General features: G+C 71.8%; 47 protein-coding genes (1 of these 47 running past the window's edge). 12 read left to right on the top strand and 35 right to left on the bottom strand.

Going from position 1 to position 57,671, the window contains the following annotated elements; genetic code table 11:
- The 4 genes from IEY73_RS23625 to IEY73_RS23610 all read left to right on the top strand — a co-directional run.
- A protein-coding gene (locus IEY73_RS23625) for an amidohydrolase family protein (RefSeq protein ID WP_189081488.1) crosses the window boundary here: on the top strand, window positions 1–168 show its final stretch. The gene continues 849 nt to the left of window position 1, outside the view; the window shows 168 of its 1,017 coding nt (coding positions 850–1,017); its start codon lies off the left edge, out of view; its stop codon occupies window positions 166–168.
- A 202-nt stretch (window positions 169–370) separates the two neighbouring features.
- Window positions 371–1,147 carry a helix-hairpin-helix domain-containing protein gene (locus tag IEY73_RS23620; protein WP_189081487.1) on the top strand — a complete coding sequence of 259 codons (777 nt, stop codon included), beginning with the start codon at window positions 371–373 and terminating at the stop codon, window positions 1,145–1,147.
- A gap of 109 nt (window positions 1,148–1,256) precedes the next feature.
- A complete protein-coding gene (locus tag IEY73_RS23615) occupies window positions 1,257–2,045 on the top strand; it encodes an alpha/beta fold hydrolase (RefSeq protein WP_189081486.1) in 789 nt (262 codons plus the stop codon).
- A gap of 55 nt (window positions 2,046–2,100) precedes the next feature.
- Window positions 2,101–2,514, top strand: coding sequence for a PPOX class F420-dependent oxidoreductase (locus tag IEY73_RS23610; RefSeq protein ID WP_189081485.1), 414 nt, complete (start codon window positions 2,101–2,103; stop codon window positions 2,512–2,514).
- A gap of 67 nt (window positions 2,515–2,581) precedes the next feature.
- On the opposite strand, the gene IEY73_RS23605 is transcribed toward IEY73_RS23610, so the two are convergent.
- The 4 genes from IEY73_RS23605 to IEY73_RS23590 all read right to left on the bottom strand — a co-directional run bounded on the left by IEY73_RS23605 (window position 2,582) and on the right by IEY73_RS23590 (window position 10,435).
- On the bottom strand, window positions 2,582–3,223 hold the full coding sequence (locus tag IEY73_RS23605) for a response regulator (RefSeq protein WP_189081484.1): 642 nt from the start codon (window positions 3,221–3,223) through the stop codon (window positions 2,582–2,584).
- A gap of 57 nt (window positions 3,224–3,280) precedes the next feature.
- Window positions 3,281–5,320, bottom strand: coding sequence for a bifunctional copper resistance protein CopD/cytochrome c oxidase assembly protein (locus tag IEY73_RS23600; RefSeq protein WP_189081483.1), 2,040 nt, complete (start codon window positions 5,318–5,320; stop codon window positions 3,281–3,283).
- Between the two features lie 192 nt (window positions 5,321–5,512).
- Complete coding sequence (locus tag IEY73_RS23595) at window positions 5,513–7,567, bottom strand: serine/threonine-protein kinase (protein WP_189081482.1); 2,055 nt, start codon at window positions 7,565–7,567, stop codon at window positions 5,513–5,515.
- A 420-nt stretch (window positions 7,568–7,987) separates the two neighbouring features.
- Entirely contained in the window at window positions 7,988–10,435 is a 2,448-nt protein-coding gene (locus IEY73_RS23590; RefSeq protein WP_444543381.1) for a phosphoketolase family protein, read from the bottom strand.
- Window positions 10,436–10,595: 160 nt separating this feature from the next.
- Here IEY73_RS23590 and IEY73_RS23585 point away from each other — a divergent pair, with 160 nt between their 5' ends.
- Both IEY73_RS23585 and IEY73_RS23580 read left to right on the top strand, forming a co-directional pair.
- Window positions 10,596–12,017 (top strand): ferredoxin reductase family protein, encoded by a 1,422-nt coding sequence (locus IEY73_RS23585; RefSeq protein WP_189081481.1) that lies wholly within the window; start codon window positions 10,596–10,598, stop codon window positions 12,015–12,017.
- Window positions 12,018–12,046: 29 nt separating this feature from the next.
- The gene (locus IEY73_RS23580; protein ID WP_189081480.1) at window positions 12,047–12,658 is read left to right on the top strand and encodes an FMN-binding protein; all 612 of its coding nucleotides are present in this window, start codon (window positions 12,047–12,049) and stop codon (window positions 12,656–12,658) included.
- A 167-nt stretch (window positions 12,659–12,825) separates the two neighbouring features.
- On the opposite strand, the gene IEY73_RS23575 is transcribed toward IEY73_RS23580, so the two are convergent.
- The 12 genes from IEY73_RS23575 to IEY73_RS23520 form a co-directional block, all read right to left on the bottom strand.
- Window positions 12,826–15,015: a chemotaxis protein CheA gene (locus IEY73_RS23575; protein ID WP_189081479.1), complete on the bottom strand. Its 2,190-nt coding sequence runs from the start codon at window positions 15,013–15,015 to the stop codon at window positions 12,826–12,828.
- The gene (locus IEY73_RS23570) at window positions 15,012–15,305 is read right to left on the bottom strand and encodes an STAS domain-containing protein (RefSeq protein ID WP_189081478.1); all 294 of its coding nucleotides are present in this window, start codon (window positions 15,303–15,305) and stop codon (window positions 15,012–15,014) included. The genes IEY73_RS23575 and IEY73_RS23570 overlap by 4 nt, the downstream gene beginning before the upstream one ends.
- 14 nt (window positions 15,306–15,319) lie before the next feature.
- Window positions 15,320–15,688 (bottom strand): response regulator, encoded by a 369-nt coding sequence (locus tag IEY73_RS23565; RefSeq protein WP_189081477.1) that lies wholly within the window; start codon window positions 15,686–15,688, stop codon window positions 15,320–15,322.
- Window positions 15,689–15,697: 9 nt separating this feature from the next.
- A complete protein-coding gene (locus tag IEY73_RS23560) occupies window positions 15,698–16,735 on the bottom strand; it encodes a methyl-accepting chemotaxis protein (protein ID WP_189081476.1) in 1,038 nt (345 codons plus the stop codon).
- Window positions 16,736–16,763: 28 nt separating this feature from the next.
- Window positions 16,764–17,846: a protein-glutamate methylesterase/protein-glutamine glutaminase gene (locus tag IEY73_RS23555; protein ID WP_229716084.1), complete on the bottom strand. Its 1,083-nt coding sequence runs from the start codon at window positions 17,844–17,846 to the stop codon at window positions 16,764–16,766.
- A complete protein-coding gene (locus tag IEY73_RS23550; protein ID WP_189081474.1) occupies window positions 17,843–18,325 on the bottom strand; it encodes a chemotaxis protein CheD in 483 nt (160 codons plus the stop codon). Before IEY73_RS23550 ends, IEY73_RS23555 begins: the two co-directional genes overlap by 4 nt.
- A 1-nt stretch (window position 18,326) precedes the next feature.
- Window positions 18,327–19,244, bottom strand: a complete 918-nt coding sequence (locus IEY73_RS23545) for a CheR family methyltransferase (protein WP_189081473.1) — start codon at window positions 19,242–19,244, stop codon at window positions 18,327–18,329.
- Window positions 19,241–19,804: a chemotaxis protein CheW gene (locus tag IEY73_RS23540; RefSeq protein WP_189081472.1), complete on the bottom strand. Its 564-nt coding sequence runs from the start codon at window positions 19,802–19,804 to the stop codon at window positions 19,241–19,243. The genes IEY73_RS23545 and IEY73_RS23540 overlap by 4 nt, the downstream gene beginning before the upstream one ends.
- 10 nt (window positions 19,805–19,814) lie before the next feature.
- A complete protein-coding gene (locus IEY73_RS23535; protein ID WP_229716083.1) occupies window positions 19,815–21,785 on the bottom strand; it encodes a methyl-accepting chemotaxis protein in 1,971 nt (656 codons plus the stop codon).
- 206 nt (window positions 21,786–21,991) lie between these two features.
- The gene (locus tag IEY73_RS23530) at window positions 21,992–24,226 is read right to left on the bottom strand and encodes a methyl-accepting chemotaxis protein (RefSeq protein WP_229716082.1); all 2,235 of its coding nucleotides are present in this window, start codon (window positions 24,224–24,226) and stop codon (window positions 21,992–21,994) included.
- Window positions 24,227–24,402: 176 nt separating this feature from the next.
- Window positions 24,403–25,743 (bottom strand): extracellular catalytic domain type 1 short-chain-length polyhydroxyalkanoate depolymerase, encoded by a 1,341-nt coding sequence (locus IEY73_RS23525; protein ID WP_189081471.1) that lies wholly within the window; start codon window positions 25,741–25,743, stop codon window positions 24,403–24,405.
- 55 nt (window positions 25,744–25,798) lie between these two features.
- Window positions 25,799–27,220, bottom strand: coding sequence for a glycoside hydrolase family 10 protein (locus tag IEY73_RS23520; RefSeq protein WP_373292859.1), 1,422 nt, complete (start codon window positions 27,218–27,220; stop codon window positions 25,799–25,801).
- Window positions 27,221–27,587: 367 nt separating this feature from the next.
- Here IEY73_RS23520 and IEY73_RS23515 point away from each other — a divergent pair, with 367 nt between their 5' ends.
- Complete coding sequence (locus IEY73_RS23515; protein ID WP_229716081.1) at window positions 27,588–28,328, top strand: VOC family protein; 741 nt, start codon at window positions 27,588–27,590, stop codon at window positions 28,326–28,328.
- Between the two features lie 71 nt (window positions 28,329–28,399).
- Here IEY73_RS23515 and IEY73_RS23510 read toward each other — a convergent pair whose 3' ends face one another.
- From IEY73_RS23510 to IEY73_RS23470, 9 genes are all read right to left on the bottom strand, one after another.
- On the bottom strand, window positions 28,400–29,392 hold the full coding sequence (locus IEY73_RS23510; RefSeq protein ID WP_229716080.1) for a S1C family serine protease: 993 nt from the start codon (window positions 29,390–29,392) through the stop codon (window positions 28,400–28,402).
- A gap of 147 nt (window positions 29,393–29,539) precedes the next feature.
- Window positions 29,540–30,937: an NADH-quinone oxidoreductase subunit N gene (locus IEY73_RS23505; RefSeq protein ID WP_189081467.1), complete on the bottom strand. Its 1,398-nt coding sequence runs from the start codon at window positions 30,935–30,937 to the stop codon at window positions 29,540–29,542.
- Entirely contained in the window at window positions 30,934–32,454 is a 1,521-nt protein-coding gene (locus tag IEY73_RS23500; RefSeq protein WP_189081508.1) for a complex I subunit 4 family protein, read from the bottom strand. The genes IEY73_RS23505 and IEY73_RS23500 overlap by 4 nt, the downstream gene beginning before the upstream one ends.
- A 2-nt stretch (window positions 32,455–32,456) precedes the next feature.
- A complete protein-coding gene (locus IEY73_RS23495; RefSeq protein WP_189081466.1) occupies window positions 32,457–34,304 on the bottom strand; it encodes a proton-conducting transporter transmembrane domain-containing protein in 1,848 nt (615 codons plus the stop codon).
- Entirely contained in the window at window positions 34,301–34,594 is a 294-nt protein-coding gene (locus IEY73_RS23490; protein WP_373292862.1) for an NADH-quinone oxidoreductase subunit NuoK, read from the bottom strand. Before IEY73_RS23490 ends, IEY73_RS23495 begins: the two co-directional genes overlap by 4 nt.
- Window positions 34,595–34,602: 8 nt before the next feature.
- Window positions 34,603–35,133: an NADH-quinone oxidoreductase subunit J gene (locus IEY73_RS23485; RefSeq protein ID WP_189081464.1), complete on the bottom strand. Its 531-nt coding sequence runs from the start codon at window positions 35,131–35,133 to the stop codon at window positions 34,603–34,605.
- 27 nt (window positions 35,134–35,160) lie between these two features.
- Complete coding sequence (locus IEY73_RS23480; protein ID WP_189081463.1) at window positions 35,161–36,090, bottom strand: NADH-quinone oxidoreductase subunit H; 930 nt, start codon at window positions 36,088–36,090, stop codon at window positions 35,161–35,163.
- Window positions 36,087–37,295 carry a hypothetical protein gene (locus IEY73_RS23475; RefSeq protein WP_189081462.1) on the bottom strand — a complete coding sequence of 403 codons (1,209 nt, stop codon included), beginning with the start codon at window positions 37,293–37,295 and terminating at the stop codon, window positions 36,087–36,089. Before IEY73_RS23475 ends, IEY73_RS23480 begins: the two co-directional genes overlap by 4 nt.
- Window positions 37,286–37,609: an NADH-quinone oxidoreductase subunit A gene (locus tag IEY73_RS23470; protein ID WP_189081507.1), complete on the bottom strand. Its 324-nt coding sequence runs from the start codon at window positions 37,607–37,609 to the stop codon at window positions 37,286–37,288. The genes IEY73_RS23475 and IEY73_RS23470 overlap by 10 nt, the downstream gene beginning before the upstream one ends.
- A gap of 460 nt (window positions 37,610–38,069) precedes the next feature.
- Here IEY73_RS23470 and IEY73_RS23465 point away from each other — a divergent pair, with 460 nt between their 5' ends.
- The 3 genes from IEY73_RS23465 to IEY73_RS23455 all read left to right on the top strand — a co-directional run bounded on the left by IEY73_RS23465 (window position 38,070) and on the right by IEY73_RS23455 (window position 41,415).
- Window positions 38,070–39,434 carry an ABC transporter substrate-binding protein gene (locus IEY73_RS23465; protein ID WP_189081461.1) on the top strand — a complete coding sequence of 455 codons (1,365 nt, stop codon included), beginning with the start codon at window positions 38,070–38,072 and terminating at the stop codon, window positions 39,432–39,434.
- A 125-nt stretch (window positions 39,435–39,559) separates the two neighbouring features.
- Window positions 39,560–40,501 (top strand): carbohydrate ABC transporter permease, encoded by a 942-nt coding sequence (locus IEY73_RS23460; protein ID WP_189081506.1) that lies wholly within the window; start codon window positions 39,560–39,562, stop codon window positions 40,499–40,501.
- Window positions 40,502–40,518: 17 nt separating this feature from the next.
- Window positions 40,519–41,415: a carbohydrate ABC transporter permease gene (locus tag IEY73_RS23455; RefSeq protein WP_373292861.1), complete on the top strand. Its 897-nt coding sequence runs from the start codon at window positions 40,519–40,521 to the stop codon at window positions 41,413–41,415.
- A gap of 67 nt (window positions 41,416–41,482) precedes the next feature.
- Here the strand turns inward: IEY73_RS23455 and IEY73_RS23450 are convergent, their stop codons facing one another.
- Both IEY73_RS23450 and IEY73_RS23445 read right to left on the bottom strand, forming a co-directional pair.
- Window positions 41,483–41,770, bottom strand: coding sequence for a hypothetical protein (locus IEY73_RS23450; RefSeq protein WP_189081459.1), 288 nt, complete (start codon window positions 41,768–41,770; stop codon window positions 41,483–41,485).
- Window positions 41,771–41,951: 181 nt separating this feature from the next.
- Complete coding sequence (locus tag IEY73_RS23445) at window positions 41,952–43,673, bottom strand: aminotransferase class V-fold PLP-dependent enzyme (protein ID WP_189081458.1); 1,722 nt, start codon at window positions 43,671–43,673, stop codon at window positions 41,952–41,954.
- Between the two features lie 128 nt (window positions 43,674–43,801).
- Here IEY73_RS23445 and IEY73_RS23440 point away from each other — a divergent pair, with 128 nt between their 5' ends.
- Entirely contained in the window at window positions 43,802–45,148 is a 1,347-nt protein-coding gene (locus IEY73_RS23440; RefSeq protein ID WP_189081457.1) for a calcium:cation antiporter family protein, read from the top strand.
- A gap of 47 nt (window positions 45,149–45,195) precedes the next feature.
- On the opposite strand, the gene araA is transcribed toward IEY73_RS23440, so the two are convergent.
- The 7 genes from araA to IEY73_RS23405 all read right to left on the bottom strand — a co-directional run bounded on the left by araA (window position 45,196) and on the right by IEY73_RS23405 (window position 53,642).
- Window positions 45,196–46,683 (bottom strand): L-arabinose isomerase, encoded by a 1,488-nt coding sequence (gene araA / locus IEY73_RS23435; RefSeq protein WP_189081456.1) that lies wholly within the window; start codon window positions 46,681–46,683, stop codon window positions 45,196–45,198.
- A 13-nt stretch (window positions 46,684–46,696) separates the two neighbouring features.
- A complete protein-coding gene (locus IEY73_RS23430; protein WP_189081455.1) occupies window positions 46,697–47,377 on the bottom strand; it encodes an L-ribulose-5-phosphate 4-epimerase in 681 nt (226 codons plus the stop codon).
- Complete coding sequence (gene araB, locus IEY73_RS23425) at window positions 47,374–49,029, bottom strand: ribulokinase (protein WP_189081505.1); 1,656 nt, start codon at window positions 49,027–49,029, stop codon at window positions 47,374–47,376. Before araB ends, IEY73_RS23430 begins: the two co-directional genes overlap by 4 nt.
- 5 nt (window positions 49,030–49,034) lie before the next feature.
- Entirely contained in the window at window positions 49,035–50,054 is a 1,020-nt protein-coding gene (yjfF, locus tag IEY73_RS23420) for a galactofuranose ABC transporter, permease protein YjfF (protein WP_189081454.1), read from the bottom strand.
- On the bottom strand, window positions 50,051–51,106 hold the full coding sequence (locus IEY73_RS23415; RefSeq protein WP_189081453.1) for an ABC transporter permease: 1,056 nt from the start codon (window positions 51,104–51,106) through the stop codon (window positions 50,051–50,053). Before IEY73_RS23415 ends, yjfF begins: the two co-directional genes overlap by 4 nt.
- The gene (locus IEY73_RS23410; RefSeq protein WP_189081452.1) at window positions 51,103–52,623 is read right to left on the bottom strand and encodes a sugar ABC transporter ATP-binding protein; all 1,521 of its coding nucleotides are present in this window, start codon (window positions 52,621–52,623) and stop codon (window positions 51,103–51,105) included. The genes IEY73_RS23415 and IEY73_RS23410 overlap by 4 nt, the downstream gene beginning before the upstream one ends.
- A gap of 62 nt (window positions 52,624–52,685) precedes the next feature.
- Entirely contained in the window at window positions 52,686–53,642 is a 957-nt protein-coding gene (locus IEY73_RS23405) for an ABC transporter substrate-binding protein (protein WP_189081504.1), read from the bottom strand.
- Window positions 53,643–54,095: 453 nt separating this feature from the next.
- Between IEY73_RS23405 and IEY73_RS23400 the strand changes: the two genes are divergently transcribed.
- Window positions 54,096–55,109, top strand: a complete 1,014-nt coding sequence (locus IEY73_RS23400) for a LacI family DNA-binding transcriptional regulator (protein WP_189081503.1) — start codon at window positions 54,096–54,098, stop codon at window positions 55,107–55,109.
- Between the two features lie 47 nt (window positions 55,110–55,156).
- Here IEY73_RS23400 and IEY73_RS23395 read toward each other — a convergent pair whose 3' ends face one another.
- Window positions 55,157–57,442 carry a HelD family protein gene (locus IEY73_RS23395; RefSeq protein ID WP_229716077.1) on the bottom strand — a complete coding sequence of 762 codons (2,286 nt, stop codon included), beginning with the start codon at window positions 57,440–57,442 and terminating at the stop codon, window positions 55,157–55,159.
- Window positions 57,443–57,671 lie beyond the last annotated feature (229 nt).

Genomic DNA, 57,671 nt, shown 5'->3' with positions numbered 1-57,671 from the left:
CGGATCGTGTACGGCACGGATTTCCCGTACGACATGGGCGGCGGCACCCTGGCGCAGCAACTGGACGGGACAGGACTGGGCGAACCGGAGATGCGCCTGATCGCGGGCGGGAACGCGTCCCGGCTGTTCGCCCCCGCCACGGAAGCGGGGCGGGCCAGGCCGTCCTGAGCCGCACCGGCCGCGCCGAGCGGGCCGGTCACGCGATTGACGCTACTCGATGGGCGCGTTCCTCGGTGCGCGCGTTCCGTGATGAGGTGGCGACGCGCGGTGCGCCATTTGTCGTCCATCGCGACACGCACGGCGAAGTATGTCGGATGTCCTGGTCCCGGTGCTGACATCGACGGGCAGGATATGGAAGGCTGCGCGGAACATGCGCATCATTTCTGCCCGGAGGCAAGTCGTGTCGTTCCTCTACCTCGTTGCCGGGATCGTGGTCGGTTTTGCGGCCGGCTGGTTGCTGCGGGGAATCCGTTCCACCACCTCTCAACCCGCACCGGCGGCCACGTCCGAGCCGGTGACCACGTCGGACACGAAAGCCGAGCCGATCGCCGCAGAGGCGGCGGGCGAGCCGGTCGGGGCAGCCGCCGACGCTGCGGCCGAGCCGGTCGCGTCGTCGCACGAGCCGGACGCCGCCACCGAGCCGGACGCCAGTCCGGACGCGGCGGAGCCCGCCGCGTCCACGAGCACGATGGACACCACGCCGCGCGGAGCCGGGTCCGGCCCGGTCACCGAACCCGCGCCGACCGCGGACACGGTGTCCGCCACGATCGTGGCCCCGGCGCAGGCCTCCGCCCCGGCGGCGGAGATGACCCCGGCCGACACCCCAATCGCCGAAGCCCCCGTCGCCGAGCCCGCGACCGTCGAGGCTCCCGTCACCGAGGCTCCCGTCACCGAGACCCCGGTTGCCGAGCCCGCGACCGGCCCGGTCGCTGCCGAGGCCGAGCCGGACGACCTGACCAGGATCACCGGCATCGGACCGAAAATGGCCATGGCACTCGCGGCCGCCGGCATCACCACGTACGACCAGTTGGCCGGTTCGGACGAAGCCACCCTGCGGGCGGCGGTCAGCGCGGCGGGCATGCGGCTGGCACCGAGCATCTCCGCGTGGCCGGAGCGTGCACGATCACTGGTCGCCGCCAAGCGCTGAACGAGCACGCGGCGCGTCGCCGGGCGACGCGCCGTGACGGACGAGCCACGGGAGTCCGGGGGGCGAAACTCGCGTGTGCGCGTGCCGGCTGCCGGCGTACGGTCACTCGATGATTGCCCACGATGTCACCGGTCACGGGCCGCCCGTGCTGTTGCTCCACGCCGCCGTCGCCGATCGGCGGATGTGGGATCCGCAGGTGCCCGCTCTGGCCGCGGCCGGTTACCGGGTCGTCCGCTGCGACCTGCACGGCTTCGGCGAGAGCCCGATGCCCGTCGGGCGCGACGATGACGCGCGGGACGTCGCCGACCTGATGGACTTCCTGGGCTGCGAGCGGTTCGCGCTGGTCGGCGCCTCCGGGGGTGGTCGGGTGGCGTTGGACGTGGCCGCCCGCTGGCCGGGACGGGTGACCGCGCTGGCGTTGTTGTGCACCGCCGTGGCGGGGCACAAGCGGAGCGTGACGTTGCGGGAGTTCGGGGACCGGGAGGACGCCCTCCTTGACGCGGGCGATCTGGATGCCGCGACGGACCTCAACGTGGCCACCTGGCTCGGTCCCGAGGCGGGCCCCGAGGCGCGGGCCAGCCTGCGCATCATGCAGCGGCACGCTTTCGCGGTGCAGACCGCCGGAACCCCACAGACCGCCGGAGCCGCCCCGGCCGCGCCGCACGGCCAGACCACCGCGAACACCGCCCCGGACAAGCCCGTGTCCGTGCCGTGTCTGCTGGTCAGCGGCGCCCACGACGTGCCGGACTTCCGGCAGATCGCCGCCCGGCTGGCCGACGAGATGCCCGGCGCACGCCACGTCGAGCTGGACTGGGCCGGTCACCTGCCCAGCATGGAACGTCCGGACGAGATCACCCGGATGCTCATCGACTTCCTGCGCGACCCGGCGGCCGGCTAGGCACGAGGGAGCCCCTCATCCTGCGCCTCGGCCGTGCCCGTGCCAGGCTGGGGCGGTGAAGCCACCATCAAGCCACGCAGACCTGCTCGACCGTCCGACGTACGCGCATCTGGCCACCGTCCGGCCGGACGGATCGCCACAATCCAGCGTGATGTGGTTCGCCTGGGACGGCGAGCTGATCCGGATGACGCACACCAAGGCGCGGCAGAAGTTCCGCAATCTCGCCGCGGAGCCGCGGGTCGCGCTGTCCATCGCGGACCCCGACGACCCGTACCGCTTCCTGGAAGTGCGCGGCCGTCTGGACGGCGTCGTCGACGACGACGCCGACGCCTCGTTCTACCGGTCGCTGCAGGAACGGTACGGCAACGTCTATCCGATCACCGACGCGGACGTACGGGTGATCATCGCGTTCCGCCCGGAGAAGTACGTGGCGGTCACCGCGGGCAAAGTGCAGCGCACCGCCGGCTGAGGGTGCGGCGCATCGCCGACTGAGAGTGCAGCGCACCGCCGACTGAGAGTGCGAGCGGATCGGCTTCTCAGTGCGGGTGGTCGCCGAGCAGCCGGGTGGCCAGCACGGCCGCCTGGGTGCGCCGTTCCAGGCCGAGTTTCGCCAGCAGGCTGGACACGTAGTTCTTCACCGTCTTCTCGGCCAGGAACATCCGGCCGGCGATCTCCCGGTTGGTCAACCCCTCTGCCACGAACTCCAGGATGCGCCGCTCCTGATCGGTCAGCCCGGCCAGTTCCCGCGGCTGCTCGACGCCGTTGCGGATGCGTTCCATCACCCGCTGCGTCACCGCCGGGTCGAGCAGCGACTGCCCGGTGGCCACCCGCCGCACCGCGTCGACCAGGTCGGTGCCGCGGATCTGCTTCAGCACGTACCCCGACGCCCCGGCCATGATCGCGGCGAACAGCGCCTCGTCATCCTCGTACGAGGTGAGGATCAGCCCCTTGATCGACGAGTCGACGGCACGCACGTCGCGGCACACGTCGATGCCGTTGCCGTCGGGCAGCCGGGCGTCGAGCACGGCGACGTCGGGGCGCAGCGCCGGAATGCGGCGCCGGGCCTCCTCGGCCAGGCCGGACTCGCCGACCACCTCGATGTCGCCGTCGGCCTGCAGGAGATCGACCAGGCCGCGACGGACGACTTCATGGTCGTCGAGCAGGAAGACACGGATCACACCTTCTTCCTACCCGCCGGCCCGCGCCGGGCCAAGGGCCGAAGGTCCCACGCCCACTCAGCCCGTACGGTCGGACGCGGCTCGCCGCTCCGGCACCGCCACGCCGGTGGCCCCCGGCCCGGCGGCCGCGGCGCGCCGGTCCTGCTCCGCCGCGGCGGCCAGGAAGGCGTTGTAGCGGGCCAGGTCGTCCTCCTCGCCGCGGGCCACCGCCCGGTCCGCCGCCCGGTCCAGCCGGGCCTGCTCCCGTTCGTCGGCGCGGATCCACTGGCGTACCAGAAGCAGCATGATCGCGGCCGCGGGCAACTCGCCGAACCCCCAGGCCAGGCCGGCGCCCAGCCGCTGGTCGGCGAGCAGGGACGAGGCCCAGGACGGGTGCACGGCGGTGTACCAGTCGGCCGCGATCACGGTGGTGGACTGCAGCAGCACGAACCCGAAGAACGCGTGCGCCACCATCGCCAGGAAGTGCACCAGGGTGAGCATCGCGGGCTGGATGCGCCGCCGCCCCGGGTCGACGCCGATCAGCACCCAGAACAGCAGATATCCGGCGAGCACGAAGTGCGTCAGCATGGCCAGGTGCCCGAGGTGGTAACGCATCAGCGTGCCCAGCAGACCGCCCATGTAGAGACCGAACAGGCTTGCCACATAGATGCCCAGCGCCACCGCGGGATGGCTGAGGAACCGCATGACCCGGCTGTGCAACGCGATCAGCAGCCATTCCCGTACGCCACGGGTCTGCCGGTCGGCCGGACGCCGCAGGGTCCGCAACGCCAGCGTCACCGGCGCGCCGCCGACCAGCAGGATGGGCACCGCCATGGACAGCACCATGTGCTGCACCATGTGGACGCTGAACAGCACGTACGCATACTTGGCCACGCCGAGATCGGTGATCGCGGCCAGCAACAGCATGCCGGCGAGCCAGGACACCGTGCGGCTCACCGGCCAGGGGTGGCCGGCCAGGCGCATCCGGCGCACGCCGGCCAGGTACGCGAGGACGCCGACGGCCACCACGGCCAGGAAGAACAAGTCCGGCAGCGGGTCGCCGATCATCCGCAACGCGGTGGGCGGGCCGGGCATGTCGAATCCGAGCAGCTCCACCAGCGGGTCCGGGGCCACCGGGTTCTGCGGCACCGGCGTGGGGCTGCGGGACAGGGCGGCGGCCAGCCCCACGGCCGACCCGAGCAGGACCAGTTCCCCGGCGGCCAGGCGCAGGAAGGCGCGCGGTGCGCCGGAGCGCAGCGCGGGCAGGGTGCGCCGCCGGTGCAGCGCGCCGATCACCCCGGCGGCCAGCAGCGCCAGCACCTTGCCCAGCACCAGCAGCCCGTACCGGGACGTCAGCAACGGCGCCCAGGCACCCAGCCGGACCGCGGCGTTGGCCGCGCCGCTGGCCGCGGTCGCGACGAAGCAGGCGAGGGCGAGGCGGCTGTACCGTGCGGCGGCGTCGGCGAGGCGCTGATGCCGGCGCACCGCGACCAGTCCGGCCAGGCCGCCCACCCACAGCGACGCGGAGAGCACATGAATGGCCAGGCTGGTGACCGCGATCTGGTGGTTGCCGGCGCCCGCCGAGTGCCCGGTGAAGGCGGGTGGAAGGAGCGCCACCACGGACAGCCCGGCGACGGTCGCGGCCAGGCCCCGGCCGGTGCCGGCCCGGCTCAGCACGGCGATCAGCACGGCCAGCCCGGCCTGCAGGAGAAGGGCCTGACCCTGCGCGATGGAGAACGCGAACCCGGCCAGCGCGGTCGTGCTCAGCCCCGACGGCGGCACGGCCAGCACGTCGGACACGGTGACAACGATCAGCGCGAGCGCCACGACGGCCCAGCTCAGCGCGAGCCAGGTGGTACGGCGCAGCAGCAGCCAGCCGTACGCGGATACGCTGCGCCCGTCGCCGGGCAGCAGAAACGCGGCGGTGATCGCAGCGCCGACGGTGAGCACTCCGAGCAGGGTGGCGACGAGGGTGAGCACGGGCAGCGTCCACTCGGTGACGGCGCCCGGGCTGGGGATGCCGGGCAGCTCGGCGTCGTCGACGGCGCCGCCGAACACCAGGGCGGCGAGCATCACCGCGAACGCGGCCCCCGCGACGGCCACCGGCAGGGCACGCATCCGGACACGCAAAGCCCAGCCTCCTCGATCAGAACGCCAGGCAGTCGCTGCGCGGCTACGAAAAGTTCCCGACGCCGCCATTTTCGCAGCCGAGTCACCATCCCCGGTACGCCGGGGGCCTACCCGGTTCAGCCGGAACCGCGCTACCGTGCGCCGGGCCGAACCGGACCGCGCTGCCGCGCGCCCGGGATGTCAGACCGAGCTGCTGGAGGAGGTCGTGGGCTGCGGCGCCGCGGTGGTCGTCGCGGGCTCGGAAGCGTCCGCTGAGGGCGCGTCCGGCTGCGGCTGGGTCGGCCCGGACGCCTCGGTGTCGGTGCCCGTGTCGCCGGAGTCGCCGGTGCCCGAACCGCCAGAACCGGAACCGCCAGAACCGGAACCGCCGGCGTCCGTGCCGCCGGAACCGGAACCGCCACCTGAGCCTTCCGTACCGGTGTCACCGGAACCGGCGTCACCCGTACCGGTGTCACCGGAGCCGGCGTCACCCGTACCGGAATCGCCCGAGCCGGAGCCGCCGCCCGAACCCGCGCCACCGGAACCGGAGTCACCCGAGCCCGAGCCTCCCGAGCCGGAATCCCCGGAACCCGCGTCACCCGGCGGTGTGGTGGACTCACTCGGCGAGGGGGTGCCGGAGCCGCCGCTCGGCGTCGCGGACGGGGAGGAGTCCTCCGACGGGGTGGCGCTGGGCTTCGGATCGGCCGGCTTCGTCGTCTTCGCCGGGGACCCGCGGCGGGTGGTCTCGGTCTTGCGGGCCGGGCGGTCCGCCTGGTTCGCGGTGCCGGAGGAATCGTCTGACGCGCCGCCACCGTTCCCACCCACCGGCAGCGGCGAGCCGGACACCTGCACCCGCGTGACGGCGCGGGCACAGGCGGTGCCGTCCACCGTGAAGTCGTCGGGCACGCCGTCGCCGTCCTTGTCGAAGGTGCCCTGCAGGGAGAGGGTGCGGGTGGCACCGGGGGCGAGCTCGTCGCGCGCGTTGAGCGTCACGCCGCGCTCGTGCTGCGACCACCCGGCGTCGGAGACCTCGGTGATGGTGTGCCCCTGCGGCACCTCGAAGTCGACGGACCAGTTGTCGAGCGGGTCCGCGCCGGTGTTGGTCACGGCCAGTTCGGCGGCGAAGGAGCCGTCCGGGTCGCGGTCACTGGTGTAGAGGGCCGCGCATCCGGCCTGGTCGGCCGGGTCCTGCTGGCCGGCCTCGGCGGCCTGCTCCGGCGAGCCGAGACCGATGGCCTGCGCCGCGAGCATGCCGAGCACCACCACGGCGGGTACCGAGGCGACCACCGCGACCCGGCGTGACCGGGCCCGCCAGCGGTGCCGGCGGTCCGGCGCGACGGCCGCGACCGGCGCACCAGCGGGCGAGGTGGGCGCGCCCACCGCGGCCGGGGGCGACACCGGAGCAGCCGCCGCGCGCAGCGCCGGCGCATCCGCGGCCGTGTGGACGGCCAGCGTCTCGCGCAGGATGCCGGCCACCTCCCCGGCGGACGGCCGCTCGCCGGGCGACTCGGCGAGGCACCGGCGGTGCAGCTCGACGAGCTCGGCGGGCAGGCCGGGCAGGTCCGGGAGCTGCGGCATCGGCTGCCGACGGCGCTGCGCCAGCATCTCGACGGCGTCCCCGGCAGGCCACGGCGGGCGGCCGGTGAGGCATTCGTGCAGGAGCAGGGCGAGCGCGTACACGTCGCCTTCGGGCAGCGCCGGGCCGTGCCCGATCTGCTCGGGTGGAAGGTACGCCGGGGTGCCCCAGACTCGGCCGGCGGCGTCGGCGGCGTCCTGGCCGGTGCTGGCGGCCACACCGAAGTCGACGACCTTGACGCCGGACTGCGGGAGCATCACGTTGCTCGGCTTGACGTCGCGGTGCACCAGTCCGTGCTCGTGCGCCGCGGCCAGCGCGTCCGCCACCTCGGCGCAGACCGTCGCGGCTTCCCGCCAGCCCAGGGCTCCGTCGCGGGCGATGCGAGTGGCCAGGGTGGGGCCGTCCACGAACTCCATCACCAGGAAGGGGACCTGGCGGCCGTCCTGCTCCGCCTCGCCGTAGTCGTGCACGCCGGCGATGTGCGGATGGCACAACTGGGCGGCGGAGAGCGCCTCGCGGTGCACCACTTCGCTGGAAGCGCCGTCGGAGGCGAGCTCCGGGGACAGGACCTTGACCGCCACCGTGCGGCGCAGCACCCGGTCGTGCGCACGCCACACGACCGCCATGCCGCCCTTGCCCACCGGCTTGTCCAGTTCGTAACGGCCGCCGAGTCGCCGCATCGTGTCGTCCCCTCGGTTGGTTCGAATGGCCCACCCTCTGCGTCTGGCGGCCGGTCGAGACGGACCGGCCGGGCCCTCCTGGTTCAGCTTCGGTACCCGAACACCCCGGGGGGAAACGACTTCTTCCGTGGACCGGCCCAGTTGTCAAGGAACTGTTATCCGCGCTGGTCGCCGGTCCGGGGACAAGCGCGGATCAGGCGCGGGACCGCATCGGTCCCGCGCCTGCCACGAGCCGACGTCGCGACCGAGGTGGCGCCTGCTCACGGGGAGGGAGAAAGCACCGCCATCGACGGCCGCGACATCTGAAAGAAAAGGATCTATGCCCGAGGTGGCGGACGTCACACGTTCCTGTGACAGCCATGTGACGGTTCGTGCCCGTCCCTCGCCCCGCCCCGGGAACGTCCCGGAGACGAGAACGATTCAGCCGCGTCCGGCCCAGTCGCCCAGCGACCAGTCCCGCACCTCCGGCATGTCCTCCAGGTGCTCCACCACATAGGTCTCGTGCCGGGCGAGCTGCGCCTCACACCACGCGTACAGGTCGGTGGCGCCGCGCGGCAGCCGCCGGGCGTTGTTGATCGTGTCCATCACCAGGTGGTAGCGGGAGGCCCGGTTGCGCACCGTCATGTCAAACGGGGTCGTGGTGGTGCCCTGCTCGATGAAGCCGCGCACCCGGAACCGGTCCGCGTCCGGGCGGCCGTGCACCAGTTGATGGATCGCCCCGGGGTAGCCGTGGAAGGCGAACACCACGTCCACCGTGTCGGTGAACAGCTCGGTGAACAGGGTCCCGCTCATGCCGTGCGGGTGGTCCTTCGGCCGGATCAGCGTCATCAGGTCGACCACGTTGACCACGCGCACGCGCAGGCCGGACAGCCGCTCCCGGAGGATCTGGGCTGCCGCCACGGTCTCCATCGTCACCACGTCGCCGGCGCAGGCCAGCACGATGTCCGGGTCGCTGCTGCCGTCGTCGGTGCCCGCCCACTCCCAGATGCCGGCCCCGCGGGCGCAGTGCTCGACCGCCTCGTCCATGGTCAGCCACTGGAGCTGCGGCTGCTTGTCGATGACGATCAGATTGACGTACGACCGGGAGCGCAGGCAGTGGTCGGCCACCGACAGCAGGGTGTTGGCGTCCGGGGGAAGGTAGACCCGGGCCACGTCGCCCCGCTGGGTCAGCACCACCTGGATGAGTCCCGGGCCCTGGTGCGAGAATCCGTTGTGGTCGTTGCGCCACGCGGTCGAGGTCAGCAGGATGTTCAAGCTCGGCACCTTGGCCCGCCAGTCCAGGTTCTTGGCCTCCTGCAGCCACTTGCCGTGCTGCACCGTCTGCGACGCGCTGACCATGGCGAACGCCTCGTACGTGGCGAACATGCCGTGCCGCCCGGTGAGCGTGTACCCCTCCAGCCAGCCGTGGCAGTTGTGTTCGGACAGCACCTCCATGACCCGTCCGTCCGGTCCGATCGCCACGTCGCCGTCCGTGACGCGTTCCATGAACGCGCGGTCCGAGGTCTCGAACACCGCGCCGAGCCGGTTGCTGTTGGTCTCGTCCGGGCAGAACAGCCGGAACGTGTCGGGGTTACGGGCGTAGACGTCGCGCAGGAGCTCGCCGAGCCGGCGGGTGGACTCGGCGCGTGACCGGGCCGGGGCGGCCACCTCCACCGCGTAGTCGCGGTAGTCCGGCAGGTCCAGGTCACGGGTCAGCACCCCACCGTTGGCCGACGGCGCGGCGCTCATCCGCAACTCGCCGGCCGGAGCCTGGTCGCGGATCAGCGGAACCGGCGCGCCGGAGGAGTCGAACAGCTCCTCCGGACGGTACGAACGCAGCCACTCTTCCAGCAGCGCCAAGTGGTCCGGATTGTCCCGCACCCCGGACAGCGGCACCTGGTGCGCGCGCCACGTGCCGGTCACCTGCACGCCGTCCACCCGCTCCGGACCGGTCCAGCCCTTCGGCGAACGCAGCACGATCAACGGCCAGCGTGGCCGGCCGCCGCCGACCGAACCGTCCTCGCCCGCGCTGCCGCCGCGGGCCGCCGCCTGGATCGCGCGGATCCGTCCCCACGCCTGGGCCAGCGCCGCCGCGAACCGCTGGTGCATCCCCGGCAGGTCGCCGCCCTCGACCTCGATGACCTGGTAGCCGTGCCCGTGCAGCAGCGCGCGAACCTCCTCCGGGTCCTTGCGCGCCAGCACCGTCGGGCCGGCGATCTTCGCGCCGTTGAGGTGCAGGACGGGCAGCACCGCCCCGTCACGGGCGGGGTTGAGGAAGGAGATGCCCTTCCACGAGCCCTCCAGCGGGCCGGTCTCCGCCTCGCCGTCGCCGACCACCGTGACGGCGAGCAGGTCGGGGTTGTCCATCACCGCGCCGAAGGCGTGCACCAGCACGTACCCGAGTTCGCCGCCCTCGTGGATCGAGCCGGGCGTGGTGACCGAGACGTGGCTGGGAATGCCGCCGGGCGCGGAGAACTGGCGGAACAGCCGCAGCATGCCCGGCTCGTCCTGGCTCACCGGTGGATAGATCTCGCTGTACGTGCCCTCCAGGTATCCGGCGGCGACCAGCGCCGGGCCGCCGTGCCCCGGGCCGGCGAGATAGACCGCCCGCTGCCCGGTGCGCCGGATGAGCCGCGAGACGTGCGCGTAGATGAAGGACAGGCCCGGGCTGGTGCCCCAGTGGCCGAGCAGCCGCGGCTTGATGTGCTCGGGCGCGAGCGGTTCCCGCAGCAAGGGGTTGGCCTGCAGGTAGATCTGGCCGATGGTGAGGTAGTTGTTCGCCCGCCACCAGGCGTGCAGCCCGGCGATCTCGGCGTCGTCCGGGGCGGCGAGCGCGCGCACCAGATCGTCGTCCTCCGCGATGGTCCGGTCATCCGAGACTGCGGTCACCGTGGCCCCTCTCCCCTGCTGCCTCAACGGTCGGGAGAATGGTAGGAGGCCGGGGCGCCCCCGCGCAGGGCCGAAGGGCCCGGATCACCCGGCCGGCGCGTACAGCAAACACACAGCTTGCGCGTATGCAGGACAAATGTCGGTGGCCGACAGTGATGACATGACGACGACAGTCGCCGGACCGGCCGCCGCGCCTCCGGTCACCGCCCGGCCGGCCCGCACGCCGGCGCCCACGCCCCGCTGGTGGGCCGACGCCGCGGGCTTTCTGGCCGGCCTCAGCCTGATCGTGGTGACCGCGCTGTGGGTGCGGGGCGGCGGCATTGCGCACCTCGGCGGGGGCGGCTGGAGCGCGGTCGAGGCGCTGGGCCGGCTCGCCGGGCTGTGGGCGTCGGACCTGATGCTTCTGCAGGTGTTCATGCTGGCCCGGATTCCGCTGGTGGAACGCGCGTACGGCCAGGACCGGCTGGCCCGCTGGCATCGCTGGACCGGGTTCACCTCGTTCCACCTGATGCTCGCCCACGTCGTGCTGATCACCCTCGGGTACGCCGCAGTGGTGCACGCCACCGTGCTGGCCCAGTTGTGGGACCTGATCGTGTCGTACCCGGGCATGCTGCTGGCCACGCTCGGCTTCGCCGCGCTGGTGATGGTCGTGGTCACGTCGGTGCGTGCGGCCCGGCGGCGGTTGCGGTACGAGTCGTGGCACCTGCTGCACCTGTACGCGTACCTGGGCGCCGGCCTGGCCCTGCCGCACCAGTTGTGGACCGGAGCGGATTTCGTCTCCTCCCCCGCGGCCCGGTTCTACTGGTGGGGTCTGTGGGCGCTGGCCGCCGCCGCGGTGCTCGGCTTCCGCGTGGTGCTGCCGTTGTGGCGCAGCGGACGACACCGCCTGACCGTCAGCCACGTGGTGCCCGAGGGTCCCGGCCTGACCTCGCTCTACCTGCGCGGGCGAGGGCTGGACCGGTTGCCGGTGCGGGCCGGGCAGTTCTTCCTGTGGCGCTTCCTGGACGGTCCCGGCTGGTCGCGGGCTCACCCGTACTCGCTGTCCGGGCCGCCGCGCGGCGACCTGCTGCGGATCACGGTCAAGGATCTCGGCGACGACAGCTCCCGGGTGGCCGCGTTGCGCCCCGGCGCCCGGGTGCTCGTGGAGGGCCCGTACGGCCGGCTCACCGGTGAGACGTACCGCGGCGGCCGGGTCACCATGCTCGCCTGCGGCATCGGGATCACGCCGCTGCTGGCCCTGCTCTGGGACCTGCGGTATCCGCCCGGCGCGGCCACCCTGGTCTACCGCGCCCGCACCGAGGCGGACCTGGCCTTCCGCACCGAGCTGGACTGGCTGGCGGCGCATCGCGGGGTGCGGCTGGTTTACCTGCTCGGCCCGCGCGCCGGTGACCGGCCGTCCTGGCTGCCCGCGCAGTACGCGGACAACACCGACGACGGCGCGCTGCGCCAGGTGGCGCCGGACATCGCCGCGCACGACCTGTACATCTGTGGCCCCACGGAGTGGACCGAGGCGGCACGGGCCGCCGCCCGCACCGCCGGGGTGCCGGCCGCGCACGTGCACACCGAACGATTCGCCTGGTAAACCGATCACTGGTAGCGGAGAACAACACAATGCGACGAATCACTCTGTGGCTGCTGTCCACCATCGCCGTGGTGGTGCTGGCCTTCAGCTATCGCACCAGCACCATGGGTGCGGGCGGATCGGGCACCGTGGCGGTGGCGGCCGGACCGTCGGACGCCGGTTCCGGCTCCACCGGTTCCAGCTCCACCGGTTCCGGCTCCACCTCGTCCAACGGCGACGGCGGCACGACCGGCGGCGGCGATTCCGGCAGCGCTGGGTCGTCCGGCACCTCCGGGTCGTCCGGCAGTTCCGGGACGGACGGCAGTTCCGGGACGGACGGGAACTCCGGGTCGTCCGGCTCGGGGACGGCCGGCTCGTCCGACGGCAGCGGCACCTATCAGGGCGACTCGGTGCAGACCCGGTGGGGCCCCGTGCAGGTGACGATCACCGTGTCCGGCGGCCGGATCACCGACGTCGCGGTGCCGGTCTATCCCAACGGCAACCACCGCGACCAGGAGATCAACGCGTACGCGCTACCGATGCTGCGGCAGGCGGCTCTCGACGCGCAGAGCGCCGACATCGACACGGTCTCGGGCGCCACCGTGACGTCCGACGGATACCGGGAGTCGCTGCAGTCCGCCATCGACGCGGCCAACCTGTAAGCCACCCACACCGCACCCGGACACGGCGCAACCGACCTGTCCGACCGCGATCCGCCCGGTCGGCCGATCTTGGAGAAAGTGGGACCGATAGGCGGCTTTAGAGGGCTTTTGTCCGCACGCAAAGTTCAAGATCGACGCGCGGCCGGCCCCGCGTGCCGCGCCGTTGGTCAGGCGTGTGCCGCCACCGCCTCGAACTGCCGTGCGCGCTCCCGGTCGCCGAAGCGGTGTACCAGGCCCGGCACGTCGATGATCAGCGCCACGTCGCCGGTGCCCAGGATCGTCGATCCGCCCACCCCGCGTACGTGTTCGAAGAGCGGACCCAGCGGCTTGATCACCGTCTGGAACTCGCCCATCAGGCTGTCCACCACCAGTCCGATCTTGGTGCCGGCGCTCTCCACCACCACGACGTTCTCCCGCTTGGGCTTGTCGCCGCCGAGCGCGAACGCCGACCCCAGCCGGACGAACGGCAGCACCTCGCCGCGCAGATCCATGCAGTTGCGGTCGGGTACGCCGGAGGGCAGCTCCACGCATTCCACCACCTGCTCCAGCGGGATCACGAACGAGGAACCGTGGACGCCGACCAGGAAACCGTCGATGATCGCCAGGGTCAGCGGCAGCCGGATCCGCAGGGTCGAGCCCTCGCCGCGGCGGCTGTCCACCTCGATCGTCCCGCGCAGCGCCTTCACGTTGCGCTTGACCACGTCCATGCCGACGCCACGCCCGGACAGGTCGGTGACCTGCGGCGCGGTGGAAAACCCCGGCTCGAAGATGAGGTCGTAGACCTCCGAGTCGGTGAGCGACGCCGATTCGTCCACCAGGCCGCGTTCCACCGCCTTGGCGAAGACCCTGTCCCGGTCGATGCCGCCGCCGTCGTCGGAGACCTCGATCACGATGCTGCCGGACTCGTGGTACGCGTTCAGGCGCAGCGTGCCGCGAGCCGGCTTACCGGCAGCCAGCCGCTGCTCCTGCGACTCGATGCCGTGGTCGACCGCGTTGCGCACCAGGTGCGTCAGCGGGTCGCCGATGCGCTCCACGAGCGCCTTGTCCACCTCGGTCTCACCGCCCGTGATGACCAGGGAGATGTCCTTGCCGAGGCTGGTGCTGACGTCACGCACCACCCGCTGGAACCGGGCGAAGGTGGTCCCGATGGGCACCATGCGCAACTGCATGGCGCTGTCGCGAACCTCCTCGACCAGGCGCATCATGTCGTCGACGGCTTCCAGCAGGCTGCCGTCGCGGGTCCGCTCGGCGCGTACGCTGGCCGCCGCACCCGCCACCACCAGCTCGCCGACCAGGTCGATGAGCCGATCCAGCCGGCTCGCGTCGACCCGGATGTTGCGGCCGTCGCGGGCGGCCTTGTCACCCTGGCCGCTCGCGGCCTTGTCACCCTGGCCGCTCGGGGCCGGGCGAGCGGCATCCGCCGTGGTGCTCGCCGCCTTCGACGCCGGCGCCGCGGGCGTGGCCGGCTCCGGCACCCCGCTCACCGCGTCCGCGATGGCGGTGGCCGCGTCGAGCACGGCCGCGTCGTCGAACGCGCCGAACTCGCGCAGGATCTCGGCGACGGCCGGGCCGGCGTCGCCGAACGAGTCGATGAGGTCCTGCCAGGCACCCGCCGGGGTGCCCGGGTTCAGCACCCGGATGTCGCCGTCGTCGGCGACGAACTCGAAGACCTCCTCGACGCGTTCGATCGGCTCCGCGGTGCGCACCTGCACCTGGAAGGCGAGATAGCACCGTTCCGGATCGACCGCGTCCGCCTCCGGCAGCAGGTCGTCGATCACCCGTACGCGTTGCACGGTGCCGAGGGTGGCCAGATAGTTGACGAACGACAGCGGGTCCATGCCGTCGCGCAGGGTGTCCGCGCCGAAGCGCAGGCTCAGGTGCACGTCCCGCTCGCCGGACGCGGCCCCGTCGGCCGCCGCCTCGGCGGCGTTCGCGCCGGATCCCGCTCCCCCGTTCTCGTCCACGAACGGCGCGAGGCGGGCCAGCAGCGCGTCCGTGGTGGCTTCCTGCTCGTCGGTGGCGTGTTCGGTGACTTCCGCGCCGTAGACCAGGTCGGCCAGGTGGTCCCGGCACGGCAGCAGCACCCCGATCAGCTCGGTGCTGACCTCGATCTCCCCGGAGCGCAGGCGCTCCAGCACCGCCTCCACGACGTGCGCGAACCGCACGATGTGGTCGAGACCGAACAGTCCCGCCGATCCCTTCACCGTGTGCGCCGCCCGGAACAGGGCGTTCACGTTCTCCTGCGGGTCGTCGGTGTCCTCGATGCCCAGCAGCAGGTGCTCCATCTCGTCCAGCAGGTCGCGGCATTCCACCACGAAGGTCTGCCGGGCGGCGAGCATTTCGGATTCGAAGGTCATGCGGTCTCCCCTTCCGCGGTGTCCCGGGCGGGATCCAGCCGCATGTCCAGCCGGGTCAGCGCGAGCAGCCGCGCCAGCGAGTCGCCGACGGCGGTCAACCGCAGCGGGCAGCCCCGGGCGGTGGCCTCCCGCTTGATCACCAGCAGCAGTTGCAGCCCCGCGGTGTCCACCTCGTCGATGGCGGAGAGGTCGAGTTCCAGTTCGCCGTCCTCGGGCAGTTCCGCCAGCAGCTCCGGCAGGCGTTCCGCCACGGTCTGCACGGTCAGGTCCCCGGCGTATGACAGTCCCATCTCAGGCCCCCCGGTCACGGCATGATGAGTTTGGACACCGCCGCGAGCATCTGCGGAGGCTGGAACGGTTTGACCACCCACGCCTTGGCCCCGGCCGCCTGCCCCTCGGCCTTCTTGGACTCCTGCGACTCGGTGGTGAGCATGATGATGGGGGTGAACTTGTAGGCCGGGAGCTTCTTCGCCTCCTTGACGAAGGTGATCCCGTCCATGTTCGGCATGTTCACGTCCGAGATGATCAGGTGCAGTTTGCGGCCGTCGAGCTTGCGCAGCGCGTCCGCGCCGTCCACCGCCTCGGCCACCTCATAGCCGGCCCCGCGCAGGGCGATGCCGACCACCTGACGCACCGACGCCGAGTCGTCCACCACGAGAATTGTCTTGGCCATCTGTCCCGCCTAGAAGAAGGTGATGTCTGACGATGCGACGCTGACCGGCGCGCCGGAACGATGGGTCGCCTGCTCCTCGACCATCGTGTAGCTGGAGGTGAGCTCGTGGAGGATGCGTGTGGTGTCCACCGGACGGGGGACGCCGCCGGGCGTCTGCGACAGTTCCTGGGACGTACGGTCGATGGAGTCCCGCAGGTGTTCCAGCGTCTGGGAAAGCCGGTCCTGGAACTGAAACTGGACCAGCGACTCCTCGATCTGCGACTTGATGCCTTCGGCGGCGCCGCCGAGCTCGGCCGACGAGCCGGTGATCCGGTCCACCAGCGCCCGCAGTTCGTCCAGCACCTGCGACACCTTGCCGTTGGCGTCGGCCACCGCGGCGATCTCCGCCTCGGCGTCCTGCTCGGCCGCGGTGCAGACGGCGCTGATCGCGTCGCCCACCTCGGACGCCTTCTGCCCGATGCGCTCGCTGGTGCTGCCGGACGACTCGGCAAGCTGGCGGATCTCCGAGGCCACCACGTTGAAGGCCCGTCCCGCCTCGCCGACCCGGGCCGCCTCGATGCCCGCGTTGAGCGCCAGCAGGTGCGTCTGCGCGGCGATGCGGCTGACCTCTTCGGTCATCGCGTGCAGTTCCTCGTTGCGCCCCAGCAGGTCACGCATCTCCTGGACGGCCTGCCGGCGCTTGGCCAGCGACTGTTCCAGCGACTCCACCACTTCGCCCAGCCGGTTGCGGCTGGTCAGGAACACGTCCATCTCGCCCTTGCCGCCGCCCGCGCGGGACGACGTGAGCGCCTGGTCGAGCAGTTGCACGATGCCGGCGAACCGGGCGATCAGCGACCCGATCGCCTCCTCCATCTGGGAGCGGGACGACTCGACGTGCGCTGACCACACCGGGCCCACCTCACTGCCGAGTTTGCCGACGCTGACCACGAACGGGTCCGCGCCGGACGCGTCGGCCGTCTCGGGGTGCGTCGCCGGCCGACGGCGGCCCAGCAGGAAGCCGACGGCCGCGCCGAGCAGCAGCGCGCTCACCACCCATACCGCGCTCATCGTGCTCCTCTCGATTCGGTGCTGCGGGTCACCGGGTCGCGCCGTAGTCGTGGATGAGTCCGGCGATCGAGGCCAGCGGGACCTCACGCTCGACCGCGCCCATGTCGGCGGCCACCTTCGGCATGCCGTAGACGACGCAGGTGCGCTCGTCCTGACCGATGGTGCGGGCGCCCGCCTGGCGCATCTCGTGCAGGCCGCGGGCGCCGTCGTCGCCCATGCCCGTCATGATCACGCCGAGCGCGTTGGCGCCCGCCGACTTGGCCACCGAGCGGAACAGCACGTCCACCGAGGGACAGTGGCGGTTCACCGGCGGACCGGGCTTGACCTGCACCCGGTACTGCGCGCCGTGCCGGACCAGGGAGGTGTGTTTGCCCCCGGGTGCGATCAGCACCAGGCCGGGCATCACGCGGTCGCCGTCGGCCGCCTCGCGCACCTCGATCTGACTCAGCCCGTTCAGCCGCTGCGCGAACGCGGCGGTGAACTTCTCCGGCATGTGCTGCACCACCACGATGCCGGGGCTGACCCGGGGCAGCGCGGTGAGCACCACCTCCAGCGCCTGGGTGCCGCCGGTCGACGTGCCGATCGCCACGAGATGTTCGGTGGTGACCGCCATCGCCTCGGCGACGCCGGTTCCGGTGTCCCGCGGCGGTGCCAGGCGCGCGCTCTCATGCAGGGAACTGGTGACCGCACCGTGCCGGCGCATGTTGGCGCTTGCCGCTTCCCGCACCGCCGCGGCGATCGAGGACGCCTCGCCCTCCAGGAAGTTCTTCAACCCGTTCTTCGGCTTGGTCACGAAGGAGACCGCGCCGGCGTTCATGCCGCGTACGGCCATCTCCGCGCCCGCCTCGGTCAGCGAGGAGCAGAGCACCACGGGCGTGGGCCGCACCGCCATGATCTTCTTCAGGAAGGTGATGCCGTCCATCCGGGGCATCTCCACGTCCAGCACGACGACGTCCGGCCACTGCTGGTTCATCCGCTCCATCGCGAAGATGGGGTCCGCGGCGGCGCCGATGACGTTGATCCGGGCGTCGCGTTGCAGCATCGCGGTCAGCACCTGGCGCACCACCGCCGAGTCGTCCACGATCAGCGTGTTGATCTGTCCCGCGGTCACCGGTCCGCCTCTCCCACGTTCTCGTGCCGGACCCATACGTCCCCGGCGCCCACGTCGAAGATCACCTCACGCGGACCCCGGCCGCCGACCTGCCGGGCGCTCACCGGGATGCCGCTGCGCTCCAGCAGCCGCAGCCCGGCCTCGACGTTGAGCGCCGCCACGTTGATCGCCAGCGGGACGCCCTCGAACTGCACCCCACCGCCGAAGACCTTCGCCCGGTACTCGGTCGGTGCGGTGCCGGCCTCGCGCATGCGGGCGAGGAACAGCGCCATCGCGCCGTGCGCGTACCGCGGGTCGTGGTCGTCACGGCCCGGCTCCCCCGGGACGATGTAGTGGCACATGCCTCCGATGCGCCGGCCGGGATGCCAGACGGTCACCGCCACACACGATCCGAGCAGCGTGCGGATGCGCTCGCCGGCGCCGCCGAAGTGAAATCCCCCGGGGGCGAGAACCGTTTCCGGCACGGTCGGCGTCGTCATCTCAACCCGCCTCCCGCCGGTAGACCGCCGGCTGCACCATGCGCAGATCGGTGCCGATGCCGTGCAACGTCTCGGAGTGCCCGATCAGGAGATGTCCGCCCGGGCGAAGAACCTGCTCGATCCGCGCGATCAGGTCCTGCTTGGTCTGATTATCATAATAAATCATGACATTGCGGAGGAAGACGATGTCCTGTGGTTCCCGGTCCGCGAAGCTCTCCAGCAGGTTCCCCGGCCGGAACGACACCTTCGAGCGCAACTTGCCGTCGATCAGCAGTTGCCCCTCGAACTCTCCGGTGCCGCGCAGGCAGTGCCGGCTCAGCATCGGCTGCGGGATCTTCTCCGCCGCGGCCAGCGAATAGAGCCCCCGCCGTGCCACGTTCAGCACCCGCGTCGACACGTCGGTGCCGACGATCTCCCACTGACCGGACGGCATCGCCTCCGCCAGCACCATCGCCGCGGTGTAAGCCTCCTCGCCGGTGGAACTGGCCGCGCTCCACAACCGGAACACCCGTCCCCGGTTCGCCGGGTCGGCGCGGAACGCGTCGACCGCCTCGCGCAGGAACGCGAAATGCTTCGGCTCCCGGAAGAAGTACGTCTCGTTGGTGGTCAGCAGGTTGATCGCGGTCTGCACCTCGACCTCGTGCCCCGGGTCCCCCAGCAACTCGATGTAGGAGCCGAAGTCGCGTAGCCCGTAATGCCGCAGCCGCTGGGTCAGCCGGCCCATGACGAGGAACTCCTTGCCCGCCTTGAGCTGCACGCCGGTGTGCCGGTGCATGAACGTCCCGATCCAGGCGAACTCCTTCGCGGTGAGCGGCAGGATCTCCTGCCCGGCCACGATGTCGGCGACGCTGATCGGCGCCGGAACCCCGCGGGGCGCCGGGACCCCGCCCGGCGGCGCCACGCCGGTGGCGTGCGTCATTCCGCACCGCCGTCAGCGGCGCCCGCGGCCGCCTGCCCGAGCGCCATCAGCTCGTCCAGCGACAGCACCCGGTCGATGTCCAGGATGATGGTGAAGTCGCCGCGGTACTTCGCCATCCCGCTGATGAAGTCGGCGCGGATGCCCGCGCCGAAGTGCGGCGGCGGTTCGATGTCGGCGTCGTCGAGGTGGATCACCTCGTTGACCGCGTCCACCATGATGCCGATGTCCTGGTGCAGGGCGGTCTCCGAGCCGTCGTCGAGGCGGCCGGCCGCCTCGACGATGATGATGCTGGTCCGCCGGGAGATCTCGGTGGTGTTCATGCCGAAGCGGGTGGCCATGTCGACGACCGGGACGACCCGGCCGCGCAGGTTGATCACGCCGCGCAAGAACGCGGGCATCATCGGCACCGCGGTCAACGTGCGGAACGCCAGGATCTCGGTGATGTCGAGGATGCCGAGCGCGAACACCTGGCCGCCGATGACGAAGGTGAGGTAGCGCCCGCCGCGCCCGGTGGCCCGGCCGGCCGCCGTGCCGGGGGCGAGGTCGGTGGAGTTGGTCATCGTGATCCCCTCAGAACCGCTCGAACTTGCCCTCGTCGACCTCGCTGAGGTCGGCCGGACCCGACAGGACCTGGGACGTGGCACGCTGCCCGATGCCGGCGTTGAGGTCGGAGAGGTCGAACATGTCCCCGCCGGTACGCCGCGCCTGGCCCGCCACCGTGAAGAACCGCATCATCTGCTGCAACTGCGCCGTCTGGCCGGTCATCTCCTCGGCCGTAGCGGCGAGCTCCTCGCTGGAGGACGCGTTCTGCTGGGTGGTCTTGTTCATCTGCCCCATCGCCACGTTGACCTGGTTCACGCCCTGCGACTGCTCGCTGGACGCCGCCGCGATCTCCTGCACCAGGTCCGAGGTCTTCTCGATGCCCGGCACGATCTCGCCCAGCAACGCACCGGCCCGCTCGGCGGTCTGCACGCTGCCCGAGGCCAGCTCGCCGATCTCCTGCGCCGCCACCTGACTACGCTCGGCCAGCTTGCCCACCTCGGCCGCCACCACCGCGAAGCCCTTGCCGTGCTCCCCGGCCCGCGCCGCCTCGATCGTCGCGTTCAACGCCAGCATGTTGGTCTGGAACGCGATCTCATCCACGATCGCGATCTTCTCCGCGATCTCCTTCATCGCCTTGACCGTCTGCTCCACCGCGGACCCGCCCTCGGACGCGGCGCCCGCGGCCTTCGACGCGATGCCGTCGGTGATCTTCGCGCTCTCGGTGTTCTGGTTGATGCTGGCCGCCATCTGCTCCACGCTGGAGCTGGTCGTCTCCACGCTCGACGCCTGCTCCGTCGCCGCCTGCGAGAGAGCCTGTGAGGCGCCGCTGATCTGGTTCGCCGCGTTCGAGAGCTGGTCGGCCGAGCTGGTCACCTCGCTCACCGTGCGGGCCAGCGTGGCCACGGTGTTGTTCACCGCCTTGCGCAGCCGCTCGACCTGACCGTGGTACGCGGTGTCGATGGTCTGGGTCAGGTCGCCGTTCTCCATCGCCGACAGGATCCGGCTGATCTCGTTGAACGGTCCGATCACCGAGTCGAGCGTGGCGTTGATGCCGGTCACGATGCTCTGGAAGCCACCGCTGTGCTGGCTGGCGTCGGCGCGCACGTCCAGGCGGCCCTGCACCGCGGCCTCGCTCAGCAGCGTGGTGTCCGCGATGAGCCGCTTGAGGTTGCCCCGCACCTGCTCGATGGTGTCGTTGATGAACGCCTTCTTGCCCGGCAACTGCTCCAACGGCGTGTCGAAGTCGCCCTCACCGAACGCCTTCACCACCGCCATCGCCTTCTTCTTCACCGCGATGTGCCCGGCCACCATGTCGTTGATGCCGGCCGCCATGGTCACGTACTGCCCGGAGAACCGCTGGGTGTCGATCACCACGTCGATGTCGCCGCGCTCGTGCTCGACCGACATGTGGTTCATCTCCGCGATCAGGCCCTTCAGGTTGCCCCGCACCTGCTCGATGGTGTCGTTGATGAACGCCTTCTTACCCGGCAACTGCTCCAACGGCGCGTCGAAGTTCCCCTCACCGAACGCCTTCACCACCGCCATCGCCTTCTTCTTCACCGCGATGTGCGCGCCCACCAGATCGTTGATCTGCGTGGCCATGGTGGCGAACTGACCGTCGAACCGCCGCACGTCGATCACCACGTCGATGTCGCCGCGCTCGTGCTCAGCCGACATCCGGTGCGTCTCGGCCAGCAGGTCGGTCAGCGTTCCCCGCACGCGTGCGATCTCCTGCAGCGCCGGGCTCGCGTCGGCGGGCACCGCGGTCGGCGTGAGGTCGCCCCCGGCGCAGCGCGCGGCCAGCGCGGCCACCTCGTTCAGTTCCCGGGCCGGCGGCGCCACCAGCAGGGACCAGGTCAGCCCTGCCACCGCGGCGGCGCCCAGGGCCACCACCAGCCACCCGAGTGCCCCGCCCAGGGCGACGGCGATCGCGGGGACGGCCACGAGACCCCCGACGACCACCGCGAAGCGGGGCATGACCGAAGAATTTCGCGCCACGTGGTCACCTTCCTCGACACAGGGCAGGGCGCTGCGGACGGCGCCCGACATGAGACCCATCGGCATTCCGGTCAAATCGCTAAACGTTCTCGGCCAACTACTCTCGGCTATCGAATCTCGGGGGTGCCGGACAGCAGCAGGCCGGCATCACCGGGGCCCGTGGCGGCGCCCGGCGATGCCGGCCTGGTGCAATGTCGCCGAGCGCCTCAGAACCGCTCGAACTTTCCCTCGTCGATGGCGTCCAGTTCGGGTTCCGGCCGGTGCGCCCGCCGCGGTGGCGACGCGATGCCGGCGTTGAGGTCGTTCAGCGCCAGCAGTTCCCGCCGGTGACCGGATCCGTTCACCGTGAAGAACCGCATCATCTGCTGCAACTGCGCCGTCTGGCCGGTCATCTCCTCGGCCGTGGCGGCGAGCTCCTCGCTCGCCGAGGCGTTCTGCTGGGTGGTCTTGTTCATCTGCCCCATCGCCACGTTGACCTGGTTGACACCTTCGGACTGCTCGCTGGAGGCGGCGGCGATCTCCTGCACCAGGTCCGAGGTCTTCTCGATGCCCGGCACGATCTCGTCCAGCAGCGTGCCGGCCCGCTCGGCGGTCTGCACGCTGCCCGAGGCCAGCTCGCCGATCTCCTGCGCCGCCACCTGACTACGCTCGGCCAGCTTGCCCACCTCGGCCGCCACCACCGCGAAGCCCTTGCCGTGCTCCCCGGCCCGCGCCGCCTCGATCGTCGCGTTCAACGCCAGCATGTTGGTCTGGAACGCGATCTCATCCACGATCGCGATCTTCTCCGCGATCTCCTTCATCGCGCCCACCGTCCGCTTGACCGCGGATCCGCCCTCCGCGGCCGCCGTGGCGGCCTTCGCGGCGATGCCGTCGGTGATCTTCGCGCTCTCGGTGTTCTGGTTGATGCTGGCCGCCATCTCATTGACGCTGGAGCTGGTCGTCTCCACGCTCGACGCCTGCTCCGTCGCCGCCTGCGACAGCGACTGTGAGGCGCCGCTGATCTGGCCCGCCGCGTTCGAGAGCTGATCGGCCGAGCTGGTCACCTCGCTCACCGTGCGGGCCAGCGTCGCAATGGTGTTGTTCACCGCCACCCGCAACCGTTCCAACTGTCCCTGGTAGGTCTCGTCGATGCTCTGCGTGAGGTCGCCGTTCTCCAGGGCCGACAGGATCCGCCCGATCTCGTTGAACGGTCCGACGACCGCGTCCAGCATGTCGTTGACCCCGGTGACGATCCGCCGGAACCCGCCGCTGTGCCGGGACGCCTCGGCGCGGACGTTCAGGCTTCCGCGCACCGCCGAGTCGGCCAGCATGGTGGTGTCCTCGATCAGCCGTTTCAGGTTGGCCCGCACCTGCTCGACCGTGTCGTTGATGAAGCGCAGCTTGTCCGGGAAGCGCTCCAGCGTGGCCTCGAAGTCGCCGTCGCCGAAGGCGCGGACCACCACCATGGCTTTGCGGGCGGCGATGTGCGCCGCGATCATCTCGTTGATGCCCTCGGCCATGGTGCGGTAGGAGCCAGCGAACTGCTTCGCGTCGATGACCGTGTCGCTGTCGCCGCGGTCGTGCTCCGAGGACACCCGGTTCAGCTCGGTGATCAGGCCCTTCAGATTGCTCCGCACCTGCTCGATGGTGTCGTTGATGAACGCCTTCTTACCCGGCAACTGCTCCAACGGCGCGTCGAAATCACCCTCACCGAACGCCTTCACCACCGCCATCGCCTTCTTCTTCACCGCGATGTGCGCGCCCACCAGATCGTTGATCTGCGTGGCCATGGTGGCAAACTGACCGTCGAACCGCCGCACGTCGATCACCACGTCGATGTCGCCGCGCTCGTGCTCGGCCGACATCCGGTCCATCTCCGCGATCAGGCCCTTCAGGTTGCCCCGCACCTGCTCGATGGTGTCGTTGATGAACGCCTTCTTACCCGGCAACTGCTCCAACGGCGCGTCGAAGTTCCCCTCACCGAACGCCTTCACCACCGCCATCGCCTTCTTCTTCACCGCGATGTGCGCGCCCACCATCTCATTGATGCCCTCGGCCATGATGCGGAACTGGCCCGGGAAGCGCTTGGCGTCGATCACCACGTCGATGTCGCCCTGCTCGTGCTCGGCCGACATGCGTTCCATCTCGGCCAGCATCTCCGCCAGTGTGGACCGCAGCCGTAGCACCTCCCGCACGGCCCGGCCGTCGCCGGCCCGGCCGCGGGAGACGCCGAGGTCGCCGTCGGCGGAGCGGGTGACGAGCGCGGTCACCTCGGTCAGTTCCCGCGACGGCGGGATCACCAGCAGGGCCCATGCCGCGGCGGCCACCACGACGGCACCGATGACGGCCACCAGCCAGGCGACGGCGCCGCCGCCGCTGACGACGGCGACCACGGCGGGGACCACGACGGCGGCCGTCGCGACGATGGCGAAGCGGGGCAGGGTCGACGGACTCGCTGACACGGGCACGGCCTCCTGGAGATGCACGGGATGCCGACACCCCGGACAGGCGCCGGCAATTCCTCCCATCGGCACGTGTGCGGGATTTCCTTAACGCTCCGGCCGAGGTGACCACGAGCGTCCGGCCGGGCTCGTGCGAACCCGGCCGGAGAGCAATGGCGCGGTCTTCCCCGCGGCGATCACGCCGCCGTGCACGAGCTGGAGTTGAGCGCGTACCCGCTCGGCGCCGCGGCGTTGCCGGTGTGGCCGGCCTGGAAGCCGATGGTGACCGAGCCGCCGGTCGGCACGGATCCGTTGTAACTCATGTTGCGCGCGCGGACCGCACCGCTGCTCGGGGTGTAGGTGGCGTTCCAGCCCGAGACGATGGTCTGTCCCACCGGCAGCGTGAAGTCCAGGGTCCAGGAGGTGACCGGGGCACCCAGGTTGGTGATCGTGATGGAGTCCGTCAGCCCGGTGTTCCAGGCGTTGACCGCGGTGCTGACCCGGCATGTTCCGCTCGAGGTCGGCGGACTGGTCGGTGGCGTCGTCGGCGGCGTGGTGGGCGTGGTCGTCGGCGGCGTGGTGGGCGTGGACTGGTCCAGCCCGAAGAAGGCGATCACCAGGCGCTCCATCCCGGACTGCGGCAGCGAGTGCCCGGCGCCCGCGACGCTGATCCCCTCAACCGGCGCCTGCACGCCGGCCGAACCGTACCGGGTGCGGGTCCAGCCGGACTGCGGCGTGTCGGTGAGCACCGGCGTCTGGCTCACGCCGAGCACGTTCGTCCACTGCTTGATCTCTTCACCGAAGTTCGGGTATTGCAGGGTGGTGTCGGCGGTCCCGTGGAACAACTGCATCCGCGGACGCCTGCCGGAGTATCCCGGGTACGCGGCGCGGACCAGGTCGCCCCACTGCTGCGGGGACTGGATGAGCTGGCCGCTGGAGCACTGGCTGTTCCAGCCCGCCTGGTTGGCGGGGTTCGTCGGATCCCCGGCGCTGGCCGCGAAGCAGCCGAACGGCACGCCCATGAACGCGGCGCCGGCGGCGAACACGTCCGGGTAGTCGCCCAGCATGACGTTGGTCATCATGCCGCCGGACGACGCCCCGGTGACGAAGGTCCGTGCGGCGTCGGTGTGGTACTGCTGCTGCACGTACCGGACCATGGACACGATCCCGGCCGGGTCGCTGCCGCCGTCGTGCCGCAGCGCGCCGGGCGAGGAGACGTCGAAGCAGTTGCCGGTGCGCGTCGCCGACGGATAGACGACAATGAAGCCGTACTGGTCGGCCAGCGAGGCGAACTGGGTGCCGGAGTAGAACGCCGGCCCGGAGCCGGTGCAGTAGTGCACCGCCACCAGCAGCGCCGGGTTGGCCGGCAGCCGGTCCGGCACGTACAGGTGCATGCGCAGATGGGTGGGGTTGGCGCCGAACGAGGTCACCTCCTGGAGGGCGGCGGCCTGCGCGGGTGAGGCGTTCAGCAGCGCGGCGGCACCGGCCAGCACCGCGGCTCCGGCGCTGATCAGCAGGGATTTGACGGTACGTCGCATGGTGTCTCCCGGCTCGGGCCCCGGCGCGGATGCGGTCCGCACCGGGGCTGGGTGATCAACTGGCGGAGCAGGTCGCGGATCCGCTCGGGCCGGTGCCGGTGCCCTGGAACCCGAACTCGGTGGAGCCGCCCGCGCCGACGCTGCCGTTGTAGCTGACGTTGCTGAAGCGCACCGTGCCGCTGGACCCGCTGGCCTGGGCGTTCCACGTGTTGACGACGGACGCCCCGGAGGGCAGCGCGAGTGACACCGCCCAGCCGCTGAGCGCGGACGAGCCGGCGGTCACCCGCACGGTGGCGACGAAGCCGCCGTTCCACTGGTTGAGCGACACCGACGCGGAACAGCCGGCACCGCCCGGCGGGGTGGTGGGCGGGGTCGTCGGAGGAGTGGTGGGCGGGGTCGTGGTAGGCGGTGTCGTGGTGGGCGGCGTGGTCGGCCCGGCCGCGTTCAGGGCGTCCAGCACCGCGGTGTAGGCCGCCTTCTTGTTGCCGTTGCCGTCGAACAGCAGCGGGGTGCTGCTGGCCCGCCACGAGTCGGTGTCTCGGATGCCCCAGACGGTGATGCCCGCGCACCGCGCGACGGCCAGGCAGGCGCGCGTCACCGCGGCGAAGTCGTTGGCCTGCGCGGTGCCCGATCCCGCGATGTCCAGCTCGGTGATCTGCACCTCGACCCCGAGGTTCGCGAAGCGCTGCAGGTTGGCCTGGTAGTCCCCGGGCAGCGGGGAGGCCGAGTTGAGGTGTGACTGGAAGCCCACGCAGTCGATGGGCACGCCGCGGGCCTTGAAGTCGACGACCATGTTGTAGACCGCGGTGCTCTTCGCGTTGACGCCGTCGGTGTTGTAGTCGTTGTAGCAGAGCTTGGCGTTCGGATCCGCCGCCCGGGCGGTGCGGAACGCCACTTCGATCCAGTCGTTGCCGGTGCGCTGCAGGTTGGAGTCGCGCCGCGCGCCGCTGCTGCCGTCGGCGAACGCCTCGTTGACCACGTCCCAGGCGTAGATCTTGCCCCGGTAGTGGCCGGCCACGTTGGTGATGTGGTTGACCATGGCCTGACGCAGCGCGCTGCCGGACAGGTTCTGCGCCCAGCCCGGCTGCTGCGAGTGCCAGGCCAGCGCGTGACCCCGGATCCGCTGGCCGGCCGCCACCGCGTGGTTCACGATCTGGTCGGCGCTGCCGTAGCTGAACGAGCCCTGGGACGGCTCGGTGGCGTCCCACTTCATCTCGTTCTCCGGCGTCACCATGGTGAATTCGCGGTCCAGGATGCCGCTGTAGACCGAGTCGCTGAGCTTGTAGGCCGCCACGGCCGCACCGTAGTAACGGCCGGAGGCCGCAGCCGACGCGCCGAGCGTGCTCGCCGCACCGGCCGTGCCGGAGACGGCCACCGCGCCGAAGGCGGCCAAGCCGGCGGTGGCGCCGGCGAGGGCGAGACGCAGGGGCCGGCGGGGAGTCGGTCGCCCGCTGCCGCGGGGATTCTGATGTTGCACGATGATCGCCTTCCGGGGAGCGTGCTGAGGTCGGGAGCACATCCGCACGCCGCGGCGGCCGTCCGCGGCGTGGCAGGGTGGGAGCGAGTCGACTCGGACCGAAACCGTATCGAAACAAGTCCGGAACCTCAACGCTTGTCGATTCGTCGATCCGGCCCGCAAAGGCGCCGAACGGCGAGATGACGGGCATCGGCACCGGCCCGTGAGGAGCCGGAAGTTACGAGGTCGCGGCGGAGATCGTGATCCGCCGGCCGACGGCCGGCGCACCCGGGGGCCATCTCGGCCGTGTGCGCCATCCGCAAAAATGGGAGCGCTCCCAGACGCGACGAGCGGAAGTACCGGCGGTGCCGTGTCTATCCTGTCGAGCGTGCAGGCGACCGACGGCATCAGGTGGATCACCGGCTTTCTCGACGGACCGGACCGCACCGCGGAGCCCCTCTGGCGGGCCGTCACGGGCGGCGAGTGGTCGCCCCGGCGCGGCCCGGACGGGGCCTTCGCCACTCTCGTGCCGCCGGATGGCGACGCCTACCTGCGCGTGCAGGTCACCGGCGACGGGCCGGCTCGCGCCCACCTGGACCTGCACGTCGCCGACGTGCCGGCGCACACCCGGCGGGCCGGTGAACTGGGCGCCGTGGTCGTCTCCGCCGAGCCGGGCCTGACCGTCCTGCGCTCCCCCGCCGGGCTACCGTTCTGCCTGGTCACCTGGCACGGCGAAACGGCACGCCCGGCCCCTGTGACCGGCGACGCCGGCCGGAGCCTGGTCGATCAGATGTGCCTGGACATCCCGCGGCCGGTCTTCGACACCGAGGCGGACTTCTGGTCGGTGCTGACCGGCTGGACCCGCCTGCACGGCGCGTCGGATGAGTTCGACGCGTTGGTCCGCCCGGACGGCATGCCGCTGCGGCTGCTGCTGCAGCGCATCGGCGGGACACTGCCGGGCATGCACCTGGACCTGGCGAGCGACGACCGCCGGGCGGAGGTCGCCCGGCATCTGGCCCTGGGCGCGGCGCACGCGTACGACGGCCGGGACTGGACCACGTTGCGAGACCCGGCGGGGCGGGTGTACTGCGTGACCGATCGCCGCCCGGACACCGGCGGGCCGGCCTGAGGCCGGGCCGGGCGCGGCACCCCGGCCGGTCACTCCGGCCGGTCACCTCGGCCGGGCCGCCAGCGCCCCGGTCAGCGTGACAAGGTGCCCAGCGTGAGCTTGACCTGACTCTGCGAGCCGCCGCGGTTGATGCCGAGGGTTACCGCGGTGCCCGGGTCGACCTTGCGCAGCGCGGCGTAGATGTCGCCGACCGTTGCCACGTCCGTGCCGTTGAACGTCACGATCACGTCGCCGGGTTGCAGGCCCGCGCTTGCTGCCGGGGACCCGGACTGCACCTGGCGGATCAGCGCTCCGGTGTTCACCTTCATGCCGAGCGACTGCGCGATGTCACCGGTCAGCGTGACAAGCGAGACACCGAGGTACGGGTGCGCCACGGTTCCGGTGGACAGCAGTTGGTCGGCGACATCGACCACGGTGCTGGACGGGATGGCGAACCCGAGTGACACCGCACCGGCCGACGGCGGGATGTAGGCCTCGTTCAGCCCGACCAGACGGCCCCGGTCGTCGATCAGCGCCCCACCCGAGTTGCCCGGCGAGATGGCCGCGTCGGTCTGAATCAGGTCGACCAGCGGGCGGCCCCCGGTCGTGGACGCGGGGATCTGCCGGCCCACGCCGGAGATGATGCCTTCGGTGACGGTGTTCTCGAAGCCCAGCGGGCTGCCGATGGCCAGCGCGGTCTCGCCGGGCTTGGGCAGATCCTGGCGCACCGTGACGGCGGGCAGCCCGGTGCGCTGCACCCGGACCACCGCCAGGTCAGTCACCTCGTCCGAGCCGGTCACCTGGCCGTTCGCCTGGGTGCCGTCGGCGAAGGCGACCTTGACCTGTTTCGCCGAGCCGACCACGTGCTGGTTGGTGACGATGATGCCGTTCGCCCGGTAGACCACGCCGCTGCCCAGACCCTCGCTGGTCTGGATGGTGACCACCGACGGCTCCAGCCGGGCCACCACGTCGACGACGCCGGAACCGCCGGTCGGTGCGGCCGCGGTCGACGCCTCACCGGCCGGCGTGGTGTCGTTGTCGCCGGTGCAGCCGGCCACCGAGAGCACCAGGACCGCCGCCGCCACGGCCCCTCCTCGACGCAGTCTCATCGTCGTCTCGCCTCCTCGTCACACAACCTCCGGTAGTTGTCCTTTGCCGCTTTTCCGCCGGCGACACCTGAAACGGCGCACGGGGAGCGCGCAGATTTGTCACATCTGCCGCACACGGCGGGATCAGCGCAGCAGCGTGCCGCCGACCGCGTCGTACAGGGCGCCGCCGGCGAGGCCGGCCAGCAGCACCGCGGCGGCGGCGACGACCGCCGCCAGCTCGGCCGACCGGCCGGCGGACCCCGCCGGGGAAGGGTCCGGGGAGGCGGCGAAGACCGGGACCAGCCAGCGCAGGTAGTAGGCGAGGCTGACGACCGTGTTCACCGCGGCGAGCACCACCAGCCAGCCCCAGCCGCCGTCCCAGGCCGCCTCGAACACCGTCAGCTTGCCGAGGAACACCGCCGTCGGTGGGGTGCCCACCAGGCCGAGCAGGCACACCACCAGGGCTGCGGCCACCGCCGGGCGCCGCCGGGCCAGCCCGCGATAGTCGGACAGCCGGCGACGGCCGGGGGTCGCCGCGACGACCGCGAACGCGCCGACGTTGGCCAGCGCGTACGCCGCCAGGTAGACCAGCAGCGCGGGCAGCGCGTCGCGGTGGCCGGCCACCGCGACCGCCATGAGCAGGTAGCCCACCTGGCTGATGGTCGAGTACGCCAGCAGGCGCTGCGGCACGGTCTGCGCCAGCGCCGCCAGGTTGCCCAGCGTCATGGTGACCGCGGCGACCGCCGCGACGAACACCGGCCAGCCGTCGTCCGCCGGGATCACCGTGACCAGTCGGTACGCCGCGACCAGCGCACCCACCTTGGGCACCGTGGTGAGCACCGCGCCGGCCCCGGCCGTGGCGCCGTGCACGGTGTCCGGCACCCAGAAGTGCAGTGGCGCCGCGCCCGCCTTGAACAGCAGGCCGGTCAGCACCCCCACCACGCCGACGACCACCAGGCCGCGCGGCGCGGCGGGCAGCCCGGACGCCAGCTCGTCGTAGCGGGTGCCCCCGGCGGACGCGTAGAGCAGGCCCACCCCGCCGAGCATCACCACCCCGGCCAGCGCGCCGAACAGGTAGAGCTTGAGCGCGGCCTCGGCGGCTCCGGCGTCGCGGCCCCAGCCGGCCAGGCCGTACAGCGGGACCGTGGCGAGCAGGTAGCCCACGGCGAGCACGAGGAGATCCGACGAGCCGGCCAGCATCTGGGCGCCGAGGGTGGCGAGCAGCGCCAGGACGTAGAACTCGGTCTGCCGCCGGTTCCCGGCGATCCGCGGGGTGGCCAGCAGCAGCACCAGCAGCGTCGCGGTGGGTGCCAGCACGCGGATCGCCGACGTCGCCACGTCGATCGCGAAGGAGTGGCCGTACACGGTCTGGTCGGACCGCCCGGCGAGCGCGACGGCCGCCGAGCCGGCCAGCGCGAGCGCGGCGACCAGCCCGGCGACGCCCTGCCTGCGACGCGGCAGGAAGGACCCGGACAGCAGGGTGGCGACCGCGCCGAGCAGCAGGATCAGCTCGGGCAGCAGCGCGAGCGGCTTCTCGTTCACCGCGCCACCAGCGCGGCGACGCCGCGCGAGGCCGGCTCGATCACGTCCAGCAGCGGTCCCGGAAAGAGGCCGATCAGCAGGGACAGCACGAGCAGCGCGGCGACCGCGGCGGTCTCCGGGCCGTTCAGGTCGCCGGGCCGCCGCAGATCGCCGTGCCCGGAAGCGCCGGCGGTGGCCAGCGCACCGCGGGACGGGCCGAGCAGGATCCGGTGCAACGCGGACAGGAACACCCCCGCGGTCAGCAGGATGCCCAGCAGGGCCAGCCCGGCCCCGATCGGCGTGGACCCGAAGCTGCCGGTGAAGATCTGGAACTCGGCGATGAACCCGCTGAACCCGGGGATGCCCAGCGAGGCGAACGCGGCCAGGGCGGTGGCCGTGGCGAAGCGCGGGGCGTCGCCGGCCAGGCCGGACCAGTCCGCCATCCGGTAGGTGCCACCCCGGTCGTACAGCACCCCGGCGAGAAGGAACAGCGCGGCGGTGATCAGGCCGTGGCTGACCATCTGGGTCATCGCGCCGGTCACCGCCACCGATCGAGCCTGGGAGTCCGAGCCGCCGACCATCCCGGCGGCGCCCAGGGCGAGCAGCACGTATCCCATGTGGTTGACCGACGTGTAGGCGACCATCCGCTTGAAACTGGTCTGCGCCAGGGCGACCAGGGCGCCGTACAGCGCGCTCAGCACGCCGACCACGACGGCCACCATGGCGTACCGGCGCCACGCCTCCGGCAGCATCGGCATGGCGATCCGGACGAAGCCGTACGTGCCCATCTTCAGCAGCACCCCGGCGAGCACCGCGGAACCGGCCGCGGGCGCGTCGGTGTGCGCGGGCGGCAGCCACGTGTGGAACGGGACGGTGGGCGTCTTCACCGCCAGGCCGATCGTCACCGCGAGCAGCACCAGGCCGCCCGCGACGCCGCGGCCGGACAGCGGCGCCTGGGCGGTCAGCGCCACCATGTCGAAGGTGCGCGGGGCCGACGACAGGTACAGGCCGATGAAGCCCACCAGCAGCGCCAGCGAGCCGACGAAGGTGTACAGGAAGAACTTCAACGCGGACCGCGCGGCCTGCGCGCCGTGCCCCCAGCCGGCCACCACGGCGTACATGCCGACGATGGACAGGTCGAAGAAGACGAAGAAGACGATCAGGTCCAGCGCGCTGAACAGGCCCAGGCAGGTGGTTTCCAGCGCGAGGAACAGGGCGGCCAGCCGGCGCGGGCGGTCGCCGTGCCGCAGGCTGTAGACGGCACTCGCGGCGAACACCACGGTGGTCATCGCGACGAGCGGCAGGGACAGCCCGTCCAGGCCCAGATGGAACCGCGAGCCGAGGCCGGGGATCCACGGCACGTCCACTTCGTATCCGAAACCGGAAGCTGGGCGTGCCGCCCACATCGCCGCCGCGCCGCCTGCCTCGGCCACCGACACCGCCGTCCAGATCCACCGCACGGCGCGGTCGCGCAGACCGCGGGCGGCCAGCAACCCCACCGCCGCCAGCGCCGGGACGAACACGAGCAGGGGAAGCATTCTCACCTCACCACGATCAGGACGAGCACGGCGGCGACCAGCAGGACGATCGCCTGGGCGTAGTACTGGTGCACCTGGCCGGTCTGCGGGCGGCGGGCGAGGTCACCCAGCCGGCGGCATCCGGCCGCGACGCGGGCGACGACGCCGTCGACGCCCGCGTCGTCGAAGCGCGCGGCGGCATGCGCGGCGCGAACGGCGGCGTGGGCGGTCCCCTCCACCGCGCGGTCCAGCACCCGGTCGTCGAACCGGGCAAGCGTCCGTGCCAGGGCGAGCACCGGGCGCACCAGACCGGCGTGCATCGCCGCTTCCAGGCCCAGCCAGGAGCGGGTCCACGTGGGCGCGCCGATCCGCGGCGCGGCGACCGCGGTGACCGCGAAGACGGCGACCGCGAGCACGCCCGCGAGCACCTCCGCGGCGACGATCGGCCGCGGCTCGCCGTCCGCCCCCAGCAGCGTCCGGAACGCGTCGCCGACCGGCGGCAACGCCAGGATCTCCAGCACCGCCGCGCCGGCGGCCAGCACCACCAGCGGCACGCGCCGCAGCACGCCGACCCGGCGGGTGCCGGGCTGCTCGGTGTCGTACCCGGACTCCGGGGCGGCCGGCAGCGGGCGCAGCACCACGCCGAGCACCTTCCCCGCGTACGCGCTCGCCAGCACCGCCGCGACCAGGCAGACCGCGTACAGCGGGACGGACATGTCCCGGGCCGCCGACAGCACCTCGTCCTTGGTCGCCCACAACGCCAGCGGCGGGACCCCGCCCAGCGCCGCCGCGCCGACCGCCACCGCGGCGCCGACGGTCCGGTCCCGGCGGCCGGCCCCGCGCAGGGCGGCCAGTTTCCGGGTGCCCAGCGCGCTCAGCCAGGCACCGGCCGCCAGGAACAGCAGCGCCTTGGTGGCGGCGTGGCCGATGAGATGCGCCGCGCCGCCGGCCACCGCGCCGGTCGCCGCGCCCACCACCACGAAGCCCAGTTGCGCCGCGGTGGACGCGGCGAGCGTCTGCTTGAGATCGGACTGGCCGAGCGCCACCACACCGAGCAGCAGCGCGGTCGCCGCGCCCGCCCAGGCCGCGGCCGGGGCGGCCCAGCCGGCCGCGGCGAGCAACGGATGCAGCCGCAGCAGCAGGTAGCCGCCCATCGCCACCATCGCCGCGGAGTGCAGCAGCGCGCTCACCGGGCTGGGGCCCAGCATGGCCCGGGACAACCAGAACGAGAACGGTAGCTGGGCCGCCTTGCCCAGGGCGGCGGCCAGTACCCCGGCCGCGGCCACGTGCCGCCACGGCGCGGGCAACGACGCGAGCCCGTCCAGGGACATCCCCGGCGCGGACGCCAGCGCGGCGCCGGCGGCGAGATAGAGGCCCAGGTCGCCGGTGCGGGTGGTGAGGAAGGCGGTGGTGCCCGCGGCGACCGCGGCGTCGCAGCGCCAGCGGAAGGCGATCAGCGCGTACGAGGTGGCACCCATGATCTCCCAGCCGAGCAGCAGCGCGGGCAGCGTGGCGGCCGCGACGGTGAGCAGCACCGCGGCGATGAACAGCAGCATCAGGCCGAAGAACCGGTTCCGGCCCGCGGTGACGTCCGCCGCGGCGAAGACCAGCACCAGCAGCGAGACGGCGGCCACCGCGATGCCGACCGCCGCGGCGAGTCCGTCGACGGCCAGGCCGAATCCGCCGCCCGCGACCCACGGCACGGTGACCGTCGGGCGGCCCGCCGCGACCGTGCCGGTCATGGCGAGCACGGCCACGGCGACGCCGACCGCGACGGCGGGCGCGGCTCGCTCGGCGCGACGCCCGGCGAGCGCCAGCGCGGCCCCGGCGACGGCCGGTACGGCGATCATCGCCCACAACACCGCGGTCATCCGCGCAGATCCCCCGCCATGTCGGTCATGTCCGCGTCGCGGGCCCGCATGAGCAGCGTGGCCACGGCGAAGCCGAGGGCCATCTCGACGGTCATCGCGGCGAGCACCACGAGCACGAACACCTGCCCGTCCGGCCGCGCGGGCGCCAGGAAGTACCAGAAGGCGGCCCCCGCGACCACCAGCGCGTTGATCATCAGCTCCAGGCCCATCATGACCATCACCACGGACTGCTGACTGAGCGCGCCGAACAGTCCGGTGGCGAACAACGCGGCGGCCAGCACCAGAAACATCTGCAGGGTCACGCGTCATCGGCCGGGCGTGCCGACGGCTCCCCGTCGTACCGGCCGCGGCCGGTGGCCAGCACCATCGCGGACACGATCGTCGCGAACAGCACCGCCGACACGGTCATCATCACCAGCATCTTCCCGCCCATGATCGCCTCGCCCAGCGCGAGCGTCGGGTCGCTGGGCGGCGTGCCCCGGCGCTGCGGCCACGGCGTCCCCAGCGCGCCCCCGGCCAGCAGCAGGAAGACCACGATCGACACGACAAGCGCGCCGCGCTTGTTGTGCATCATCGACATGGGCATCAGGCCGCCCGGATTCATCATGAACATGATCATGAAGATGGCCATGATCCCCATCTCCATCAGCATCATGAGGATCGTGATGACACCCAGATAGGCCGCGTCCACCAGCAGGATCGCCGCCCCGGCGGCCACGAACGACACTGCCAGGGCGATGGTCGCGCGGGCCATCGAGTTGACCACGAACACCGCCACCCCGCCGGCCACTGCGAGCAGCGCCAGCAGCACGAACGCCGTCACACGCATGTCATCCCCCTTTACCAGGCGCGTCTCTCATCCGCCGACCACCACCGCGATCACCGCGACCACCAGCAGTTGCGCCAGCGTCAGCGGCAGCACCACCAGCCAGGCCAGGCGCATCACCCGGTCGGCCCGCAACACCGGCATCCGGCGCCGCACGGCCACCAGCGCGGCCAGCACCAGCGCGGTCTTCAGCGCGCTCCACAACCAACCCGGCAGCACCGGCCCGGCCGGCCCGCCGAGGAACAGCGCGCTCGCCATCGCGGCGCCCGCGGCGAGCAGCGCGTACCGGCCGGCGAGCAGCACCAGGCGGTCCACACCGGACGGTTCGGCCAGCACGCCGCCGGCCACGTCCCGGCCGGCCGGGTATCCGAACGGGCCCCACAGGCTGAACCCGGCCACCGCGCCGAGGAACACGCCGAACGCCACCGGCATCCAGACCACGAACCACAGGCCGTGCTGCGCGGCCACCACCTCGGACATCCGCAGGCTCCCCGCGGCCACCGCCGGGCCGGTCAGGGCGAACATCAGCGGCAGCTCGTACGCCAGCGCCTGCGCCAGATAGCGATAGCCGCCCACCAGGGCGTAGACGCCGTTGGCACCCCACCCGGCCGACCACACGAGCAGCCACAGCGCCACGTCCAGGGCGTTGAACCAGACCACGCCGACCACCGGGTCGGCCACCGCCCGGCCACCCATCGGCACCACCACGGCCATCAGCAGCGCGACGACCAGCGGGCCCGCGGCGCCGGCACGCCACAGCAGCGCGTCCGGCGTGACCGTGCTGCGGCGCCGCTGCCGCAGCAGCCGCGCGGTCTCCCACAACGGCCGACCGGCGCGGACGCCGGCGCCGCGGTCGCGGTCCGCCGGGTCGAGCAGGCCGTCCAGCACGGCCGCCCCACTCGCGTACGCGAGGACGAGCGCCGCCGCGGGCAGCACCGACCAGACCGGGGCGGCGGTCATGCGCTGGTCGTCCCTTCCGGTCGCCGTGCCGCACCGGCCAGAGCGCCGCAGTGCGGATCGAGGCTGGCCATCACCACGCGCGCGGCGGCCAGGTCGAGGCCGGCCATCAGGCGTACGGCGGCGTCCAGGCGCGCCCGGGCGACCGACGCGTCGTCCTCGCGCCCCGCGTCGTGCCCGGCTCCGTCTCCCTCCGCGGCGCCGCGCCCGGCGCCTTCGCCGGCGAGTAGCGCGTCGGCTTCGGTGAGCCATCCCCGCCAGCGGGCGGTGGCGTCGTGGCCCGTACGCGCGGTGTCCGCACCGGCCGCGTCCCACCGCGGGAAGCCCTGGCTGCGCGCCTCGTCCGGGGTCAGCACGCCCAGTCCGTCGGTCGACCAGCGCAGCGCCCTCGACCGGCGCAGCCGCCGGTCGAGGCGGCGCAGACCGGTGCGCACCGGCGCGGCGGGCGCTCCGGACCACGCGGCGTCGCGCAGGCGGCGGGCCTGCACCGCGGCGGCCGGCCAGCCGGCGACGCCGAGCAGGCGGGCCAGCGCGCCCAGCCGGGACGCGGCACGCCCGCCGGGGCCACGGCCGGGATCGGCATCCGCCCCGTCGGAGGCCGGGCCGGACGGCTGGGCCGGGCCGAGCAGCCGCCACTGTGCCCGCTGCACCACGTCGCCCTGCACCTGCACGTCCACCACCAGCCCGGCCGGCCAGTCGGCGAGCACCGGCCCGAGCGGCACGGACAGCACGTCCAGTTGCAGACCGTCGCGGTCCGGGGCGCGGTCGGCCATCATCAGGCCGCCGGGCATCTGCATGCCATCCCCCTCGTCACCGTCCTCGGCACTGCCGCCGCCGTCCGGCGTGGCGGGTCCGGCCGCCCAGGCGTCGCGGCGCCGCCCGGCGTCCGCCGCCTGGCCGGGACCGATCAGCGACGCGAGCGCTTGTGCCACCGCCCCGGCCGCCGCGCCCGGCTCGGCGATCCAGATCCGGGCCCGCGGCCCCGGCATCTGCGCCCACACCTCGTCCACCACCGCGGTCAGCTCCGCGCCGGGCGCCCCGGCCACCACCAGCAGGTCCGCGTCCGCGGCCGAGTCCGCGGCGACGGCGCCCGCGCGGGCCAGCTCCGCCTCCGCGACCCACCGCACGGCGGTGGCGCCCGGGACCTCGACGAGCAGGGCGTGCGGGCGGCGGGCGGCCCATCCGGCCAGACGGTTGCTCAGGACCATCGCAGCGCGCCCTCCCGCCACGCGTAGACCACGCCGGCCATCAGCACGCCCAGGAACCCGAACATCTCCACCACCGAGGACGTCCCGACGCGCGCCACCACGAGCGCCCACGGGTACATGAACAGCATCTCCACGTCGAACGCCAGGAAGAGCAGGGTCAGCACGTACCAGCGCACGTGGAAACGGGACACCGCGTGCTGGGCGGGCCGGTGCCCGGACAGGAACGGCCCGGCGCGCAGCGGTGCGGCGGCCACGGCCGTGTAGCGATGGACCAGGTACAGCAACGCCACGGCGGCCGCGGCGACGGCGGCCATGGCCAGGACGTTCACCACCTGTTCCGGTCCTCCCACGCGTGCGCCGACCCGATCTCGGACGTCCAGCCTTACCCACTCGCGCCGCCCGCACACGCGTACACGCCCGATCGCCGGGAAAGGACGAGTGGCGTCATCGGCGCGGTTTGACGGTAGTTGATGCCTTATCGGGCCAGATCGCCGTTTTCCGAGGGCCGCGGTTGACGTGCGTTTTCACGGCGTACCGGGTGATTCGTACGCCCGGCGGTACCGGATTCTCGTAGCGTTATCCGAGGTGAACGACGCACCACCAAGAAGCAGGACAAACAGTGAGGTTTGCTTACTGGACGCGCTCCCAATCGTTATCGGGAAGAATCCTGGAAACCGTTGCGCAACCTGCAAGAAACCTCTTGACTGACCGCGCGGGGTAACGACTGAATACCGTACGTCTACCCGGTCAATGCGGACACAGAACGGGAGAGGCATGTTCATTCAACCAACCAGGCAGCGCTGGAGTGCCGCGCTCGCCGGGACGCTGGGCGTGGGTCTGACGCTCGGCATGGCCGCCTGCAGCAGCGGCGACTCGGACGACGAAGCGAGCGTGCCATCCGCCGCACCGGTCGACTGTGCTCAGTACACCAGCTTCGGCGACCTCAAGGGCAAGACCGTCTCGGTCTACACCAGCATCGTCACGCCCGAGGACAAACCGCAGATCGACTCGTACAAGCCGTTCGAGAACTGCACCGGCGTGACCGTGAAGTACGAGGGCGACAAGGCATTCGAGACCCAGGTCCTGGTGCGCGCCAAGGCGGGCAACCCGCCCGACATCGCCTTCGTGCCGCAGCCCGGTCTGCTCAAGCAGCTCGTGGAGACCGGCCGCGCGGTCCCCGCGCCGCAGCAGGTGTCCGACAACGTGGACAAGTTCTTCGGGCAGGACTGGAAGGACTACGCCACGGTCGACGGCAAGTTCTACGCCGCGCCGCTGGGCGCCAACGTGAAGTCGCTGGTGTGGTACTCCCCGCAGGAGTTCGCCGACTCCGGTTACCAGGTGCCGACCACCCTGGACCAGCTCAAGGCGCTGAGCGACAAGATGGTGGCGGACGGCAAGACGCCGTGGTGCGCCGGCATCGCCAGCGGTGAGGCCACCGGGTGGCCGATCACCGACTGGATGGAAGACATGATGCTGCGCCTGTACGGCCCGGACACGTACGACAAGTGGGTCAACCACGAGATCCCGTTCAACGGCCCGGAGAGCACCGCCGCGCTGGACGCCGTCGGCGCCTACCTGAAGAACCCGAAGTACGTCAACGGCGGCCTGGGCGACGTGAAGAGCATCGCCACCACCACCTTCCAGGACGCCGGGCTGCCCATCGTGGACGGCGCGTGCTCGCTGCACCGGCAGGCGAACTTCTACGCCGCCAACTGGGACGAGGACACCAAGGTCGCCGAGGACGGCGACGTGTTCGCCTTCTACCTGCCCGGCAAGGACGCCACCACCAAGCCGGTGCTCGGCGGCGGCGAGTTCACCCTGGCGTTCTCCGACCGCCCGGAGGTGCAGGCGTTCCAGACGTACCTGTCGTCGGACACCTGGGCGAACAACAAGGCCGCCATCTCCTCCGGCTGGGTGAGCGCCAACAAGGGCCTCGACGTGAACAACCTGAAGAGCCCGATCGACAAGCTGTCGGCGCAGATCCTGCAGGACCCCAAGGCGGTCTTCCGCTTCGACGGCTCCGACCAGATGCCGGCCGCGATCGGCTCGAACGCGTTCTGGAAGCAGGCCACCAACTGGATCACCGGTCAGGACACCAAGACCACCGTGGACAACATCGAAAAAGCCTGGCCCAAGTGATCTGACGTACGCCGGACCGGCCGGAGCGAGGACGCGAAGTCCCGCGCCCGGCCGGTCCCGCCTTCCCCAAGGAGGTGGGGGCCCTGTTCTCCGTCGCGGAAAGCACGCCCGCCAAGTTCGCCCAGATGCTCGCCGCGATCCTGTTGTTCGCGGCGGTGATGGGTCTGATCCTGTTCTTCGCCGGACGCGTCACCGGTCGGCGCAGTGATCGCATCGTCGCGTTCGCCTATCTGGCGCCCACCATGCTGATGCTGGCCGTCGGTCTCATCTACCCCGGCCTGCGCACCATCTACCAGTCCTTCTTCGACGCGGCCGGCAAGGCGTTCATCGGCCTCGGCAACTACCAGACCATCTTCACCGACGACGGGCAGCTCACCGTGCTGCGCAACACCGTGCTCTGGGTGGTGGTGACGCCGTTCGTGGCCACCGCGGTCGGCCTGCTGTACGCGATCCTGGTGGACAAGGCCAGGCTGGAGTCGGTGGCCAAGGCGCTGATCTTCCTGCCCATGTCCATCTCGTTCGTGGCCGCGTCGATCATTTGGAAATTCGTCTACGAGTTCCGCCCGGATCAGGGCAACATCAAGCAGATCGGCCTGCTCAACCAGGTCCTGGTCTGGCTCGGCGCGAGCCCCCGGCAGTGGCTCGTCGACTCGCCGCTCAACACGCTGCTACTGATCGTGGTGATGATCTGGATCCAGGCCGGCTTCGCCATGACCGTGCTGTCCGCGGCGATCAAGGCCATCCCGGACGACATCGTGGAGGCCGCCCGCCTGGACGGCGTGACCGCGTTCGGCATGTTCCGGTTCGTCACCCTGCCCAGCATCCGGCCCACCGTGGTCGTGGTGCTCACCACCATCGGCATCGCCACCCTGAAGGTCTTCGACATCGTCCGCACCATGACCGGCGGGCAGTTCCAGACCAGCGTGGTGGCCAACGAGTTCTACAGCCAGAGCTTCCGCAGCGACAACCAGGGCCTCGGCGCGGCCCTGGCGGTCCTGCTGTTCGTCCTGGTCATCCCGATCGTCGTCTACAACGTCCGGCAACTGCGCGCAGCGGAGGCACGATGAGCGCAACCAGTGCCCCGATCACTACGACCCCACCCGTCACCCCGCCCGAGGTATCGGCGGCCGGCAAGGCGCGCAAGCGGCTCTCCTCACCATGGGCGTCGCTGATCGCGGTGGTGCTGGCCGTCCTGTGGACGGTGCCCACCTTCGGCCTGCTCGTCTCCTCGTTCCGGCCGCGCAGCGACGTCCGGCGCAGCGGATGGTGGACGTTCTTCAACGACCCCACGTTCACCCTGGACAACTACCGCGACGTGCTGGACACGAGCAATTCGGCCTCGCTGGGCAACTACTTCGTGAACAGTTTCGTCATCACCATCCCGGCGGTGATCATCCCGATCACCCTGGCCTGCCTCGCGGCGTACGCGTTCGCGTGGATCAAATTCCCCGGGCGCGACGTCCTGTTCGTCGCGGTGTTCGCCCTGCAGATCGTGCCGATCCAGGTCACCCTCATCCCGCTGCTGCGGCTGTACGTGGACGCGGGCATCGCCGGCACGTTCTGGCCGATCTGGCTGTCGCACTCCATCTTCGCCCTGCCGCTGGCGGTCTTCCTGCTGCACAACTTCATGAAGGAGATCCCGTCCGGGCTGCTGGAGGCGGCCCGGGTGGACGGCGCCGGGCACGTGTCCATCTTCTTCAAGGTGTTGCTGCCGCTGCTGCGGCCGGCGCTGGCCGCCTTCGGCATCTTCCAGTTCCTCTGGGTCTGGAACGACCTGCTGGTCGCGCTGACCTTCGCCGGCGGCGGTGACACGGTCGCGCCGATCATCGTCGGACTGGCCAACCTCAGCGGCACCCGGGGCACCGCGTGGCACCTGTTGTCCGCGGGCGCCTTCATCTCGATCCTGGTGCCGATGACGGTGTTCCTGCTGTTGCAGCGCTACTTCGTCCGCGGCCTGCTGGCGGGCAGCGTCAAGGGCTGAGACAGCGGCACCAGCCAGCGCAGCATCACAGCAGCGCCGGCCGGGCGATCAGCCCGGCCGGCGTTCTTCATGCCTCCGGCGGAGCGATGTCCGGCGGCATCACCAGCGGATGCCGGTCGGCGTCGCGTTGCGCCGCCCGTGCCATCTCGGCGCGGAACTGGGCCCGGCTTATCTCGCAGCGCAGCAACTGGCCGACCAGGGCGCCCTCCAGCGACTCCGGGATGTGTTCGGCCGCTGATTCCGGCCCGATCGCGGGTGTGGGCGCGGCGTCGTCGCCGTGACCGCGGACGGCCGGCCAGACGATCACCACGATCAGCACCACCGCGACGGCCGCCACGAGCACAAGCACGAGCATGACGGGCACCTCCTTCGCCCGCGGCGGGGGATCTCGCGGGCAACACCGCCGACATCACCAAGAAACCTACGCCTTCGGGCCGGTTCACCGACAGGGCCGGACGGCACAACACGGGGCTTTCGTCAGGTCCGCACCCGTCTGTCGGCCCGCGGGGCCGACGACCCGGTCCGGCACGCGCTGCTCAGCCCGTCCCGGCTCGCTCGTGCGGGCGTGGGTCGTCCGGACGCGGGCCGGTCAGGCAGACGTCGGGCAGCAGGAACCAGCGCAGCTTCTCGAAGCTCGGCGGCAGGTCCGGGCCGGTCCCGTCGGTCGGCTCGGGACGCTCGGCCATGAGCCGGCGGGCCTCGTCCAGGTAGCCCGGCAGCACCTCCTCGCCCAGCAGGCGGCGCCCGGGCGGCATGGTGACCGTGCCGTCGCCGGCGAGCCGCAGATCGGTCAGCCGCACCCGGGGCGCCACGCGGGCGGTGTGCCGCCACAGGCCGGTGCGCGGGTCGAACCGGTAGTCGCTCAGCAGCCGCTCGCCGCCGTGCGCGATGAGCGCCACCGCCTCGGCCAGGTAGTCGGCGACCGCGTCGGAGATGAAGTAGTTCAGGTTGATCCGTGCCCAGCCCGGCTTGATGCCCTCCCATCCGTCGGCGATCTCGGCGCTGAAGGCGTGGGACAGGTCGTCGCCGATGCCGAGCAGCCGGTGCCCGTACGGGCCGGCGCAGGAGCAGCCGCCGCGGGACTGTATGCCGAACAGGTCGTTGAGCAGCGCCACCACGAAGTTGTGGTGCAGCCGGCGCGCGCCGCTGCGGATCTGGAAGGACACGATCGACAACCGCTCCGCCCGCGGGTCGCCGAGCACCTCGATGCGGTCGTCGGTGTCCCACCGGTTGCGCAGCCGCTGCCACAGGCGGTGTTCCCGCTCGCCGATCAACGCCGGCCCGACCGCCTCCTTGACCGCGAACACCAGGCCGGCCCGGATCGACTCCACGATCGCCGGGGTGCCGCCTTCCTCGCGGGCCACCGGGTCGTCGAGATAGCGGTGCGTCGACGGGTCGACGAACGCCACCGTGCCGCCGCCGGGCGCCACCGGCACCCGGTTGGTCATCAGCGCACGGCGCGCGACAAGCACGCCGGGCGTCTGCGGGCCGCCGACGAACTTGTGCGGCGACAGGAACACCGCGTCCTTGTGGTCTCCCGCGCCGGGTGCCGACTCGCCCACCCGGATCCGCACGTACGGGCCGGCGGCGGCGTAGTCCCACACCGACAGCGCGCCGTGGGCGTGCAGCAGCCGGGCCACCGCTTCGGTGTCGGTGAGGATGCCGGTGACGTTGGAGGCCGCCGAGAAGCTGCCGATCAGCAGCGGGCGCGCCGCGTACCGTTCCAGGCCGCGCCGCAGGTCCGCCAGGTCGACGTGGCCGTTGCGGTCGGCGCCGATCTCCACCACGTCGGCGATCGACTCGCGCCACGGCAGTTCGTTGGAGTGATGCTCGTACGGCCCCACGAACACCACCGGGCGCTCACCGGCCGGGATGCGCCCGGACAGCGCGTACCGGTCGTCCAGGCTCTCGCTCACGCGCAGGCCGAGGATGCCGACCAGCTTGTTGACCGCGGCCGTGGCGCCGGAGCCGCAGAACACCACCATGTCGTCCGGGCCGCCGCCGACCCCGCGGTGGATGATCGAGCGGGCCTCCTCGCGCAGCTCCTGGGTCTGCAGGCCGGTCTCGGACGCCTCGGTGTGCGTGTTCGCGTAGCGCGGCAGCACATGCTGCCGCAGGAAATCCTCGACGAAGTCCAGCGCCTGCCCGGAGGCGGTGTAGTCGGCGTAGGTGATGCGGCGCGGCCCGTACGGACCGTCCAGCACCTCCCCGGCGCCGATCAGGCCCCGCCGGATGCGGTCCAGCATCGGCTCGTCCATGTCACCCCTTTCGCCATGGCGCGCCACCCGCGTCACACTCTACGTTCGCCCGGTGGCCGGGGGCGCCGAGTGCGAGGTCGTGGCGGGTCCGGGACATGACCTGGCCCTGATCGGGGTACCACCGGCGCATGCCGACCACCGCACGCACCCGACCGTGGCCGCTGCCGATCGCCGGCGCGGCAAGCGCGCCCGGCGCGTACGCGGGGGTGGCCGACTACGCGGGCCTTCCCATGATCGAGCTGTCACCGTCCGTGGCCGCCCTCATGTTCGGCGGCGCCATCGTCGGCGCCGCGTTCCTGCTCTCCTGGGCGGCCGAGGCGGCGGAGGTGGAGGTCAGCGCCGGGGTGGCGCTCGCCTTCCTGGCCTTCCTCGCGGTGCTGCCCGAGTACGGCGTCGACTTCGTGTTCACCATGCGGGCCGGGCAGACGGTCGCCGAGCAGGGGCACTGCGCGGCATCCGGAGGTGAGGACCCGTGCACCCTCGCGCTGGCGAACATGACCGGCGCCAACCGGGTGCTGGTGGGCATCGGCTGGCCGCTGGTGGTGCTGGTGGCCGCCCTGGTCGCCCGCCGCAACCCGGGGCAGACCCGGCAGGAGCCGAGCGTGCCCGCGCCCGGCCACGTGCGGCTGACCTCGGCCATGTCGGTCGAGGTGGTGTTCCTGGGCATCGCCACGCTGTACTCGCTGACGCTGCCGTTGCGGCACACCCTCACGCTGATCGACGCGGTGGTGCTGCTGGCCGTCTTCGGCGGGTACGCCTGGCGGCTGGCCCAGGCGCCGGTGGAGGAGCCGGACCTGGCCGGCACCTCGAAGTGGATCGCCGATCACGAGCGGCGGGCGCGCCGTTGGTGGCTGGTGGGGCTGTTCGTGGTGGCCGCCGGCGTCATCGTGGTCACCGCCGAACACTTCGCCGACGCGGTGGTGGGCACCGGCGAGCAGCTCGGCATCGACCGGTTCCTGCTGGTGCAGTGGGCCGCGCCGGTGGCCAGCGAGGCACCCGAGCTGATCGTCGCCTGCCTGTACGCGTGGCGGCTGCGCGCCTCGCAGTCACTGGGCGCGCTGCTGTCCAGCAAGGTGAACCAGTGGACGCTGCTGGTGGGCACCATCCCCATCGTGTTCGCGGTGTCCTCGCAGAGCCTGAGCGGCCTGCCGCTGGACACCCACCAGCGGTACGAGCTGCTGATCACCGCGGCGCAGTCGCTGTTCGCGGTGAGCCTGCTGGTGAATCTGCGGCTGAGCATGCGCGGGGCGACGGCGCTGATCGCGCTGTTCGGCGTGCAGTTCGTGACAAGCATCGTGCTGAACGAGTCGGCCAGCCAGATGGTCATGGTCGGGCTGACCGTCGTCTACCTGGCCGGTGCGGTGATCATGTTCGGCCGCCACTACCGGCGCGCCCGCCGGCTGGTCCGCGACGGCACCGTCGCGGACCTGACGGCGATGGAGGAGTACGACGACGAGCCGGCCGGCGCGCGCTGACGCGGCAGCACCCGTCGGCACGGCAGCTCTCGCGCCGCCCCGGGCGGTCAGAACCCGCGCGCCAGCCGGTAGTACACCTGGTTCCAGCGCAACTCCTTGACCAGTGCGCGCAGCGTGGTGTCCGCGTCGATGACCACCAGTTCGGTGCCCAGCATGTCCGCCAGGTCGGTCAGCTCCTCGGCGCCGATGGCGGTGGACAGCACGGTGTGGTGCGGCCCGCCCGCGGTCAGCCAGGCCTCGGCCGAGGTGGCCAGGTCGGGTGCGGGTTTCCAGACCGCCCGCGCCACCGGCAGCCGGGGCAGCGGCTCGGTCGGGTCGACCACCTCGATCTCATTGGCCACCAGGCGGAACCGGTCTCCCATGTCGGCCAGCCCGACCACCACCGCGGGCGCCGGCGCGGCGTCGAAGACCAGCCGGACCGGGTCCTCGCGGCCGCCGATGCCCAGTGGATGGATCTCCACCCGCGGCGTGCCGGTGGCGATCGACGGGCACACCTCCAGCATGTGCGCGCCCAGGATGCGCTGCCGGCCGGGAGTCAGGTCGTAGGTGTAGTCCTCCATGAACGAGGTGCCGCCGGGGGTCATCGCCTTCACCGTGCGCAGCAGCACCGACGTCTTCCAGTCGCCCTCGCCGCCGAACCCGTACCCGTCGGCCATCAGGCGCTGCACCGCCAGGCCGGGGAGCTGGCGCAGCCCGCCCAGGTCCTCGAAGTTGGTGGTGAAGGCGCGGAACCCGCCGTCGGTGAGGAACTGGCGCAGCCCGGCCTCGATGCGCGCGGCGTACCGCAGCGACGCGTGCCGCTCGCCACCGGGCCGCAGCGCGCGATCCACGTCGTACGTCTCGGCGTACTCGGCGATCAGCTTGTCGATCTCCGCGTCCAGCACCGCGTCGACCACCGCGACCAGGTCGTTCACCCCGTACGTGTTGACCGAGGCGCCCAAGCGCAACTGCGCCTCGACCTTGTCCCCTTCGGTCACCGCCACGTCGCGCATGTTGTCGCCGAAGCGGGCCACCCGCAGGGTGCGCAGTTCGGCCAGCCCCTTGGCGGCGCGCACCCAGGCGGCCACCCGGTCGATCACCCGGGGATCACTGACGTGCCCGGCGACGGTCTTGCGCGACACGCCCAGCCGGGACTGCACGTACCCGAACTCGCGGTCACCGTGCGCCGCCTGGTTCAGGTTCATGAAGTCCATGTCGATCTCGGCCCAGGGCAGCGCCACGTTCGCCTGGGTGTGCAGGTGCAGCAGCGGGGTACGCAGCACGTCCAGGCCGGCGATCCACATCTTGGCCGGGGAGAAGGTGTGCATCCAGGCGATCACGCCGATGGCATCCGGCGTGGCGTCCGCCTCCCGGCACACCGCGGCGATCTCGGCGGCGCCGGTCAGCACCGGTTTCCACACCACGCGCACGTCCCCGAGGTCGGCGGCGTCCAGCGCGGCGGCGATGTGCCGGGACTGCCCGGCCACCTGATCGAGCGTGTCCGGCCCGTAAAGCGCCTGGCTGCCGGTGAGAAACCAGATCTCGTGCACTGTCATACGGCGTCCCCTCTCAACGCTGACCGTAGACGTTCTGGTACCGCTCGTAGAGCCGGTCCACATCCGCGGGGTCCAGCCGGGCGACCGGGCCGAGCTGGGTGGCCAGGTGCAGGGTGCGGGACACGTCCTCGCACATCACCGCGGCCTTCACCGCGTCCTTGGCGGTCGTCCCGATGGTGAACGGTCCGTGCTGGCGCATCAGCACCGCCGGTGAGCGGTGGCCGGACAGCGTCTGCACGATGCCCCTGCCGATCGCGTCGCTGCCGATGAGCGCGAACGGCCCGACCGGGATGTCCCCGCCGAACTCGTCGGCCATCGCGGTGAGCGCGCAGGGTACCGGCTCGCCGCGGGCCGCCCACGCGGTCGCGTACGGGCTGTGCGTGTGCACCACCCCGCCGACGTGGTCCATGTGCCGGTAGACGTAGGCGTGTGCGGCGGTGTCGCTGGACGGCGCGTGATCGCCGGCCACCAGGGTGCCGTCCAGGTCGCAGACCACCATCGTGGCGGCGGTCAGCTCGTCGTAGGCGACCCCGGAGGGCTTGATGACGAGCAGGTCGGCGCCCGGGACCCGGGCGGACACGTTGCCCGCGGTCCAGGTCACCAGGCCCCACCGGGTGAGATGGCTGTGCAGCGCGGCGACCTCCGCGCGGACCCGGTCCACGGTCTCGCCGATGCGGCCGGTCATCGCGGTCATCGGGCCAGCGCCTCGTTGCGGATGCGGCGCAGCCGGTGCAACGCCTTGTCGGCGCCGCGGCCGAAGTAGTCGTGCAGCAGCATGTACTCCGCGTACAGGGCGTCGTAGACGTCGGAGTTCGCCGGCTCCGGCCGGTAGACGTCGCGTTCCACCTTGCCCATCGCCGCCGCGGCGGCGGCCACGTCCGGGTACGCCCCCGCCGCTACCGCGGCGTGGATGGCCGAGCCCAGCGCGGGCGCCTGATCGGAGGTCGCCACGCTGATCGGGCGGCGCAGCACATCGGCGTAGATCTGCATCACCAGCGTGTTGCGTTTCAGCCCGCCGGCCACCACGAACTCGGTCACCGGCACGCCGGCGTCGTCGAACGCCTCCACGATCGCACGGGTGCCGAACGCGGTCGCCTCGATCAGCGCGCGGTAGATCTCGTCCGGCCGGGTGGCCAGGGTGAGCCCGGCGATCACCCCGGACAGGTGGTGGTCCACCAGCACCGACCGGTTGCCGCTGAGCCAGTCCAGGGCGACCAGTCCGTGCGCGCCGGCCGGCTGCGCGGCGGCCTGCTCGGAGAGGATCTCGTGGACGCTGCGGCCGGCGGCGCGCGCCTGCTCGTGCACCTCCGGCGGCACCGCGTGGTCCACGAACCACGCGAAGATGTCGCCGACGCCGCTCTGTCCCGCCTCGTAGCCGTAGAGGCCGGCCAGGATGCCACCGTCGACCACCCCGCAGATGCCCGGCACCTCGGCGAGCGTCGCGCCGTTCATCACGTGACAGGTGGAGGTGCCCATCACCGCGAGCATCTGGCCCGGCGCGATCGCCTGCGCGGCCGGGGCGGTCACGTGCGCGTCCACATTGCCCACCGCCACCGCGATCCCCGGCGGCAGGCCGGTCCACTGCGCGGCGCGTGCGCACAGCCCACCGGCCCGGCCGCCGAGCGGCGCGATCGCGTGCGACAGCCGGGTGTCGGCGAAGTCGGCGAAGTCCGGGTTCAGGTCGCCCAGATACTCCTTGTCCGGATAGGAGCCGTCCTGGTAAATGCCTTTGTATCCGGCGGTGCACGCGTTGCGGGTCTCCTTGCCGCACAGTTGCCAGACGATCCAGTCGGCCGCTTCGATCCAGCGTTCGGTTCGCGCGTACGTGTCGGGGTCCTCCTCCAGCAGTTGCAGCGCCTTGGCGAACTCCCATTCCGAGGAGATCCGCCCGCCGTAGCGGCGGATCCACGGCTCACCGCGCCGGTGGGCCAGGTCGGTGATCCGGTCTGCCTGCGGCTGCGCGGCGTGGTGCTTCCACAGTTTCGGGTACGCGTGCGGCCGTCCCGCCAGGTCGCCCAGCTCGCACAGCGGGGTGCCGTCGGCCAGCGCCGGCAGCACCGTGCAGGCGGTGAAGTCGGTGGCGATGCCGATCACCTGCGCCGGGTCCACGCCGGCCGCCTCGACGGCGCCGGGCACCGCGATGCGCAGCACGTCGCGATAGTCCTCGGGGTCCTGCAGCGCCCAGTCCGGCGGCAGCGACGGGCCACCGTCGGGCAGCGCCCGGTCGATGACACCGTGCCGGTATTCGTGCACCGACGCGCCGACCTCGGCGCCGTCGGCCACCCGGACGACGACCGCGCGCCCGGACAGGGTCCCGAAGTCGACGCCGATGGTGTACTGCTGCATGGCGTTCACCGTGCCTTCCGTGTGACGAGGCGTTGCAGGACGATGAAGGCGAAGAGCAGAATGCCGATGACGATCTTGGTCCACCAGGTGCTGAGCGTGCCCTGGAAGGTGAGGATCGTCTGGATCAGGCCGAGCACCATGACGCCGAGCACGGTGCCCAGGACGTACCCCGACCCGCCGGCCAGCAGGGTGCCGCCGATCACCACGGCGGCGATGGCGTCCAGCTCCATCCCTTGGGCGTGCAGGCTGTAACCGGACAGCATGTAATAGCTCAGCAGCACCCCGCCCAGCGAGGAGCAGAACCCGCTGATGGTGTAGACCCCGACCCGGGTGCGCGTCACCGGCAGGCCCATGAGCAGGGCGGAGTCGGCGTTGCCGCCGATCGCGTAGACGGTGCGCCCGAACCGGGTGTACGCCAGCACGAGCGCGGCGGTCAGCACCACGGCGAGCGCGACCACGACGCTGGTGGAGATGAAGATGCCCGGCCCGAACCGGATCCGCCGCTGCGCCATGAAGGTCCAGAAGCCGTCGGTGATCGGGATCGAGTTGCGGTTGATCAGCAGGGAGATGCCGCGGGCCAGGAACATCCCGGCGAGGGTGGCGATGAACGGCTCCACCTTGAAGTAGTGGATGACCGACCCCATGCCCAGCCCGAGCGTGGTGCCCACGAGCAGCACCAGCGGCAGCACCAGCGCGGACGGCCATCCCGCGTGCAGCAGGGTGGCCGCCACCGTGGTGGTCAGCGCGACCACCGCGCCGACCGACAGGTCGATGCCGCCGGTCAGGATCACGAACGTCATGCCGACCGCGACCACCAGCAGGAACGCGTTGTCGACGCCGATGTTCAGCAGCACCTGGATGTCGGAGAAACCGTCGTAGTTGGCCACGCCCAGCACGTACATGAGGATCAGCAGGGCGAGGGTGGCCAGCACCGGGACATGGCGGCGGTCAGGCCGGTACGCGCGACGGCGCGCGGCCGGGACGCCACCCTTGGGCGGCAGCGGGGGCGCCTTGACGTCGATCATGCCGGGATCTCCGTTCGCGGCGCGGGCGCGGCGGCCGGGGACGGCGACGCCGGCGGCGGGCGACGGAAACGGCCGGTGACCACGGCCCGGAAGGTGGCGGACTGCATCAGGCAGAGAATGATCACCACGATGGCCTTGAACAGCAGCGTGGTCTCGACCGGGATGCCGATCGAGACGCACGTGACGTTCAGGGTCTGGATGATCACCGCGCCCAGCACGCTGCCGGCCAGCGAGAATCGGCCGCCGGCCAACGCGGTGCCGCCGATCACCACGGCCAGGATCGCATCGAGCTCGATCAGGTTGCCCGCCGCGTTGCTGTCCGCGCTGGCCACGTTGGAGCTGTAGATCAGCCCGGCCACGCCGGCGCAGACCGCGGCGAACACGTACACCATGAGCATCAACGTGCGCGCCTGGATTCCGGCCAGCCGGCTGGCCGTGGGGCTGTCCCCCACCGACTCGATCAGCAGGCCGAGGGCGGTGCGGCGGGTGAGCACCACGGCGAGCGCCACGGCCGCCGCGGCGATCAGCACGGACACCGGCAGCGCCAGCGCGTACCCGCCACCGATGACCCGGTACGGCCCGGACCGTACGTTGATGATCTGGCCGCTGGTGATCAGTTGTGCGATGCCCCGGCCGGCCACCATGAGGATCAGCGTGGCGATGATCGGCTGGATGCCGGCGACCGCGACGAGCAGGCCGTTCCACACCCCGGCCAGCAGCGACAGCAGCAGCGCCGCGGCGATCGCGGCGAGCACCCCGCCGACGCTGTTCTGATCCCCGAGATCGGAGATCAGCACGCAGGCGAGCGCCCCGGAGATGGCCATCACCGAGCCGACCGACAGATCGATGCCGCCGGTGGCGATGACCAGGGTCATGCCCAGCGCCACCAGGATGAGCGGCGCGCCGTTGCGGGCGATGTCGACAAGCGAGCCGTACAGGTGGCCGTCCTGCAGCCGCACCGCGAAGAACCGGGGCGCGAAGAACAGGTTGCTGGCCAGCAGGGCGGCCAGCACCAGCACGGGCCAGAAGAGCCGATGCCGCCAGACGCTCATGACGCCGCTCCCCCGGCGATGGTCTGCATGATCCGGTCGGCGTTCACCGTGGCGTCGTTGTCCAGCTCGGCCACCAGCTTCCGGTCCCGCAGCACCTCGATCTTGTGGCTCAGCCGGAGCACCTCCTCCAGCTCGGCGCTGATGTAGATCACCGCCATGCCGCCCCCGGACAGCTCCGCGACCAGCCGCTGAATCTCGGCCTTGGCGCCCACGTCGATGCCCCGGGTGGGCTCGTCCACGATGAGCAGTCGCGGCGACGTGATCAGCCAGCGGGCCAGCAGCACCTTCTGCTGGTTGCCGCCGCTGAGGTTGCGCACCGGCATCTCCGGATCGGCGGGCTGGATGCGCAGCGCGGTCAGGTATCTGCCGACCAGTTCGTCCTGGGTGCGCCGGGGCACCGGCCGGGCCCAGCCGCGCGCCGCCTGCAGGGCGAGCACGATGTTCTCCCGCACCGTGAGATCCCCGATGACCCCCTCGGTGCGACGGTTCTCCGAGCTGAACGCGACGCCCCGGGCCATCGCGGAGCGCGGGCTGCGCAGATGCACCCGACGCCCGTCGACCTGCAGCGCGCCCCGGTCGGCACGGTCCGCGCCGAACAGCAGCCGGGCCAGCTCGGTGCGCCCGGATCCGAGCAGCCCGGCCAGGCCGATCACCTCGCCGGGGTGGATGCTGAGATCGAACGGAGCGATGGCCCCGTCGCGGCCGAGGGCTTGCGCGCGCATTACCGGCTCGCCCCGCGGCGCCTGCGCGTCCGGCCGGCCGGGCTCGATGCCGGCCAGGTCGGCCAGCTCCCGGCCGATCATCGTGGTGACCAGGTCGCGCTGCGACAGTTCGGCGGTGCGGTACTCGCCGATGAGCCGGCCGTTGCGCAGCACCGTCATCCGGTCCGCGATCTCGTAGACCTGGTCCAGGAAGTGGGTCACGAACAGCACCGCGACGCCGTCGGCCTGGAGCCGGCGCACCACGGTGAATAGCTGCGCCGCCTCGGAGGCGTCCAAGCTCGAGGTCGGCTCGTCGAGGACGAGCACCTTGGCCGAGACGTCCACCGCCCGGGCGATCGCGACCATCTGCTGGATCGCCAGCGAGTAGGTGCTCAACGGCGCGGACGCGTCCACCTCCAGGCCGAGCCGGCGCAGCAGGGCGGAGGCGGCGCGGCGCATCTGCGCCCAGCGGATCAGCCCGGCACGCCGCGGCTCACGGCCGATGAAGATGTTCTCCGCCACGGAGAGGTTGGGGCAGAGGTTCACCTCCTGGTAGACCGTGCTGACACCGGCCTGCTGCGCCTGCAGCGGGCCGGCGAAACGGACCGGGCGGCCCTCCAGCAGCACCTCACCCTCGTCGACGCCGTACACCCCGGTCAGCACCTTGATCAGGGTCGACTTGCCGGCGCCGTTCTCGCCCATCAGGGCGTGCACCTCGCCCGGAAACAGGCGGAAGTCGACGCCGTCCAACGCGACGACGCCGGGAAACGTCTTGCGGATGCCGGTCATCACGAGGACCGGCGACGGTTCTGCCATCGAGCGCTTCCTCCGCGGGTGCGGAGTCCGGGCCGTCGTGCCGGCGGCCCGGACCACGGTGATCAGTACTTGCGGTCCGGCAGCGCCTCCTGCGCCTGGTCCTGGGTGAAGGTGGTCTCCTCGGTGAGCACCCGCTGCGGCACCTCCTCGCCGGCGTTGACCTTCTTCGCCAGGTCCATCAGTTGCGGCCCGAGCAACGGGCTGCACTCCACGATGTAGTTGATCTTTCCGTCGGCCAGCGCCTGCATGCCGTCGTGCACCGCGTCGACCGTGATGATCTTGATATCGGTGCCGGGCTTCTTGCCCGCGGCCTCGATCGCCTCGATCGCACCCAGGCCCATGTCGTCGTTGTGCGCATAGAGCACGTCGATGTCCGGGTGCGCCTTGAGGAAGGTCTCCATGACCTGCTTGCCGCCGGTGCGGGTGAAGTCCCCGGTCTGCGACGCGATGACCTTGAACTTGGGCTCCGCCTTGATCACGTCGGCGAAGCCCGCCTTGCGGTCGTTGGCCGGGGCGGCGCCGGGTGTGCCCTGCAACTCCGCGATGTTGACCGGGTCGTCCTGACCCTCGTACTCCTTGACCAGCCACTCGCCGGCCTTCTTGCCCTCCAGGACGAAGTCCGAGCCGATGAACGTCTTGTAGAGGGACTTGTCCGGCGAGTCGATGGCCCGGTCGGTGAGGATCACCGGAATGTCGGCATCCTTGGCCTCCTTGAGCACGGTCTCCCAGCCGGACTCGACCACCGGGGAGAACGCGATGACGTCGACCCGTTGCGTGATGAAGGAGCGGATCGCCTTGATCTGGTTCTCCTGCTTGCCCTGCGCGTCGGAGAATTTGAGGTCGATGCCGGCCTGCTTGGCCGACTCCTGGATCGATTTGGTGTTCGCGGTGCGCCACCCACTCTCGGCACCCACCTGAGAGAAGCCGAGGGTCAGCGAGTCGCCGGAACCGCCACCACCGTCACCGCAGCCGGCCAGCGCGGAAGCGGCCACCAGGCCGCCGAGCGCGGCCACGGTCATCAACTTGCGCACAGCTTCCTCCTCCGGTCCGCACGCGCGGCGCGGACCTTCATGTTAGCGGTCACATAGCAATTGTCGAACGACGATTTCTTCCAGCTTCTGCATGTGCGCCCATTGCCATGGCGGCCCCGCCGACCCGCGCCAGGGGTCGCAATACTCCGCCTCACGTGGCGTACGCCACATTGCATCGCGAGTGTTACCGTTATCAAACTCAGGGTCAAGACCGCGTCGCGCATTTGTTACCGGGAGATTGCAACCAGCGACGGTGGCGCGCGTCCCGAGCCAGGTGTCGTTGCCCGTCACCGGGATGTCACTACAATCTCAGTGATCGGGAAAGGGAACGCCCGACGAGCAGCAACGAGCACAAAGGGGGCCCGCGTGCCAGCCCGCAAATCCAGCGCGGAGGAGCCTCCACCCACCCGGACCACCCCGGGCCGCCCACGCGGTTCGGTGATGCGCGACGTCGCCAAGCTGGCCGGAGTGTCCCACCAGACCGTCTCCCGGGTGCTCAACGAACACCCCAACGTCCGCCAGGAGACGCGCCTGCGGGTGCTCGAAGCGATGCGATCGCTGAACTACCGGCGCAACCTCGCGGCACGCACCCTGGTCACCCGCCAGTCGCACACGCTCGGCATCATCGGCTTCGAAACCACCCTGTTCGGTCCCGCCTCGATGCTCTACGGCATCGAGAGCGCCGCTCGCGAGGCGGGCTACCTGGTCAGCGTGGCCACCGTGCGCACGCTGGACCGGGCGTCGGTGCTGGACGCCGTCGACCGGCTCACCCAGCACGCGGTGGACGGGATCATCGCCATCGCCCCCAAGCAGGCGGTGACGAACGCGCTGATGCAGGTCCCGCCGGACGTGCTCTGCGTGACCGTGGGCGGCGGTGGGGACGCCGACGCGGTGCCCGCCGTGCGCATCGACAACGAGGGCGGCGCCCGGTTGGCCACCCGGCACCTGCTCGACCTCGGCCACGCCACGGTGCACCACGCGGCCGGACCGGCGGACTGGCCCGAGGCGCACGAGCGGGTGGAGGGGTGGCGGAGCACGCTGTACGCCGCGGGCGCGGTCGTCCCGCCCGTCGAGTTCGGCTGGTGGGACGCGGCCTCGGGCTACGAGCGCGGCCAGGCGCTGGCCGCCGACCCGTCGGTGACCGCCGTCTTCTGCGCCAACGACCGGATCGCCCTGGGCGTGCTGCGGGCGCTGCACGAGGCGGGACGCAAGGTGCCCGAGGAGGTGAGCGTGGTCGGCTTCGACGACATGCCGGACTCCGGTTTCTTCCTGCCGCCGCTGACCACGGTCAGCCAGCACTTCGGCGAACTGGGCCGGCGCAGCCTCGGGCTGTTGCTGGAGCAGATGGAGACACCCGCCGAGCAGCGGCTGCCGAGCGAAATCGTGGTGCCGCCGGCGCTGGAGGTCCGGGCCAGCAGCGCGCCGCCGCGGCGCAACGGCAAGCGTCGGCGCTGAGCCACCCCGGCGCCCAGCCACCCGGCGCCCAGCCACCCGGCGGCTTGTCAGCGCGGGCCGTCCGGCAGCGGTCGCCGGTGCAGCACCACCAGCGCGCCGACGGCGCGGGTCAGCACCACATACAACCGGCTGTGCCCGCGCGGCTCGGCGTCCACGATGTCGGCCGGCTCCACCACGATGACGTGGTCGAACTCGAGCCCCTTCACCAGACTCGCCGGCACCAGGGACACGTCGTCGCGGGTCACCAGGCCCGCGAGGCGCTCGATCGCGTGGTCCGCCGCGATCACCGCGACCGAGCCGTCGCGGGGGGCCCGCGCGACCGCGCGACGGACCTCGGCGTCCAGGTCGCTCGCCGCCCGCACGCGCAGGTCACCACCGTCGCGGTACGACTGGGTGGCCGCGATGCCGGGAGTCAGATACCGGGTGGCGAACTCGGCGATGGTCCGCGGCACCCGGTAACCGGTGCGCAGCTCCAGGGTCCGGGCGTCGCGGCGGCCGAGCCGGGCCAGCAGATCCGGCCACCCGGCGGCAGCCAGCGGATGAGTGGCCTGGCCCAGGTCCCCCACCACGGTCATCGACGCGTACCGGGCCCGGCGGGCGATCATCCGGCACTCCATCGGGGACAGATCCTGCGCCTCGTCGAGGATCACGTGCGCGTAGGTCTCCCCCTCGTCGACCTCCTCTTCCTGCTCGGCGGCCGGCAGCGGTTCGGCCAGCACCGGCACGTACGCCTCCTCGCCGTACGGGTCGAAGCCGTCGCCCCAGCCCACCACCCGGTGCCCCTCACCCAGGAGCACACCTTCGGCCCAGCGCTGCGCGGCCGTCACCGCGTCGTTGTCGATGCCCGGCCCGGCCAGCGCGATCGGTGTCGCCAGGCCGGGCGCGAACAGGGTCCATCCGTCGCGCAGCGCGCAGCCGAGCGCGAACCAGTCGATCAGCGTCGGACCGCTGGTCAGCTCGCGCAGCCGCGATGCCGTGCCAGCGGGCCGCTCCGCGGGCGCCGTCGGCGGCTCACCCAGCAGCCCGGCGAGTTCGTCCAGGAGCGGCACGTCGTCCACCGACCAGTCCGGGTGCCGGTACGAGGCCGCCAGCGCCCCGGCCGCCGCGGCGCCCCCCGTGGGCACCCGCTCCCGGTCGGCCAGCCACGCCAGCACCCGGTCCGGGGTGAGCCGCGGCCACCAGGCGGCGAGGAACCGCCGGAACTCGGGCCGGTCGCCCACCTCGTCGTCGAACAGGTCGCGATCAAAGTCGGCGCCGTCCACCCGCGACCACAAGGAATCCAGCAGCACCGCCGCGGCCACCGGGCGGGCCGCGTTGGGCCGGGTCCCGGTCGCCTCGGCGTGTTCCCGGACCGCCCGGCGCGCCCGCGCCAACTCGTCCGACGGCAGCGTCAGCACCTGTCCCGCGTATACCAGCCGCAGCCGCAGGGGCGCGCCCGGCGGGGTCTGCCACATCAGGTCGGCCAGCAGAGCGGGCATCCGCTCACCACCCTTGATCGCGGCGACCTCCGCAGCGTCGCGGCGCACGGCGCGGACCCCGCTCACCATTTCGCCGACGGCCCGCAGGTGGACGCTGTCCTCGCCGAGCGCGGGCAGCACCCGTCCGATGTAGGTGGTGAACACGGTGGACGGGCCGACCACCAGGACGCCACCGCCGGCGAACCGGCTCCGGTCGGTGTACAGCAGGTACGCCGCGCGGTGCAGCGCGACCTGCGTCTTACCGGTGCCTGGCCCGCCGGTGATCAGGGTGACGCCGCGGGCCGGGGCGCGGATCGCCTCGTCCTGCTCCCGCGCGATGGTGGTGACGATGTCGCGCATGTGCGGGCCGCGCGCCCGGCGCAGCGCGGCCAGCAGCGCACCCTCACCGAGAACGGCCAGCTCGCCGGCGTCATCCGGGCTGAGCATGTCGTCGTCCAGGTCCACCACCTTCGGCCCGCGGCAGATGAGGACTCGCCGGCGCACCACACCCATCGGTTCGCCCGGCGTGGCACGGTAGAACGCGGCGGCGGCCGGCGCCCGCCAGTCGATCAGCAGCGGTTCCCGGTCCGAGTCGCGCAGCCCCAGCCGGCCGATGTGGTAGTTCTCGCCGTCGTCGAAGTCCAGCCGTCCGAAGACGAGTCCTTCCTCCTCGGCGTCCAGGGCCCGCAGCCGGGACGCGGCATGGCGCACCATCGCATCCCGCTCGACCAGAGCGCCGACCGGACCGGCGGCAGCGCGGCTGTGACCCTCGCGGGCAAGCTCCCGCGACTGCGCGCGCACCACCTCGACCCGGGCATAGACCCGGTCCACAAACGTCTGCTCACCGGCGATCTCCTGCGTTCGCGCATCCGGCACAGTTCTCCCCCTGTGATGTGGCGTATGAGCGGTCCGGCAAACATACGCGCGGCTCAGGGCGGAAAAATCAGCATCACGACCGATTCGCATAGCCAGTCCAGCAAGTCATAATGAAGGTGGCCCCACCACACACACGCCCCCACCACCCCACACACGCCACCACCCCACACACGCCCCCACCACCCCCGGCCCCGCCCGGCCGCCCGCCGCCCGCCGCCCGCCGGGTGGC

Source organism: Mangrovihabitans endophyticus, assembly GCF_014646155.1.
GTDB lineage: Bacteria > Actinomycetota > Actinomycetes > Mycobacteriales > Micromonosporaceae > Actinoplanes > Actinoplanes endophyticus.
The sequence above is the reverse complement of the archived record's forward strand: the minus strand, read 5'-3'. Positions and strand labels throughout refer to the sequence as shown.

Bases quoted from the DNA above. Each gene is read 5' to 3' on its own strand.
- IEY73_RS23620 (WP_189081487.1), top strand. From the start codon at position 371: ATGCGCATCATTTCTGCCCGGAGGCAAGTCGTGTCGTTCCTCTACCTC.
- IEY73_RS23615 (WP_189081486.1), top strand. From the start codon at position 1,257: ATGATTGCCCACGATGTCACCGGTCACGGGCCGCCCGTGCTGTTGCTC.
- IEY73_RS23600 (WP_189081483.1), bottom strand. From the start codon at position 5,320: ATGCGTGCCCTGCCGGTGGCCGTCGCGGGGGCCGCGTTCGCGGTGATG.
- IEY73_RS23595 (WP_189081482.1), bottom strand. From the start codon at position 7,567: ATGCGGCGACTCGGCGGCCGTTACGAACTGGACAAGCCGGTGGGCAAG.
- IEY73_RS23585 (WP_189081481.1), top strand. From the start codon at position 10,596: ATGACGACGACAGTCGCCGGACCGGCCGCCGCGCCTCCGGTCACCGCC.
- IEY73_RS23580 (WP_189081480.1), top strand. From the start codon at position 12,047: ATGCGACGAATCACTCTGTGGCTGCTGTCCACCATCGCCGTGGTGGTG.
- IEY73_RS23575 (WP_189081479.1), bottom strand. From the start codon at position 15,015: ATGACCTTCGAATCCGAAATGCTCGCCGCCCGGCAGACCTTCGTGGTG.
- IEY73_RS23570 (WP_189081478.1), bottom strand. From the start codon at position 15,305: ATGGGACTGTCATACGCCGGGGACCTGACCGTGCAGACCGTGGCGGAA.
- IEY73_RS23565 (WP_189081477.1), bottom strand. From the start codon at position 15,688: ATGGCCAAGACAATTCTCGTGGTGGACGACTCGGCGTCGGTGCGTCAG.
- IEY73_RS23560 (WP_189081476.1), bottom strand. From the start codon at position 16,735: ATGAGCGCGGTATGGGTGGTGAGCGCGCTGCTGCTCGGCGCGGCCGTC.
- IEY73_RS23550 (WP_189081474.1), bottom strand. From the start codon at position 18,325: ATGACGACGCCGACCGTGCCGGAAACGGTTCTCGCCCCCGGGGGATTT.
- IEY73_RS23545 (WP_189081473.1), bottom strand. From the start codon at position 19,244: ATGACGCACGCCACCGGCGTGGCGCCGCCGGGCGGGGTCCCGGCGCCC.
- IEY73_RS23540 (WP_189081472.1), bottom strand. From the start codon at position 19,804: ATGACCAACTCCACCGACCTCGCCCCCGGCACGGCGGCCGGCCGGGCC.
- IEY73_RS23525 (WP_189081471.1), bottom strand. From the start codon at position 25,743: ATGCGACGTACCGTCAAATCCCTGCTGATCAGCGCCGGAGCCGCGGTG.
- IEY73_RS23500 (WP_189081508.1), bottom strand. From the start codon at position 32,454: ATGCTTCCCCTGCTCGTGTTCGTCCCGGCGCTGGCGGCGGTGGGGTTG.
- IEY73_RS23495 (WP_189081466.1), bottom strand. From the start codon at position 34,304: ATGACCGCGGTGTTGTGGGCGATGATCGCCGTACCGGCCGTCGCCGGG.
- IEY73_RS23490 (WP_373292862.1), bottom strand. From the start codon at position 34,594: ATGTTTCTGGTGCTGGCCGCCGCGTTGTTCGCCACCGGACTGTTCGGC.
- IEY73_RS23485 (WP_189081464.1), bottom strand. From the start codon at position 35,133: ATGCGTGTGACGGCGTTCGTGCTGCTGGCGCTGCTCGCAGTGGCCGGC.
- IEY73_RS23480 (WP_189081463.1), bottom strand. From the start codon at position 36,090: ATGACCGCCGCCCCGGTCTGGTCGGTGCTGCCCGCGGCGGCGCTCGTC.
- IEY73_RS23475 (WP_189081462.1), bottom strand. From the start codon at position 37,295: ATGGTCCTGAGCAACCGTCTGGCCGGATGGGCCGCCCGCCGCCCGCAC.
- IEY73_RS23470 (WP_189081507.1), bottom strand. From the start codon at position 37,609: ATGGCCGCCGTCGCCGCGGCCGCCGTGGCGTTGCTGTACCTGGTCCAT.
- IEY73_RS23465 (WP_189081461.1), top strand. From the start codon at position 38,070: ATGTTCATTCAACCAACCAGGCAGCGCTGGAGTGCCGCGCTCGCCGGG.
- IEY73_RS23460 (WP_189081506.1), top strand. From the start codon at position 39,560: ATGCTCGCCGCGATCCTGTTGTTCGCGGCGGTGATGGGTCTGATCCTG.
- IEY73_RS23450 (WP_189081459.1), bottom strand. From the start codon at position 41,770: ATGCTCGTGCTTGTGCTCGTGGCGGCCGTCGCGGTGGTGCTGATCGTG.
- IEY73_RS23445 (WP_189081458.1), bottom strand. From the start codon at position 43,673: ATGGACGAGCCGATGCTGGACCGCATCCGGCGGGGCCTGATCGGCGCC.
- IEY73_RS23440 (WP_189081457.1), top strand. From the start codon at position 43,802: ATGCCGACCACCGCACGCACCCGACCGTGGCCGCTGCCGATCGCCGGC.
- araA (WP_189081456.1), bottom strand. From the start codon at position 46,683: ATGACAGTGCACGAGATCTGGTTTCTCACCGGCAGCCAGGCGCTTTAC.
- IEY73_RS23430 (WP_189081455.1), bottom strand. From the start codon at position 47,377: ATGACCGCGATGACCGGCCGCATCGGCGAGACCGTGGACCGGGTCCGC.
- araB (WP_189081505.1), bottom strand. From the start codon at position 49,029: ATGCAGCAGTACACCATCGGCGTCGACTTCGGGACCCTGTCCGGGCGC.
- yjfF (WP_189081454.1), bottom strand. From the start codon at position 50,054: ATGATCGACGTCAAGGCGCCCCCGCTGCCGCCCAAGGGTGGCGTCCCG.
- IEY73_RS23415 (WP_189081453.1), bottom strand. From the start codon at position 51,106: ATGAGCGTCTGGCGGCATCGGCTCTTCTGGCCCGTGCTGGTGCTGGCC.
- IEY73_RS23410 (WP_189081452.1), bottom strand. From the start codon at position 52,623: ATGGCAGAACCGTCGCCGGTCCTCGTGATGACCGGCATCCGCAAGACG.
- IEY73_RS23405 (WP_189081504.1), bottom strand. From the start codon at position 53,642: ATGACCGTGGCCGCGCTCGGCGGCCTGGTGGCCGCTTCCGCGCTGGCC.
- IEY73_RS23400 (WP_189081503.1), top strand. From the start codon at position 54,096: ATGCGCGACGTCGCCAAGCTGGCCGGAGTGTCCCACCAGACCGTCTCC.